Source organism: Streptomyces sp. NPDC006476, from assembly GCF_040612015.1.
GTDB lineage: Bacteria > Actinomycetota > Actinomycetes > Streptomycetales > Streptomycetaceae > Streptomyces > Streptomyces griseorubiginosus_B.
Window position 1 is genome coordinate 1 of sequence record NZ_JBEXPK010000048.1, and the last position, 57671, is coordinate 57671.

42 protein-coding genes and 8 pseudogenes (1 of these 50 running past the window's edge) are annotated in these 57671 nt (G+C 70.9%); 29 read left to right on the forward strand and 21 right to left on the reverse strand.

The features are described 5' to 3' along the window. Nucleotides 1–304: 304 nt before the first annotated feature. Nucleotides 305–877 (reverse strand): hypothetical protein, encoded by a 573-nt coding sequence (locus ABZZ74_RS37545; RefSeq protein WP_356772791.1) that lies wholly within the window; start codon nucleotides 875–877, stop codon nucleotides 305–307. Nucleotides 878–1227: 350 nt separating this feature from the next. On the opposite strand from ABZZ74_RS37545, the gene ABZZ74_RS37550 reads away from it, so the two are divergent. Continuing rightward, entirely contained in the window at nucleotides 1228–2121 is an 894-nt protein-coding gene (locus ABZZ74_RS37550; RefSeq protein WP_356772795.1) for a hypothetical protein, read from the forward strand. 30 nt (nucleotides 2122–2151) lie between these two features. Beyond that, nucleotides 2152–2949, forward strand: a complete 798-nt coding sequence (locus ABZZ74_RS37555) for a hypothetical protein (RefSeq protein ID WP_356772797.1) — start codon at nucleotides 2152–2154, stop codon at nucleotides 2947–2949. An 814-nt stretch (nucleotides 2950–3763) separates the two neighbouring features. Here the strand turns inward: ABZZ74_RS37555 and ABZZ74_RS37560 are convergent. Further along, nucleotides 3764–4291, reverse strand: a complete 528-nt coding sequence (locus tag ABZZ74_RS37560; protein ID WP_356772799.1) for a MarR family transcriptional regulator — start codon at nucleotides 4289–4291, stop codon at nucleotides 3764–3766. Nucleotides 4292–4379: 88 nt separating this feature from the next. Between ABZZ74_RS37560 and ABZZ74_RS37565 the strand changes: the two genes are divergently transcribed. From ABZZ74_RS37565 to ABZZ74_RS37575, 3 genes are all read left to right on the forward strand, one after another. Beyond that, nucleotides 4380–6068, forward strand: coding sequence for a DHA2 family efflux MFS transporter permease subunit (locus ABZZ74_RS37565; protein WP_356772802.1), 1689 nt, complete (start codon nucleotides 4380–4382; stop codon nucleotides 6066–6068). Between the two features lie 33 nt (nucleotides 6069–6101). Further along, on the forward strand, nucleotides 6102–6860 hold the full coding sequence (locus ABZZ74_RS37570; RefSeq protein ID WP_356772804.1) for an SDR family oxidoreductase: 759 nt from the start codon (nucleotides 6102–6104) through the stop codon (nucleotides 6858–6860). 514 nt (nucleotides 6861–7374) lie between these two features. After that, nucleotides 7375–8373: a LysR family transcriptional regulator gene (locus ABZZ74_RS37575; RefSeq protein ID WP_356772806.1), complete on the forward strand. Its 999-nt coding sequence runs from the start codon at nucleotides 7375–7377 to the stop codon at nucleotides 8371–8373. On the opposite strand, the gene ABZZ74_RS37580 is transcribed toward ABZZ74_RS37575, so the two are convergent. After that, entirely contained in the window at nucleotides 8290–9840 is a 1551-nt protein-coding gene (locus ABZZ74_RS37580) for an MFS transporter (protein ID WP_356772808.1), read from the reverse strand. The genes ABZZ74_RS37575 and ABZZ74_RS37580 overlap by 84 nt on opposite strands. Before the next feature lie 575 nt (nucleotides 9841–10415). Between ABZZ74_RS37580 and ABZZ74_RS37585 the strand changes: the two genes are divergently transcribed. From ABZZ74_RS37585 to ABZZ74_RS37620, 8 genes are all read left to right on the forward strand, one after another. Further along, a complete protein-coding gene (locus ABZZ74_RS37585) occupies nucleotides 10416–11543 on the forward strand; it encodes a type III polyketide synthase (RefSeq protein ID WP_356772810.1) in 1128 nt (375 codons plus the stop codon). Between the two features lie 94 nt (nucleotides 11544–11637). Further along, nucleotides 11638–12177, forward strand: coding sequence for a cupin domain-containing protein (locus ABZZ74_RS37590; protein WP_356772812.1), 540 nt, complete (start codon nucleotides 11638–11640; stop codon nucleotides 12175–12177). 3 nt (nucleotides 12178–12180) lie between these two features. Further along, nucleotides 12181–12882 carry an NADPH-dependent FMN reductase gene (locus ABZZ74_RS37595; RefSeq protein ID WP_356772814.1) on the forward strand — a complete coding sequence of 234 codons (702 nt, stop codon included), beginning with the start codon at nucleotides 12181–12183 and terminating at the stop codon, nucleotides 12880–12882. A gap of 54 nt (nucleotides 12883–12936) precedes the next feature. Beyond that, nucleotides 12937–14328 (forward strand): FAD-dependent oxidoreductase, encoded by a 1392-nt coding sequence (locus ABZZ74_RS37600; protein ID WP_356772816.1) that lies wholly within the window; start codon nucleotides 12937–12939, stop codon nucleotides 14326–14328. Nucleotides 14329–14387: 59 nt separating this feature from the next. Further along, a complete protein-coding gene (locus ABZZ74_RS37605) occupies nucleotides 14388–15404 on the forward strand; it encodes a methyltransferase (RefSeq protein WP_356772818.1) in 1017 nt (338 codons plus the stop codon). Continuing rightward, the gene (locus ABZZ74_RS37610; RefSeq protein WP_356772820.1) at nucleotides 15401–16228 is read left to right on the forward strand and encodes a DUF1932 domain-containing protein; all 828 of its coding nucleotides are present in this window, start codon (nucleotides 15401–15403) and stop codon (nucleotides 16226–16228) included. The genes ABZZ74_RS37605 and ABZZ74_RS37610 overlap by 4 nt, the downstream gene beginning before the upstream one ends. A 32-nt stretch (nucleotides 16229–16260) precedes the next feature. Further along, nucleotides 16261–17064: a class II aldolase/adducin family protein gene (locus ABZZ74_RS37615; RefSeq protein WP_356772822.1), complete on the forward strand. Its 804-nt coding sequence runs from the start codon at nucleotides 16261–16263 to the stop codon at nucleotides 17062–17064. A gap of 190 nt (nucleotides 17065–17254) precedes the next feature. Next, nucleotides 17255–17512: a hypothetical protein gene (locus ABZZ74_RS37620; RefSeq protein WP_356772894.1), complete on the forward strand. Its 258-nt coding sequence runs from the start codon at nucleotides 17255–17257 to the stop codon at nucleotides 17510–17512. A gap of 141 nt (nucleotides 17513–17653) precedes the next feature. Here ABZZ74_RS37620 and ABZZ74_RS37625 read toward each other — a convergent pair. Beyond that, a pseudogene (locus tag ABZZ74_RS37625) lies at nucleotides 17654–17923 on the reverse strand (hypothetical protein); the annotation flags it as partial. A 19-nt stretch (nucleotides 17924–17942) separates the two neighbouring features. Next, nucleotides 17943–18303 (reverse strand): annotated as a pseudogene (locus ABZZ74_RS37630) (transposase); the annotation flags it as partial. Between the two features lie 44 nt (nucleotides 18304–18347). On the opposite strand from ABZZ74_RS37630, the pseudogene ABZZ74_RS37635 reads away from it, so the two are divergent. Next, nucleotides 18348–18541 (forward strand): annotated as a pseudogene (locus tag ABZZ74_RS37635) (DUF6233 domain-containing protein); the annotation flags it as partial. A gap of 212 nt (nucleotides 18542–18753) precedes the next feature. Here ABZZ74_RS37635 and ABZZ74_RS37640 read toward each other — a convergent pair. Genes ABZZ74_RS37640 through ABZZ74_RS37655 form a run of 4 tightly spaced genes read right to left on the reverse strand, consistent with a single transcriptional unit; the run spans nucleotide 18754 to nucleotide 23639 of the window. Beyond that, nucleotides 18754–19986, reverse strand: coding sequence for an XdhC family protein (locus ABZZ74_RS37640; RefSeq protein WP_356772824.1), 1233 nt, complete (start codon nucleotides 19984–19986; stop codon nucleotides 18754–18756). Then, nucleotides 19979–22096 carry a xanthine dehydrogenase family protein molybdopterin-binding subunit gene (locus ABZZ74_RS37645; RefSeq protein ID WP_356772826.1) on the reverse strand — a complete coding sequence of 706 codons (2118 nt, stop codon included), beginning with the start codon at nucleotides 22094–22096 and terminating at the stop codon, nucleotides 19979–19981. The genes ABZZ74_RS37640 and ABZZ74_RS37645 overlap by 8 nt, the downstream gene beginning before the upstream one ends. Then, nucleotides 22093–23085 (reverse strand): xanthine dehydrogenase family protein subunit M, encoded by a 993-nt coding sequence (locus ABZZ74_RS37650; RefSeq protein ID WP_356772828.1) that lies wholly within the window; start codon nucleotides 23083–23085, stop codon nucleotides 22093–22095. The genes ABZZ74_RS37645 and ABZZ74_RS37650 overlap by 4 nt, the downstream gene beginning before the upstream one ends. Next, nucleotides 23082–23639 carry a 2Fe-2S iron-sulfur cluster-binding protein gene (locus ABZZ74_RS37655; RefSeq protein ID WP_356772830.1) on the reverse strand — a complete coding sequence of 186 codons (558 nt, stop codon included), beginning with the start codon at nucleotides 23637–23639 and terminating at the stop codon, nucleotides 23082–23084. The genes ABZZ74_RS37650 and ABZZ74_RS37655 overlap by 4 nt, the downstream gene beginning before the upstream one ends. Nucleotides 23640–23794: 155 nt before the next feature. On the opposite strand from ABZZ74_RS37655, the gene ABZZ74_RS37660 reads away from it, so the two are divergent. Beyond that, nucleotides 23795–24406, forward strand: a complete 612-nt coding sequence (locus ABZZ74_RS37660; RefSeq protein ID WP_356772832.1) for a TetR/AcrR family transcriptional regulator — start codon at nucleotides 23795–23797, stop codon at nucleotides 24404–24406. Between the two features lie 127 nt (nucleotides 24407–24533). On the opposite strand, the pseudogene ABZZ74_RS37665 reads toward ABZZ74_RS37660, so the two are convergent. Beyond that, nucleotides 24534–24656: pseudogene (locus tag ABZZ74_RS37665) on the reverse strand (IS5/IS1182 family transposase); the annotation flags it as partial. Nucleotides 24657–24929: 273 nt separating this feature from the next. Here ABZZ74_RS37665 and ABZZ74_RS37670 point away from each other — a divergent pair. After that, nucleotides 24930–25822 (forward strand): annotated as a pseudogene (locus ABZZ74_RS37670) (helix-turn-helix transcriptional regulator). Between the two features lie 57 nt (nucleotides 25823–25879). On the opposite strand, the gene ABZZ74_RS37675 reads toward ABZZ74_RS37670, so the two are convergent. After that, nucleotides 25880–26518: a hypothetical protein gene (locus ABZZ74_RS37675; protein WP_356772834.1), complete on the reverse strand. Its 639-nt coding sequence runs from the start codon at nucleotides 26516–26518 to the stop codon at nucleotides 25880–25882. 189 nt (nucleotides 26519–26707) lie between these two features. Then, nucleotides 26708–27673, reverse strand: coding sequence for a zinc-binding alcohol dehydrogenase family protein (locus ABZZ74_RS37680; protein ID WP_356772836.1), 966 nt, complete (start codon nucleotides 27671–27673; stop codon nucleotides 26708–26710). Nucleotides 27674–27772: 99 nt separating this feature from the next. On the opposite strand from ABZZ74_RS37680, the gene ABZZ74_RS37685 reads away from it, so the two are divergent. Beyond that, nucleotides 27773–28264 (forward strand): MarR family transcriptional regulator, encoded by a 492-nt coding sequence (locus ABZZ74_RS37685; RefSeq protein WP_356772838.1) that lies wholly within the window; start codon nucleotides 27773–27775, stop codon nucleotides 28262–28264. Between the two features lie 28 nt (nucleotides 28265–28292). Here the strand turns inward: ABZZ74_RS37685 and ABZZ74_RS37690 are convergent. Then, nucleotides 28293–28403: pseudogene (locus ABZZ74_RS37690) on the reverse strand (zinc-binding dehydrogenase); the annotation flags it as partial. Nucleotides 28404–28543: 140 nt separating this feature from the next. Here ABZZ74_RS37690 and ABZZ74_RS37695 point away from each other — a divergent pair. Further along, nucleotides 28544–29056, forward strand: a pseudogene (locus ABZZ74_RS37695) (YihY/virulence factor BrkB family protein); the annotation flags it as partial. Nucleotides 29057–29108: 52 nt separating this feature from the next. Continuing rightward, a complete protein-coding gene (locus tag ABZZ74_RS37700; protein ID WP_356772840.1) occupies nucleotides 29109–29657 on the forward strand; it encodes a phosphatase PAP2 family protein in 549 nt (182 codons plus the stop codon). Nucleotides 29658–30393: 736 nt separating this feature from the next. Here the strand turns inward: ABZZ74_RS37700 and phoU are convergent. After that, nucleotides 30394–31056, reverse strand: a complete 663-nt coding sequence (gene phoU, locus ABZZ74_RS37705) for a phosphate signaling complex protein PhoU (RefSeq protein ID WP_356772842.1) — start codon at nucleotides 31054–31056, stop codon at nucleotides 30394–30396. A gap of 228 nt (nucleotides 31057–31284) precedes the next feature. Between phoU and ABZZ74_RS37710 the strand changes: the two genes are divergently transcribed. Next, on the forward strand, nucleotides 31285–31485 hold the full coding sequence (locus ABZZ74_RS37710) for a hypothetical protein (RefSeq protein WP_356772844.1): 201 nt from the start codon (nucleotides 31285–31287) through the stop codon (nucleotides 31483–31485). 164 nt (nucleotides 31486–31649) lie between these two features. Here the strand turns inward: ABZZ74_RS37710 and ABZZ74_RS37715 are convergent, their stop codons facing one another. Together ABZZ74_RS37715 and ABZZ74_RS37720 are read right to left on the reverse strand one after the other, a co-directional pair. Then, nucleotides 31650–34745, reverse strand: a complete 3096-nt coding sequence (locus tag ABZZ74_RS37715; protein WP_356772846.1) for a glycoside hydrolase family 2 TIM barrel-domain containing protein — start codon at nucleotides 34743–34745, stop codon at nucleotides 31650–31652. Between the two features lie 70 nt (nucleotides 34746–34815). Continuing rightward, nucleotides 34816–37869 (reverse strand): glycoside hydrolase family 38 C-terminal domain-containing protein, encoded by a 3054-nt coding sequence (locus ABZZ74_RS37720; RefSeq protein WP_356772848.1) that lies wholly within the window; start codon nucleotides 37867–37869, stop codon nucleotides 34816–34818. 449 nt (nucleotides 37870–38318) lie between these two features. Between ABZZ74_RS37720 and ABZZ74_RS37725 the strand changes: the two genes are divergently transcribed. The 8 genes from ABZZ74_RS37725 (at nucleotide 38319) to ABZZ74_RS37760 (ending at nucleotide 49166) form a co-directional block, all read left to right on the forward strand. Beyond that, on the forward strand, nucleotides 38319–39968 hold the full coding sequence (locus tag ABZZ74_RS37725) for an ABC transporter substrate-binding protein (RefSeq protein WP_356772850.1): 1650 nt from the start codon (nucleotides 38319–38321) through the stop codon (nucleotides 39966–39968). A gap of 101 nt (nucleotides 39969–40069) precedes the next feature. Continuing rightward, the gene (locus tag ABZZ74_RS37730; protein WP_356772890.1) at nucleotides 40070–41062 is read left to right on the forward strand and encodes an ABC transporter permease; all 993 of its coding nucleotides are present in this window, start codon (nucleotides 40070–40072) and stop codon (nucleotides 41060–41062) included. 7 nt (nucleotides 41063–41069) lie between these two features. Beyond that, nucleotides 41070–42035, forward strand: coding sequence for an ABC transporter permease (locus ABZZ74_RS37735; protein ID WP_356772852.1), 966 nt, complete (start codon nucleotides 41070–41072; stop codon nucleotides 42033–42035). A gap of 118 nt (nucleotides 42036–42153) precedes the next feature. After that, the gene (locus ABZZ74_RS37740; protein ID WP_356772854.1) at nucleotides 42154–43224 is read left to right on the forward strand and encodes an ABC transporter ATP-binding protein; all 1071 of its coding nucleotides are present in this window, start codon (nucleotides 42154–42156) and stop codon (nucleotides 43222–43224) included. 94 nt (nucleotides 43225–43318) lie between these two features. After that, nucleotides 43319–44302: an ABC transporter ATP-binding protein gene (locus ABZZ74_RS37745; protein WP_356772892.1), complete on the forward strand. Its 984-nt coding sequence runs from the start codon at nucleotides 43319–43321 to the stop codon at nucleotides 44300–44302. Continuing rightward, nucleotides 44299–45927: a GxGYxYP domain-containing protein gene (locus tag ABZZ74_RS37750; RefSeq protein ID WP_356772856.1), complete on the forward strand. Its 1629-nt coding sequence runs from the start codon at nucleotides 44299–44301 to the stop codon at nucleotides 45925–45927. The genes ABZZ74_RS37745 and ABZZ74_RS37750 overlap by 4 nt, the downstream gene beginning before the upstream one ends. 26 nt (nucleotides 45928–45953) lie before the next feature. Further along, nucleotides 45954–48032: an alpha-L-fucosidase gene (locus ABZZ74_RS37755; RefSeq protein WP_356772858.1), complete on the forward strand. Its 2079-nt coding sequence runs from the start codon at nucleotides 45954–45956 to the stop codon at nucleotides 48030–48032. Nucleotides 48033–48128: 96 nt separating this feature from the next. Further along, complete coding sequence (locus ABZZ74_RS37760) at nucleotides 48129–49166, forward strand: LacI family DNA-binding transcriptional regulator (RefSeq protein ID WP_356772860.1); 1038 nt, start codon at nucleotides 48129–48131, stop codon at nucleotides 49164–49166. Between the two features lie 299 nt (nucleotides 49167–49465). Here ABZZ74_RS37760 and ABZZ74_RS37765 read toward each other — a convergent pair whose 3' ends face one another. The 5 genes and pseudogenes from ABZZ74_RS37765 to ABZZ74_RS37785 form a co-directional block, all read right to left on the reverse strand. After that, nucleotides 49466–49762: a hypothetical protein gene (locus tag ABZZ74_RS37765; protein WP_356772862.1), complete on the reverse strand. Its 297-nt coding sequence runs from the start codon at nucleotides 49760–49762 to the stop codon at nucleotides 49466–49468. A gap of 196 nt (nucleotides 49763–49958) precedes the next feature. Next, nucleotides 49959–50210 (reverse strand): annotated as a pseudogene (locus ABZZ74_RS37770) (hypothetical protein); the annotation flags it as partial. A 217-nt stretch (nucleotides 50211–50427) separates the two neighbouring features. Continuing rightward, a complete protein-coding gene (locus ABZZ74_RS37775; protein ID WP_356772864.1) occupies nucleotides 50428–51867 on the reverse strand; it encodes an NAD-dependent succinate-semialdehyde dehydrogenase in 1440 nt (479 codons plus the stop codon). Next, entirely contained in the window at nucleotides 51864–54737 is a 2874-nt protein-coding gene (locus ABZZ74_RS37780) for an FAD-binding and (Fe-S)-binding domain-containing protein (protein ID WP_356772866.1), read from the reverse strand. Before ABZZ74_RS37780 ends, ABZZ74_RS37775 begins: the two co-directional genes overlap by 4 nt. After that, complete coding sequence (locus ABZZ74_RS37785) at nucleotides 54734–56002, reverse strand: aminotransferase class III-fold pyridoxal phosphate-dependent enzyme (protein WP_356772868.1); 1269 nt, start codon at nucleotides 56000–56002, stop codon at nucleotides 54734–54736. Before ABZZ74_RS37785 ends, ABZZ74_RS37780 begins: the two co-directional genes overlap by 4 nt. Before the next feature lie 225 nt (nucleotides 56003–56227). Between ABZZ74_RS37785 and ABZZ74_RS37790 the strand changes: the two genes are divergently transcribed. Next, nucleotides 56228–57671 carry the 5' portion of a PucR family transcriptional regulator ligand-binding domain-containing protein gene (locus ABZZ74_RS37790; RefSeq protein ID WP_356772870.1) on the forward strand. The gene runs 272 nt beyond the window's last position, so 1444 of the gene's 1716 nt are visible here — the first part of the coding sequence; the start codon lies at nucleotides 56228–56230; the stop codon falls past the right edge of the window.

A 57671-nucleotide genomic window follows, 5' to 3' on the forward strand; every position in this document is an offset into this window, starting at 1 on the left:
CACCGTCGGTCTGACGTTTCCTGCCCGGGTCCCCGGACGACACCGGGTGCAGATACACCGTCCCGGCGACAAGGGCGAGGACTGTATTCGGTCACCGTTAGCGCTCTGACCACATAGGTTCTGCGTGAGCGGGGACGCAGGCAAGTAGCGCACGTGAACGATTCGGTCGAACCGCTCACAGGGTTCCGCCAGGCCGGGGCAGAGCCGTCAGCGTTTGACGCGGTTGCGGACGGCGAGGACGGCCAGGCCCAGCAGGACGGGGTCGGTGAGGCGGGCGGTCATCTCGCATACTCCGCACAAGCCGTTACGTCTGCCACCTTTCGAGCAGCTCGTTGAGGACCGACATCTTGTCGGGCCGTGCCTCCAGCAGGATGAGGCCGAGCACGGCAACCGGGTCGAGCGCGGGATCGCTGCGGGTGACGAATGTGTGGACAGTGCGGTCGGGCCGGGACGTCTCCCTGACATCAAGGACGGTTCGTTCTTCGGATGTTACGGAGAAGTGCAGCTTCCTGCGGAATCGAGCACGGCGGATGCGGTACTCCGCTTCCCACAGCAGCACGGTGTTCCCATGACGCTCTCCCACCGGCTGTCCATGTGCCGACAGCAGCGGCTGCCCCTCATTGAAGTCGACGAGTAGACGCGGGTCGTCGCCGACTCGGTCCGTGCTGCCCAACACATGCTGACGACCAGGGCCGGCCTGCGACGCGAACGCCCCGACGGGTTCGCCGTCCAGTTGAAAGAACGAACTGACCATCCACATCATCGACTGGCCCGGTCGAAGCCCACCGCTCGTCGTCACCGGCGCCTCACCCAGATCCTGAACAGCACATCGTCGTTTCGCACATGGTCGCTGAGCCCCCATCGGCTGCTGGGACATGACATTCACCAACGGAGACGTGAACATTCCCGACGCGGTTCTTGATGTTGCCGCTGTGCCTCCCGTCATGGCTGACGCGTGCGCGCACAACGTTGGGGGTTCCGACGGAGCAGTGACCCGGGCCGATGAGGGCGCACCCGTCGGGTTCGTACGCCGTCGGGAACGCACCCGCGTGGCTCTGTCCGTCACGGCATGGCGGGGTGCTCCCGCGCCTGGCCCTGCTCACCGTTGCCCGCTTGGGAAACCGGCTGCCCCGACAGGGCGAACACGGCCTAGGCTCGGCGCGTGGATCCCGTCGCGCTCGCCTGTTCGTCGTCTCCGTCACAATCCTGCTGTACGGGGTGCCCGTCGTGCGTGACCGCCTGCGTGCGTGGCTCCCTGCCGTACCCGTCGACCCCTATCGCGCGGCCGCCGGTCGCTGGTTGACCGAGGACGACATCCAGGCGGCCGCCGCCCGGCTCCTGCTGGACGGCCTGGTCACCATCAGCCATCGCGGCAATCTGGCACTGACCGGGACCGGCGCGGACGTGGCGCGTACCGCGGGACACCGCCTACCGGACGCCCTGCTCGCTGCGCTGCGCCGGCGTAGAGCCGCCACGACGCTCGGCATCATCGCCTCCCGCGACCCCGCCTTCCGCGCCGCCCGCGCCGAGTTCCACGGGGGTCCTGGCGCGTCCCGTGCCCGCCGAGCGGCCGCCGCCCGGGGTTGTCTGGCGGCCACCGCGGTGCTGCTCCTTACCGGGGAGCTCGCCTTCGTGATCGCGGCGCTGTCTGACCGCCTGCCCCAGGGGCCCGCGCAGTGGGCCGCGACCGCGGCCACCGGCCTCGCCTCTCTGGCCCAGCTCGGCTTCCTGGCGCGCTACGACGGCAGGCCCGGCGCGGACGGCCACCGCGTCGCGGCCTCCGAACCCTACGTCCCGCCCGCCCCGCATCCGGCTCTCGTGGAACTGTCGAAGAAGGCCCCGGAGGCCGCGGCCCGGCTGCGTGCAGGACGGCTGCGCACGACCCGTCGCCGCAACCGAGAACGCCGACGACGCCGTGCGCGCGCAACGGCCGCCGCGCGGATGGACGAAGTCCAGGCCGACGACCTGTCCCCCCTTCACGCCTTCGCAGGCAGGCTCAGCCACGACCTCGACGCCGTCATGCCCGTCGGAGGGGACCGGCTGGTCAACGCGCCTTACAGCCATGCCCGATCGGCGCTCCCGCAGCCGGTGGGCGTATGGACGGCCACGAAGACCGGATGAAAATGTGCCGGTCACTTTAGGATGCGTGCCGTGATCACCACCGCACCCGAACGGTCGGGCCGCTTGGCCCGTTGGCGGACCGTGCGTGCCCAGCGCGCTGAAAGCCTGCGCCGGGCGGGCAGGCTCACCACGCGGACCCGGGCTCTACTCACGCTCCTGGGTACCGCGATGATCGGCGTCGGCGGCGTGGCCGTCTTCAAGACGAAGGTCGAAGCCGGTCCGACCGCTCTCATCACCATCGGGGCTGTCCTTGTGGTCTTGGGTGCCATGGGCCGACAGATCTCTTCCCTGAACCTCAAGGAGGGCAGTCTGGCGCTGCAAGATGCCAAGGACGAACTGAGCGCGGCCGACAGTCCCGAGCAGGTGGTGCAGACGGTCGTTTCCGCACCGCCGCCGGTGCAGCGTCAGCTGCAGCAGGACGTCGACATCGCGATGATGAGCGAGTCCGCCTATGCCAAGGTGATTGCGGACGTCCTGACTGATCAATTCGGTGACGCGGTCCAGCATGATGTTCCGATTGGCGACGTCCGCGCCGACAGCGTCGTGACCCTTCGCGGCAAGCGGGTTGTGGTGGAGACACGGCTCGGCACCCCCTCCCGGCCGATGTCCCCTGACGTACTGCGGCGACTCGTGCGGCCGGCGTATCTGGACGATGAAACGGTGCACGCCGTCGTCATCGTCAGCGCCAGCGCCCCCGGCTCCTACCTCATCGAGCGGGAGCGGCAACGCGCCGCCGAGAGGGGCAAGAGCCTCAGCTACACCACCTGGACCGGCCCTGAGGACAACCAGTCCCTACAGCACGCCATCGAGGTGCACCTCCACCCGTGACCCCAGCCGCGGTGTGGCCAAGTCGAGGATTGGGTTCGTAATCGAGAACTCACCGGTAAAGCAAAAGTGCAGACAGGGCGAATCGGTCGCACAAACGTGGAGATCCAGCCGCCGAGCCGGTCGGCGTTCGCTCCCGCTCGCTGCGCCGGCCGCGCTCGTTCTGGAGTGCGCAGCGTAGGCAGTGAGCACGCAGCGGCGGGCCTTCGCGGTGGCCATCTTCTTCGCCGTCTTCGCCACGGGTCTTCTTCACCGACGTCTTCCTCGCCACCGACCACCAGCCCTCCTACCGGTGCTCCGTTCGGCGGCGCACCGCTGGCGTTGGACCATGCCGCCCCCAGACTGGCAGTGCGGGCAGGCTCATCCGGCCGGTCTCACGTCGCTGCCGGGCCGGAGCCTCCCCGCGTGCCGCCGCTGCCGGGCGAAGAAGCAGGGGCGGCACGCCTGCACTGTCTCGAGGGCGAGCACAAGCACGCGTCCCGGCCCGGGCCGTCCGTCTCGCCCTGCCACCCCGTCTCCTGCCTCGAGCAGGCCGGTGTGCAACGGCAGCATCAGCCGCCGGGTACTCCCGTCGGAGCTACTGCCGCACTCACGGAACATACGGCTGCAGATGGTGAAGAAGACGTCGGCAGCTCGTGGGCGGCCGCCGCAGCTCCGCCGTAATCGTGGGGGAGCACGTGCAGCGGTCTGCCTCGAAGCTCAGCGCGCAACAGGGTTCTACGGCTGCCAGGGCCTCATCGACGATGCGTCAGCGCGCAGCTCCGCCGTCAGGGTGCGGGCGCCTTCGCAGGGGACGCGTGGTCCACCCCGAGGGCCGTCAGGTCTGGTACGGCACCGCGATCAGGTTCAGGGTGCGGGAGACGTCCTTGAGCAGAGCCGTCAGTTGGTGCGCCGTGTCCTCGGGGATGCGGTCGAACAGGGCGGTCTGGGCCTTGTTCACCGCGACCAGGGACGCCTCCGCCCGGCGGATGCCCTCGTCCGTGAGCCGGACCCAGGAGCTGCGGCGGTCTGCTGGGTCGGCCTCGCGGGTGACCAGGCGCATGACGGTGAGGCGGTGCAGGACGTTGGTCGTGCCGCCGGAGGAGAGGAAGAGCGCCTTGGTGAGGTCGTTCGGCTTGCGGCGATAGGGCGGGCCCGCGCTGCGCAGCCGGGCGAGTACTTCGAACTCCGCCTTGGTCAGCTCCAGTTGGTCGAGTTCGGCGGCGGTGACCGCCTCCACGACCATGGCCAGCCGGGTGATGCGCTTGCTCAGCTCCATGGGCAGCCCGGCGACCTCGGGCAGTTCGGTGCGCCAGGCGGCGATGATCGCGTCGACCTGGTCGGGGGCCGGTTCGGCTGGGCTCATGCCGTCAGGATAGTCGCCGCCCACATAGCTTTGGAACTAGCTTTCTCAAAAGCTATGTGCCAAGCTGGCGGGGCGGAGGTGAGTGACCGTGACGACCGTGGACCGGGTGAACGCAGCGAGGGACCGCCGAGGGGCGAACCCATGGGTCGCGGTGACGGTCCTCAATCTGGGCCTGTTCATGACGCTGCTGGACGTCACCATCGTCAACGTCGCGATACCCCGGCTCGTCGACGACGTCCACGCCTCCCTCGACCAGGCCGCCTGGGTGTCCAACGCCTACGTACTGGCACTGGCGGTGCTCCTGGTCACCGCCGGGCGCCTGGGCGACCTGTACGGGCCGCGGCGGATGTTCCTCGTGGGCACGGCCGTCTTCACCGGCGCGTCCGCGCTGTGCGGACTGGCCGGCACCGCGCCGCTGCTCATCGCCGCCAGGGCACTGCAGGGCGTCGGCGCGGCCCTCGTCACCCCGCAGCCGCTCACCGTCGTCACCTCCCTGTTTCCGCCCGAGCGCAGGGGCGCAGCCTTCTCCGTGAACGGCATCGTCGGCGGGCTCGCGACTCTGGCGGGTCCGCTGCTGGGCGGCGTGCTCGTCACCCACCTGTCCTGGCAGTGGGTCTTCTACGTCAACGTGCCCGTGGGGCTGGTGTCCCTGGTGGCGACCGCGTCACTCGTCCCGGACGTGCGGACGGGCCGGCGTCACCGCCTGGACGTGACCGGCGTGGTCCTGGCGACACTGGCGCTGCTTCCGCTCGTCTTCGGGCTCACCGAGGGCCCGCGCTACGACTGGGGCGCGATCACGTCGTACCTGTCCGTCCCACTCCTGCTGGGCGTGGGCGCCGCCCTGCTCGTGGTCCTGGCGGTGCAGCAGGCCCGCCGCCAGGACGCCGAGCCCCTGGTGCTCTTCGCGCTCTTCAGGAGCCGCGACTTCACGCTGATGACGGCGACGGGCGCGGGGCTGCAGTTCGGCTTCATAGGATTCCTGCTGCCGTTCACGCTCTACCTGCAGTCGGTGCTCGGCCTCAGTGCCCTGCAGGCGGGCCTGGCCACGGCTCCGTCCGCGGTGGTCAACATGGCGCTGTCCCCGGTGTTCGGCCGGTGGGCCGACCGCCACGGCGCGCGCGAGGTCCTCGGGTGCGGGCTCCTGGCGTTCGCCGCCGGTGTCGTACTGCTCGCCCTGACCGCGGACACCGGCCGCGACGGCTGGGCCTTCGTCCCGGCGATGACCGTCATCGGCGTGGGGTACGCCGCGACGTTCGGCCCGCTGATCGCCAAGGCGATGAGCGCGGCGCCGCCCGCCCGCGCCGGTGCCGCCTCCGGCATGCTCAACACCAGCCGCCAACTGGGCGCTGTGCTTGGCAGCGCCGTGGTGACCGCCGTACTGCAGAACCGGCTGGCGACGGCGCTGAGCCAGGAGGCCGCCACGCGCACCCGGCGGCTGCCCGCAGGGGTACGGGAACAACTGCGGGCGGCCTTCGACGACGCGGCGCGCGGCGGACTGCGGGTGGGAACGGGCCAGAGCGGCATACGCCTGCCGGCCCGGCTGCCCGCCGCGTGGGCCGCCGAGGCCCGGCGTACGGCCGCGGAGGTCTACCGGCACGCCTTCGTCACCGCGCTCCGCCCGACCCTGCTGCTGTGCGCGGCCGTCCTGCTGGCGGCGGCGGGCTGCGCCTTCGCTTCCCGGCGGGGACGCGCCGGGGCGACCGCCGAACCGCCCACCGAGGGCGGCGGCGCACCGGCCGCGCACCAGGATCGACGGCACCGGACTCACCGGCAGTGAATACCGACCGAGAAAGGGAAGAGACAGCACATCATGACTGACACTTTCACGGGAAAGACGGTGCTCGTCACCGGCGGCGGATCCGGTATCGGCCGCGCCACGGCACTCGCGTTCGGCCGCGCCGGAGCGGCCGTGGCCGTGGCCGGCCGGACCGCCGAGCGGCTCAAGGAGACGGTCCAGTTGCTGACCGAGGCGGGCGCGGAGGCCTCGGCGCACGTGACCGACGTGACCAAGGCGCGGGAGGTGGAGGCGCTCGTGGAGTCGGTGACGACCCGGCACGGCGGGCTGCACATCGCCTTCAACAACGCCGGAGCCGCCTTCCCGGGCCCGCTCGCCGAAATCGCCGAGGAGGACTGGCGGCGCAGCCTGGACGTCAACCTCACCGGTGTGTGGCTGGCGATGAAGGCGGAGGTCGCCTGGATGCGGGGGCACGGCGGGGGCTGCATCGTCAACATGGCCTCCACCATCGGAGCTCACCGCTCGGTTCCGGGAATGGGGGCCTACGCCGCGGCCAAGGCGGCGGTCAGCTCGCTCACCCGTACCGCGGCCCGCGAGTACATCGGCGACGGCATCCGCATCAACGCGATCAGTCCCGGGCCGATCGACACCCCGGCCTCCCTGCGGCCGGGCGAGAGCGTGGAAGAACGCGACCGGCGGATCGCCTCGGCGTTGCCGATCGGGAGGGTGGGCAGTCTGCAGGAAGTCGCGGACGCCGTGCTCTGGCTCGCCTCCCCCGCGTCGGGCTTCGCCGTGGGCCACGACCTCGTCCTGGACGGTGGGTCGACTGCCTGAGGGGCATCGTCCGGCGGCCGCTCTCATACGCGCCCAAACCGCCGGACGGTCAAGGTGCCGGGGAGGTCCGCGCGCAGGGCGGACCCGTCTCCGACGGCACCCGTGGACAAGGCCGCCGTCGCCCCGTTCACGGCTCCGGGCCCGACCGGCATACGGCGAGCCGCAGCGCTCCGGCACCCCTCGGCTCGCAACCCACAGACCCGCCCACCACGGCGGACCCGACCGCCATACCGCGAGCCCCGGCATTCCGGCACCCCTCGGCTCGCAATCCACCAACCCGCCGACCACTGCGGGCCCGGCCGCCGTCCGAGGCGGCGCTCGCGCGCCTATCGGTGTCGGCGCTGCCGAGTCTGCGGGGGTGTTCGGCGCGGCCGCCCAGGAAACCCCGCCGCTCCAGAGGAGTACGCATGCCTGAGGAAGACCGCCGTCCGCCGGGTCAACGGCCCGGACATGCACGGGCGGGGACGCGGGTCCGGCCCGTCTTACCCGGCCGGTCGACCGTGAGCGAGGTGCGATGACGACCGTGACCGCGAACGCGGAGGGGGCCCGGGAAGTGGCGGAGGGCGGGCTGCCGGCCAAGCGCCGCGATCTCGGGCTGCTCGTCGCCCTCGACGCCCTGCTCCAGGCGGAGAGCGTGACCGCCGCGGCCTGCCGCATGTCGGTCTCCGCTCCGGCGATGAGCCGCACCCTCCACCGGATCAGAGAGGCCCTGCGCGACCCGGTCCTGGTCCGCACCGGCCGACGTATGGTCCTCACCCCGCGGGCCCTCGCCCTGCGCGACCGGGTGCACTCCCTGGTGCGGGAAGCGGAGTTGCTGCTCGCCCCGGAGGCGCGCACCTCCCCCGCCGAGGCGCGGCGCAGCCTCGGCATCGCCGCCGGCGACGGCTACGCCGGCGCCCTGGCCCCGCGGCTCGCCGCGGCGGCCCGTGCCGAGGCGGCGGGAGTGACCTTCCGCTTCCTGCCGCAGGACGAACCCCATCTCGTGGAGGGCCGGGCCGACATCGGCGTAGGGGAGATACCGCGGGACGTCCCCGGGCTCACCGTGGAGTCGCTCTTCCCCGACCACTACGTCGGCGTGGCCCGGGCTCAACATCCCTTCGCCGACGGCGAGGTGACGGTCGGTCAGTTCCAGGCGGCGGAGCACGTCACGGTCGACGGTACCGTCGACGGCCCCGTCGGGGCGGCCGTGGCCGCGCGCGGGCTGCGCCGCAAGGTGGTCGCGTCGGTGACCGACCGCATCTCCGCGCTGCTGATGGTGGCGGACACCGAGGCGGTCGCCGTCCTGCCGGCCGTCTCGGTGCGCCAGGCGGTCGACGCCCTGGGGCTGCGCCTGTTCACCCCACCCGTGCGGGTGGCGCCGGTGGCCGTCCGCATGGCCTGGCATCCGCGGCACGAGGCGGACCCCGCCCACCTGTGGCTGCGCAGGTGGCTACGGGAGATCCTGGCCGTCCCCGCCTGCACCGCCGCGCCCCGTGCGACCGCCGCGCCGGAGCCGGAGTGGGCGGCCGGTTGATCCGGACCCCGCCCCCGGCCGCCCGCCCACCCCGCGCGCGACCGAGAACACCCCGGCCAGCGCCATGATCCCGCCCAGCGCCCAGAACGCCGAGTGCAGGCCGGTGACGAAGGCGGAGGCCAGCGGTCCGTGCAGGGGCCGGGTGCCGATGAAGACGGCGACGGCGAGGTCGTGCGGGATCGAACGCGAGGCGATGAACAGAGCGGTGGAGTACGAGCAGACCCAGCCGACGCTGGCGAAGGTGCGCAGCATGCCGGAGGAGATGCCGAGCAGGTCGGGAGGTGAGCACTTCATCACCGCCGCGTTGTTGGCGGGCACGAACAGGCCGGTGCCCAAACCGTTGAGGGCTCCGGCCACGAGGACCAGCCACAAGCCGCTGTCCGGGGTGAGACAGGCGTACAACAGCAGCGCGACCGTCTCCGCGGCGAGTCCCGCGGTGGCGGGGCGGGCCGGCCCGTAGCGGTCGGCGAATCTGCCGCCCCAGGGGCTCAGGACGCCGCCGAGCACATAGCCGGGCACCATCACCAGCGAGGCGTGCAGCGGGGACAGGCCGCGCGGGCCCTGCAGATACATGATCACAAGGAACAGGACGGCGTAGTTGGCCAGCCCCTGGAACAGCGCGGCCAGCAGTGATCCGGCCATCATGGGCGTGCGCAGCAGCGACAGCCGCAGCATGGGTTCCCGCTGTGCTCGCTCCACCAGGACGAACGCGGCGAGCAGTACGGCTCCGCCGATGCCGCAGACGAGGGTGGCGGGGTCGGCGGGCGCGGAGGGCGCGCGCGTGATGGACCACAGGATGCCCAGCAGTCCGAGCCCCAGAGTGGCCATGCCCGCGATGTCGATGCGGTGCCGCACGCGTTCTCCCGTGTCGCGCAGGACGCGTGCCGACAGCGCGAGGACCGCGATGCCGAGAGGCGCGTTGACGAGGAAGACCCACCGCCACGACGTGTAGGTCACGATGACCCCGCCGACGGCTATGCCGGCGACCGCGCCCAGACTCCAGCCGATGGCGATCCAGCCGTAGGCCTTGCCTCTGCGCTGCGGCGGGTAGGCCGTGGAGACGATGGCGCCGCTGTTCGCCGTGATGCAGGCCGCGCCGATGCCCTGCAGCACGCGGAAGGCCACCAGGGCCGGTCCGCTCCAAGCCGCCCCGCACAGGACGGAGCCCGCGGTGAAGGTCGCGAAGCCCAGCCGGTACAGGCGGACATGGCCGTACATGTCGCCGAGGCGCCCCGCCTGGGTGGCCAGCAGCGTGGTGGTCAGCAGATAGCTGATGACGACCCACACCGCCGAGGTCACCGTCATGTGCAGGCTCTGTTCCACCTGCGGCAGGGCGAGGACCACGATCGTGGTGTCGATCGCCGAGATGAGGACTCCGGCCATGACCACGGCCAGGACCCGGCCCGGTGGGCCGGACCCGGATGCGTCGCGGTGCGCCGGTTCGGTTTCTACGGAGGTGTCTGTCACGGTCCGCGCTCTCCGAATGTCGCGTCGGGGACGACGTCATTCGGATCCTCCGTGTCCCGGCGGGTGACTGTCCAGGGCATGTCCCAGGGGGCGACTCTCGGTCATTGGCGTCATTTCCGCCCCTCGCACAGAAGTTCGCTGGTCGGCCGGGGTTAATCTCAGGTCACACCCGGCGCCGATGCTTGACTTCAGGGTAATTGCACTAGTCACGCGCATGGTTGACACTTCAACGCATAAACGCATTCAACGTTCGGCAAAAGGTTCTTCAAGCCCCGCGACCTGTGGGTTTCGGGCCCCGAACAACTCCTCCGCAAGCGGAATTTCGCCTCGCATGGCGACTTCTGCCCGGACTGCGTTGATGCCCGGTCAATCCATGGGGTAGGTCTTTTGCCATCTCGCTTTCGGGCGGAATGCCCGGCGCTTCCCTGCTTCGCCGAAAAGGCCGAGGCGTGCGTGCCATCGCGGAATCCCCGCAGGCAAGCGGGTGATACCGCCTTCTTGTTCTCGAGCGTGCCAACCCGTCCCATGCGTTGTGTGCGCCGGCCGCGGAGCCGAAACGTTCGGGCCGGGCACGAGTGAAAGGCCGAGGTATGCCCACCCTGTGCGAACCCGCCGTCGAAGTCCCCGAGCACGTCATCACCCAGGAGGAGACACTCGCCCTGGCGGAGCGACAGCACACCGACCATCCCCAGCTCAAACTCGCGCTCCGGCTCATCCGCAACACCGGAGTGAGCAAGCGCCACATCATCCAGCCCATCGAACAGACCCTGCGCCACCCGGGTTTCGAGGACCGCAACCGCACCTACGAGGAGCAGGCCAAGCGACGCGTCCCCGACGTCGTACGGCGAGCCCTGGACAACGCGCGGCTGGCGGCGGACGAGATAGACGCCATCATCTACGTCTCCTGCACCGGCTTCATGATGCCGTCGCTCACGGCCTGGCTCATCAACCACATGGGCTTCCGCTCGGACACCCGCCAGCTGCCCATCGCCCAGCTGGGCTGCGCGGCCGGCGGCGCCGCGATCAACCGGGCGCACGACTTCTGTGCCGCCCACCCCCGCAGCAACGTCCTCATCGTCTCCTGCGAATTCTGTTCTCTCTGCTACCAGCCGACCGACCTGGACATCGGATCGCTGCTGTCCGACGGGCTGTTCGGCGACGCCGTCGCGGCGGCGGTGGTGCGCGGCGAGGGCGGCAGCGGGCTCGGCCTGGAACGGAACGCCTCCTACCTGATCCCCCACACCGAGGACTGGATCTCCTACGCGGTCAAGTCGACCGGCTTCCACTTCCGCCTGGACAAACGCGTACCGACCACGATGGAACCGCTGGCGCCGGTGCTGCGCGAACTCGCGTCCGCGCACGGCTGGGACGCCTCACGCCTCGGCTTCTACATCATCCACGCGGGCGGCCCCCGCATCCTCGACGACCTGTGCCGCTTCCTCCAGGTCGAACCGGACGCCTTCCGCCACAGCAGGGCCACGCTCACCCAGTACGGCAACATCGCCAGCGCCGTCGTCCTGGATGCCCTGCGACGGCTGTTCAGGGAGGGCGGGGCCCCCGACGGAGCCCCCGGCATCCTCGCCGGCTTCGGCCCCGGCATCACCGCCGAGATGGCGGTCGGCCGGTGGGTGGGGGCGCCGGCGCCCCGGGTGGCGGCGCTGTCCGGCGCCGGACGCCGGGCGCCCGGGCTGGTCGGCGGCTGACGTCGGATGTGCGGCCGCATCCGTACCGACGCGACCGGCGGACGGCCGGTCGCCGCACACCTCAACCACCCGCCGTACAGGAGCAGGAGCTGACATGGTCGACGGTCTGATCATCCCGCCGGGACAGGGGCGCAAGTTCGTGACCCGGGCGCAGGAGGTCACCTTCAAGATCACCGGAGCGCACGCGCGCGCCGGGTCCGTCTTCGAAGTGGTGGTCCCGCCGGGCTTCGACGTGGGAGCCCATGTCCACTCCCGCAGCGAGGAGATGTTCTACGTCCTCGACGGCGAACTGGAGGTCCTCGCCTTCGAGCCGGAGCGGCGCACGCCCGACGACTGGCGCGACTGGCGCGCCGCCGACGGCCGCCGGCCGGTCCGGGCCGGCGCCGGGAGCTGCATGTTCGTCCCGCCGGGCTGCCCGCACGCCTTCTCCAACCGGACCGAGTCCCCCACCCGGATGCTCTTCCAGTCCGCCCCGCCGCCGGACCACGAACGCTACTTCGAGGAACTGCTGGAGATCTTCGACTCCGGCGGCACGGTCGACGCGGACGCCGTGCTGCGCCTGCGCGAGAAGTACGACATCGACCAGATCACGCCCCTGCGGTACGGCGAGCCGGTACCGGCCGCCGGGAGCTGACCCGTGCCGGAGATACTCGCGCTGTCCGGATCGCTGCGCCGGGAGTCGTACAACACCCGGCTGCTGCGCGTGCTGGCGGAGCTGGCGCCGCCGGGGATGCGTCTGCGGCCGTATCCCGGTCTCGGCGAACTCCCCCTGTTCAACGAGGACATCGAGCAGCTGGGCGACCCGTCCGCCGCGCCCGGCCCGGTCCGGCGGCTGTGCGCGGCGATCCGCGCCGCCGACGGTCTGGTCATCGCGACGCCCGAGTACAACCACTCCGTGCCCGGGGTCCTGAAGAACGCCGTCGACTGGGCCTCCCGCCCGCACGGCGCGGGGGCTCTGACGGGCAAGGCGGTGATGGTCACGGTCGCCACGACCGGCCCCCGTGCCGGGTATCGCGGGCTGTCCGACGCCGTCCGCCTGCTGACGGAGCTGGGCAACACGGTGGTGACCGAACCGGAGGTCGTGGTGCAACAGGCACGCGAGGTCCTGGTCACCAGCACCGACGGGCGGCCCCGGCTGCTGGACCCTACGGCGCGCGAGCTCCTTGCCATCCAGCTGGAGGCGCTCGGCGATCTCGTCACGGCGGGCGTCGCGGACACCGCCCTGCGCGCGGCACACCGCCACCGGGGCACCGTGCTCGGTGCGCTGGGCATTAGGGAGGCGGCCCCCACGCCGCCGGCCCCCGCCGTGCCTCAGGCGCCGCTGACCGCCGACCGGTGACAGGGCGTCCGGGGCCGCGGCCACGCCACCACGACATCGACGAAGGGAACGGCCATGGCCGACATTGTGGTGATCGGCGCCGGCCTGGGCGGACTCGCCGCCGCGCTGTTCTGTGCCCGGGCCGGCCACCGGGTGGTCGTACTGGAGCGCGACGACCCGCCCAAGCCGTACGCGAGCGTCGAGGAGGATTTCCGCCACTGGGACCGCTCCGGTGTGCCGCACTGCCGCCAGGGCCACACCTTCCTGGCGCTGTCCACGCGCGTGCTGCGCGAGCGGGCCCCGGACGTCCTCGCCGCCCTCGCGACGCGCGGCGCGACCCGGGTGCCGCTCGCGGCACCCGGCGACGACGAGAACGTGCTGTCCCGGCGCCTGGTCTACGAAGGCGTCCTGCACCGCGCCGTCGAGGCCGAGCCCGGCGTGACCGTCATGCCGGCGACCACCGTGCGGGGGCTGCTGTCGCGCGGCGAGTGCGACGGCGTGCCCCGGGTCGTCGGCGTGCGCACCGAACGCGGCGAGGAGATCACGGCGGACCTCGTCGTCGACGCCGGCGGGCGCCGCAGCCGGTGCGCCCGCCAGCTGGCCGACATCGGCGCCGCAGCGCCGGCCGAGACGGCGCAGCCCTGCGGCTTCTTCTATCTGACCCAGCACTTCCGGCTCCGGGACGGGCAGGCCTTCCCCGCCACCGGCGTGCCCATCCTGGCCCGGCTCGACTACACCAAGACCGTCGTCTTCCCCGGCGACAACCGCACCTTCCAGCTGTCCATGACCGTGGTCTCCGACGATCCGGTACGGCACCGGCTGCGCGAACCGGGCGTCTACGAGCGCTTCCTGGAGGCCGTGCCCCTCACCGCGCCCTGGGTCGCGGCGGGCGAACCACTCGACGAACCCCACCCCATGGCGCGCCTGGAGGACCGGTGGCGCCGGCTGACCGACGGCCGGGGACGGCCCGTGGCGGCCGGCCTGGTCCTGCTCGGCGACGCGGCCGTGCAGACCAACCCGGCGTTCGGCAGGGGCAGTTCACTGGCCCTGCTGCACGCCGGGCGGCTGGCCGACACGGCGGAGCAGGCGACGAAGGACCCGCTCGGGTTCGTCGTACGCTTCGAGGAGTGGACCCGCCGCCACCTGGGTGTCTGGTTCGACGCCCAGATCGCCGCCTCCCGCGAGCAGTTGAGGGAACTGCGGGCCGGGGTGCGCGGCGAGCCGGCACCGCCGCCCACGGATCCGGTCCACCGGTTCGTGACCGCGCTGACGGTGCTCGGCGCCCAGGACGACCAAGTGCGCCAGGTCCAGGCCCGTTTCCTCAACATGCTCATGGATCCACGGGAGCTGATGACCGACCCCGTGGTCGCGCCCCGGGTCCGCGCCCTGCTCGACCGGCAGCCGGCCCTCACCGCGCACGCGCCGGGCCCCGACCGGGCGGCGTTCGAACGGCTCGTGACCGGATGACGGCGGCACCCGGCCGCGCACGACACACAGCCACGATCACACGACGAAGGAAGGCTTCGATGGCAGACCACACCGAGTGGGGCGTCGGCCTGTGGAGGATGGCGGACCTGACCGTGCCCATGGCGCTGCGCGTGGCGGCCACGCTGCGTGTCGCCGACCACCTGACCGCGGCGCCGCGCACCGCCGAGGAACTCGCCCGCGCGGTGCGCGCCGAACCGCGGGCCCTGGACCGCACCCTGCGGCACCTGGTCACCGCGGGCGTGTTGGCGCGCGACGCGCGAGGCGCGTACACCCTCACCGACCGCGGCCAGGCGCTGCGCGACGACCATCCGCACGGCATGCGCTCCCGTCTCGACATCGAGGGGGCCGTGGGCCGGGCGGAACTCTCCCTGGGGGCGTTGCTGCACGCGGTGCGCACCGGTGAACTCGCCTACGCGACCTACTACGGGCGGCCCTTCTGGGACGACCTGGCGGCCGATCCCGCGCTGTCGGACTCCTTCGACGCCGTCATGGAGTTCAACCTGCGCAAGGTCGCCCCGTCCGTGCTCAAGGCCTACGACTGGGGTGCCCTGGCCCGGGTGGCCGACGTCGGCGGCGGCAACGGCGCCCTCCTCGTCCATCTGCTGTCCGGCCACCCCGAGTTGCACGGCACCCTCGTCGAACTGCCCGGGCCGGCGGCCGCGGCCCGCGACGCGTTCGCGCGGGCCGGGCTGGCGGACCGCGTCGCGATCGTCGAAGGCAGTTTCTTCGATCCCCTGCCGCCGGGCGCCGACGCCTATCTGCTCTCCGACGTGCTGCACAACTGGGACGACGACGCCGCCGTCACCATCCTGCGCCGGTGCGCGCAGGCCGCCGGTGCCGCCGGGCGCGTCCTCGTCATCGGCGGGCTCGGCGAGGACGGCGAGTCGCCCAGCACGGAGATGGACATGCGGATGCTCGCCTACTTCGGCGGCCGGGAGCGGGACCTGGCCGAACTCACCGGGCTCGCCCGGCGGGCCGGGCTGACCGTCGCCGCCGTGCACCGGGCGGCGGACATGTCGGTGGTGGAACTGACGTGCCAGGAGGAACCGGCGTGACCCGGCCCGTCATCGGCGTCCTGCATCCCGGCGGCCTGGGGGCGGCGGTGGGCGCCGCGCTGCGGACCGCCGGCCACGAGGTGCTGTGGTGTCCCGAGGGCCGCTCGGAGGTCACCGCCCGCCGCGCCGACGCGGCGGGGCTGACTCCGGTCGACAGCCTCGGTGAGCTGACCCGACGCTGCCAGGTGATCCTTTCCGTGTGCCCGCCGCACGCAGCCGCCGAAGTGGGCGCCGCTCTCGACGGGTTCACCGGTGTGTACGTCGAGGCCAACGCGGTAGCCCCGCACACCGTCCAGGACATCGCGCGCGTCCGGCAGGCGGACGGGGCCACGGTCGTCGACGGGGCCGTCCTCGGCCCGCCCCCGGGCGCACCGGACGAACTGCGCCGCTACCGCGTGCTGTTGTCGGGTGAGGCGGCCGAGGAGGTCGCCGTCCTGTTCCGGGCGGCAGGCTTCGGCACCGTTGTCCTGCCCGGCCCGGTGGGCGCGGCTTCCGCGCTGAAGATGGCCTGGGCCTCCTGGCTCAAGGGCTCCGCGGCGCTGCTGCTGTCCGCCCGCGCCCTCGCCCGTGCGCATGGTGTCGAGGGCGCCCTGCTGGAGGCCTGGGAACGGGACATGCCCGAACTCGCCGCCCGCGGCGCCGAAGTGGACCACCTGGTCAAGACCAAGGGCTGGCGCTGGCCGGGCGAGATGGAGGAACTCGCCGACGCGGCCGACGCGGCGGACCTGCCGGGCGAGCCCGTCTACCGCGGCGCGGCCGCGGTCTTCCGCGACGCGCTCGACAACGGCGCGGGCCCCGGCCCAGGCAGCCGCACCGGCCCGTGAACGAACCGACCACTTCCGGAAGGACGTACCGCATGACCACGACGTCGATCACGACCGCGCCGCCGGCGCCCGGCACCCCGCAGCGGCTGGAGCTGACCCCGCCGGCCTTCTCCGACGTGGCCCAGGAGCGCCACCACCGCAAGGAACGCCTGGCCGCCGCCCTGCGCCTGTTCGCGTACTTCGGCTACGAGGAGGGCGTGGCCGGCCACATCACCGTGCGCGACCCCGAACATCCCGACCGGTTCTGGGTGAATCCGATGGGCATGCCCTTCGGGCACGTCCGCGTCAGCGACCTCATCCTGCTCGACGACCGGGGCGAGGTGGTCGAGGGCTTCTACGGCACCCATCCGGCGCCCTTCTCCATCCATTCCGCGCTCTACCGGGCCCGTCCGGACATCCAGTGCGCCGCCCACAGCCACTCCACGTACGGGAAGGCCGTCGCGGCCCTCGGGCGCCCCGTCGAGCCCATCACCCAGGACGCCTGCGCGTTCTACGAGGACCAGGGGTACTTCGACGACTACACCGGAGTAGTGCTGGACGAGGCCGAGGGGAAGCGGCTGGCTGGCGCGCTCGCCGGCCACAAGGCCCTGATCCTGCGCAACCACGGCCTGATCACCGTCGGCGGCTCGGTGGACGCGGCGACCTGGTGGTTCATCGCCCTGGAACGTGCCTGCGAGGTGCAGCTGCTGGCCCGGGCCGCCGGGGAACCGCTCGCCATCGAGCACGAGAACGCGCTGCGGACGCGGGAGCAGGTCGGCAGCGACTTCATGGGCTGGCTCAACTTCCAGCCGCTGTACGAGCAGATCGTCCGGCTCCAGCCGGACCTCCTCGACTGACAGTGAGGATTGGGCACGACACCGCTCGGGGCCTGACTCTTCGACTGACTGGGCAGCTCGCGCAGCTGGGGTCGTCCGCGGCGTTCGAGATGGCCGTGCCGTACCGCTCGGCGATCCGGAACGGGACGAGGTCGGCCGGACTCTGCGGGAGGCGCAACGGCTACTGACCGTGGGCGAGGTCTTGGCGTCCATGCTGCAGATCAGGCGGGCGCTGGAGTCGATCCAGCAGATCGTCGACTGGGACAACCCCGGGTCGAAGAAGCTCGGCAACCAGTGCAACCAGACCGAGCGGTGGTGGCGGATCCAAGACGCCCTGTACAGCCAGACCTGCGGCGCCCTGCACAACGACGCGGTCACCAAGACCTTCAAGTACGACCGGGCCGAGGCGGAGACGCTCCTGGCGATGACCGCCGCACTGCTGCGGAACGTGCCCGTCGCCAGCGCGTGACGAGGCAGCCCGGCGCCCGCCCCGCGATCGAGACGAGGACCACGACGCCACGGGCAGGCGGTCGAGGGCGACGACGGCGAGGTTGGTCATGCTGCGTTTGACGTGTGCCCACGCGCCCTCAACGGGATTGAGGTCGGTTGAGTACGCGGGCAGCAGGAACACCGTCAGCCATTCACGCTCGGTGATCAGCTCACGCATGGCGTGGGAGACGTGCGTGTTCAGTCGGTCCCACACCAGCACGATCGGCGCCTTGACGAGCTGATGTACACCGTCGACCAGCGCGATGAAGTCGCGCTCGCCTACTTCGGCGCTTGCCTTTGCCCGCGGGGTGGGTGCGCAGGCGGTGGCACAGCCGAGCGGGAGCCGGGCCGCATCGCGATCAGCCCCATCAGGGACTTCAAGGAAGTTCACCCTGACGAGCCGAAGTCAGTAACGCGCGGATGTGGGAGCCGTCGACCGCCGCCCTGGAGAGGTCCAGGGCGTTCGCGCTGCGCAGCTTGGCCAGGAGGACCTCGTGCAGCCGGGGCCACAATCCTGCATCGATCCACTCGGCCAGGCGGCGCCCAGGTCATGCCAGAACCGAATCCGAGTTCCTGTGGCAGGTGTTCCCAGGCGATCCCGGTGTGCAGGACGAACAGGATGCCCTGGAACACCAGCCGGTCCGGATGCCGCTTGCGTCCCGGATGCCGGGACCGACGCTCAACGCTGGGAAGCAGCGGCTCGATCACCGCCCACAGCTCGTCATCCACTTCCCACGGCTTCGGCCGCGCCACCCCGCACCCCCGGATCATCGGTCTTGGAGTGATCCAACCATCTCGAAGATCATTTCGTTAGGAGTTAAGGCGTGCTGCACGCGCCGGACTGCGAAGAGGCTCCGCAGGGCGCACCGTGTTCGGTGTGGAGCACGCGTTGAACGTGGCGGAGGACCCGGGGACGCGTCTGTGCACGCTGTGCGGGTGCGCCCAGGAGCTCACGCCTCTTCTGCGCGGCTTCGACCACATCACCGACTCCGCCACCGGCGACTCCTGAGTCAGCGCCCAGCCAGGCACACCTCCTCGTCAGCCGAGGCGGAGGGTGGTCAGGGCGGTGTTCCAATCGGTGACGATGGCTTTCTGCGCGGCGGCGAGGGGCGTCGCCCCACTCCGGAGACGGCGACGTCAGGACCGCGCGTCGGCCGTGCGCCGTCGGGGCGGCTCGGACCCTACGGTCCACACGTACGTCGCGGCGCATGGCCCCGGCCACTACCGCAAGCTCGGCATGGACGTTCGCATCGGCACGGTGCTCTGCGTCCAGGGGCCGGAGCTCGTCCCCGCGTCGTGCGTCTCCTCCTCGTGGTGGATCGGTCTGCCTGACCCGGTCAGGGGCGCGCCTGTTCCGCCCCGTTGGGTGGCGATGATCTCCGCCGCGATGGATAGGGCCGTCTCCTCCGGTGTGCGGGCACCGAGATCGAGGCCGATCGGCGATCTCAGCCGGGCCAACTCCCCGTCGGTCAGGCCCGCTTCCCGCAGCCGTCTTTCCCGGTCGGCGTGCGTACGGCGTGAGCCCAGCGCGCCAACGAACGCGGCCGGCCTCCGCAGGGCCGCTGCCAGCAGGGGCACGTCGAACTTGGCGTCGTGGGTGAGCACGCACAGCACCGTGCGCGCGTCGGTCGCGGTGTCGCGCAGGTAGCGGTGCGGCCAGTCGACGACGACATCGTCGGCCTCGGGGAAGCGGTTCGTGGTGGCGAAGACGGGGCGGGCGTCGCATACGGTGACGTGGTAGCCGAGGAACTTGCCGACCCGTACAAGTGCCGCGGCGAAGTCGATCGCCCCGAAGACGATCAGGCGGGGCGGAGGCACACTCGACTCGACGAGCAAGGTCAGTCCACCGGGGCAGCGCGAGCCGTCCGCCGACAGCTCGACCGTGCCGGTGCGGCCGGCGTCCAGCATGGCGCGGGCTTCACCTGCCGCCGCACGGTCCAGTTCCGTGTGCCCGCCGAGTCCGCCTTCGTACGAGCTGGCCCGGGAGGGCCGGGATGGCTCCCCTACCGCTTCGCTCGGCCGCACCAGCAGGGCCGTGCCGAGGAGATCGGCGGGGCCGCGTACGACGCGGGCGAGGGCTGCCGGCTCGTCCCGGACGGCAGCCGACAGGGCCGACCGGAGCACCGGCCTCCCAGGCGCGTCCGTGCCGACCGGGGTGACCATGATGTCGATGATCCCGCCGCAGGTCAGACCGACCGCGAAGGCGTCCTCGTCACTATATCCGAACCGTTCGACGACCGTCTTGCCGTGCTGCAGCGCCTGGACGCAGAGGTCGTACACCGCTCCCTCCACGCAGCCGCCCGAGACGGAGCCGATGGCCGTGCCCTCGCTGTCGACGGCGAGAGCGGCGCCGGGGCCGCGCGGGGCGCTGCCGCCGACGGCCACGACGGTGGCGACGGCGAACGCGCGGCCCTCCTCCATCCAGCGGTGCAGGTCCCCGGCGAGATCAAGCATGGACGCCTGCCATCAGGACGCGGTCGGGGCGGATCGGCAGGTCCCGGTGGCGTACGCCGGTCGCGTGCCAGACCGCGTTGGCGACGGCCGCGGCGGCGCCCACGATGCCGATCTCGCCGATGCCCTTGATGCCGACCGGGTCGTCGGGGTCCGGGTCGTCGATCCAGTCCGCCTCGATGGCCGGAACGTCGGCGTGGGAGGCGACGTGGTAGCCGGCGAGGTCGGCGCCGTAGTGGCTGCCCAGGGCACGGTCGCGGACCGCCTCCTCGTGCAGGGCCATGGAGATGCCCCAGGTCATGCCGCCAACGAACTGGTTGCGGGCGGTGAGCGGGTTGACGATCCGGCCGGCCGCGAAGATGCCGAGCATGCGGCGCACCTGGACCTCGCCGGTGGCGGGGTCGATGGCGACCTCGGCGAACTGGGCGCCGAAGGAGTGTCGTTCCGTCCTGGCGAGGGCGCCGAGGGCCTCCGTGGTGTCGGACCGTACGGTGACCCCCTCCGGCGGGATGTCGGCGCCGAGGGCGAGCCTCTCCCGCAGCTCCTGTGCGGCGGCCATGACCGCCCACGCCCAGGAGCGGGTGCCCATGGAGCCGCCGGCGATGAACGCGGGGCCGAGGTCGCTGTCGCCGATGCGCACCTGGACATGTTCCGTCGCGATCTGAAGGGCGTCGGCGGCGATCAGGGTGAGTGCGGTCCGGGCGCCGGTGCCGATGTCGGCGGCGTTGACCTCCACGGTGAAGGTGCCGTCCGCCTCCGCCGTTACGGCCGCGGTGGACGGGCCGGCACCCGCCGGGAAGGATGCGGCCGCTGTGCCGGTGCCGAGCAGCCAGCGTCCCTCGCGGCGCAGGCCGGGGCGAGGGTCACGGTCGGCCCAGCCGAACCTGCGGGCGCCTTCCCTGAAACAGGCGATCAGGTTGCGGCCGCTGAACGGCAGCCCGGACACCGGGCCCGCCGCGGGGTCGTTGAGGGCGCGCAGTTCGATCGGGTCGAGACCGCACTTCTCGGCGAGTTCGTCGATCGCCGACTCCAGTGCGAACGATCCCGGTGCCTCGCCCGGCGCGCGCATGTACGTCGGGGTCGGCACGTCGAGCCGGACGAGCCGGTTGGCGGTGTGGTGGGCGTCGGCGCCGTACATGGTCCGGGCGGGGCCGGCGGCCGATTCGATGAACTCGTGCACGGTGGAGGTGGCGCTGAGGGAACGGTGCTCCAGCGCGCGCAGCCGGCCGTCGGCATCGGCGCCGAGCCGCAGGCGCTGCCGGGTGGGGCTGCGGTAGCCGGTGAGGGAAAACATCTGACGGCGGGTCATGACCACGCGGACCGGGCGGTGCAGTGCGGTCGCGGCCATGACGGCGGCCACCTGGTGTGCGCGGATGCCCTTGCTGCCGAAGCCGCCGCCGACGTGTTCGGAGCGCACCCGGACAGCGGACGGGTCGAGCGAGAACATCTGCGCGAGTTCGCTCGCGACCCAGAAGGTGCCCTGGTTGGAGTCGACGACTTCGAGACGGCCGCCGTCCCAGCGGGCGGTCGCCGCGTGCGGCTCCATCATGTTGTGGTGCTCTTCCGGGGTGGTGTACTCGGCGTCCACGACCACCGCGGAAGCGGCGAGTTCGGCCTCCAGGTCGCCCTTCTCGATCACCGCCGGTCCATGGCTGTCGAGCGGGTACGCGTCGGGGTGCTCGCTGGTGAAGTCGACGTCGTGCGGCTCCTGTTCGTAGTGCACGACCAGCGCTTCGGCGGCCTCCCGGGCCCGTTCGGAGGTGTCGGCGACGACCAGCGCCACCGGCCAGCCGGCGTGCGGCACCCTGTCGTGCTGGAAAACGGCCGCGGTCGGGTCCGGAACGCCCAGCACACCGACGTACCCCGTCTCGACCCGCGGGGCGTTGCCGTGGTGCAGGATGGCTACCACACCGGGCATGGCGAGGACGTCGGCGGTGTCGATGGAACGGATTCGGCCGCGGGTGACCGTGGACACCACCAGCCAGCCGTACGCAAGGTCGGCGAACGGGATCTCACCGGCGTAGCGGGCGGCTCCGGTGACCTTGTCGCGGCCCTCCACGCGCGTGTGCGCAGTGCCGACGGCGTTCTTGCGTGCCGTGGGGGTGGTGGTCATCGGGCGGCCTCCTCGGTCAGTTCGGTCAGCACGGCCACGACGAGGTTGCGCATGAGGGTCACCTTGTATGCGTTGTGCGGCAGCGGTTTCGCCGCGGCGAGTTCGGCGTCCGCGGCGGCGGCGAAGGTCTCGGCGTCGGCAGGCGCTCCGTGGAGGACGCGTTCGGCCGTCGTCGCCCGCCACGGCCGGGATGCGACCGCCCCGAAGGCGAGGCGTACGTCGCGTACGACGCCGTCCCGGACGTCGAGCGCGGCGGCGACGGAGCCGATGGCGAAGGCGTACGAGGCACGCTCGCGCACCTTGCGGTAGCGAGATCGGGCGGCCACCGGAGCGGGCGGCAGGGTGACGCCGGTGATCAGCGCGCCCGGCGGCAGCGCGGTCTCGCGGTGCGGGGTCTCACCGACCGGCAGGTAGAAGTCGGCGAGGGGCAATGCGCCGGGCCCGTCGGCGGTTTCGTACGACACGACCGCGTCGAAGGCGGTCAGCGCAACGCCCATGTCCGAGGGGTGGATGGCCACGCAGTGCTCGGAGGCACCCAGGATGGCGTGGTTGTGGTGCTCGCCCTCGATCGCGGGGCAACCGCTTCCGGGCGCACGCTTGTTGCAGGGCTTGGTCACGTCGGCGAAGTAGCCGCAGCGGGTGCGCTGGAGCAGGTTGCCTCCGACCGTGGCCATGTTGCGCAGCTGGCCGGAGGCGCCGGCCAGTACCGCCTGTGCCAACGCTGGATAGCGGCGGCGGATCTCGGGGTGGGCGGCGAGGTTGTTGTTGGTGATGGTCGCGCCGATGCGCAGGCCGCTGTCCGCCGTCACCTCTATGCCGTCCAGGGGCAGTTCACGGACGTCGACCAGGCGGGTGGGCCGCTCGACGCCGGTCTTCATCAGGTCGACGAGGTTGGTGCCGCCGCCGAGGAAGCGGGCGTCGGGGTCGGCGTCCAGCAGGGCCAGGGCCCCGGAGACGTCGAGGGCCCGGTCATAGGCGAACTCCCTCACGCTGCCGCCTCCTCGGTTTTCGCTTCCGCCGCCTGGGCCACGGCCTGGACGATCGACACGTAGGCGCCGCAGCGGCACAGGTTCCCGCTCATCCGTTCCCGGATCTCCTCGGCGCTCAGGGGTGGTGGTCCAGCCTCGGGGCGGACGTCGTGGGTGACGGCACTGGGCCAGCCGGCCGCGTGTTCCTCGATCACCGCGATCGCCGAGCAGATCTGACCGGGGGTGCAGTAGCCGCACTGGTAGCCGTCCAGGTCGAGGAACGCCTGCTGGACCGGGTGCAGTCGGTCGCCCTCGGCCAGGCCCTCGATGGTGGTGATCTCGCGTCCTTCGGCGGCCACGGCGAGTTGCAGACATGACACCGCCCGGCGTCCGTCGAGCAGTACCGTGCAGGCGCCGCACTGCCCCTGGTCGCAGCCCTTCTTGGTACCGGTCAGGTCGAGGCGCTCGCGCAGGGCGTCGAGCAGGGTGGTGCGGTGGTCGACGGGGAGACTGTGCTTCTCGCCGTTGATGTTCAGGGTGATGTCGCTGGACGTTGACGAGGGGGCTGGAGCCATGTTCAGCCTTCTTTCACGTGTCCTGGACACGTCGGAGCGTCAGTCCGACGCTAGAGTGAGCTCAAGCGGACAGTTGTCCGCTATCGGTCGAACGTATTGGACAACTGTCCGGTTCTCAAGGACCGCTTTCGGACACAAGTCGGCGAGGAGGACGAGTGCGGCAGAGGAACGACCCGCATCTGCGCTCGGACGCGCAACGCAACCGCGAACGCATTCTGGAAGTGGCCCTCACCGAGCTTTCCCGGGCCGCCGACACCCCGCTGAGCGCGATCGCCAAGAAGGCGGGCGTCGGCCAGGGCACGTTCTACCGGAACTTCCCCAACCGCGAGACGCTCGTCCTCGAGCTCTACCGCCACGGAGTACAGCAGATCGCCGACACCGCGTCCGTGCTGCTGGAGACCATGGAACCCGACCGCGCGCTGCGGGCATGGATGGACCACCTCGCCCGGTTCGCGATGACCAAGGCCGGCCTGGCGGAGGCGATTCGCCAGGCCCTGAGCACCTCGCCCGGGAAGGCGGCGAAACCGGGCCACACCCCAGTGACCGAGGCTGCAGGCCTCCTGCTCCACGCCTGCGAGGAGGCCGGCGCGATCCGTCCCGGCGTCACAGCCGACGACTTCATGCTGGCCATCGCCGGCCTGTGGCAGCTCGCCCCGCACGATGACTGGCAGCCGCAGGCGACACGCCTGCTGGACATCGTCATGGACGGACTTCGCGCGGGGGCGCCCGGACGCCGGAGCTCGTCCGGCCTATCAGGCCGACGGTAGGCACCAGCGCCTCGTGACACGGTGCGGCCCGTGTTGGGGCCATCTCCGCCCGAGCGGAGGTGGCCCGTACCGGCGTACGCGCGAGATCGAAACGGAGCCGCCCGCTCCGCGCGAGCGGAGATGACCCGCCCGCGGTCAGCACGAATGCCGGCGGGCGGCATTTACGGTCGGCGGCCAGATGGACCTTGCTGGTCTGCCCACCCCTGGAGCGCCCGAGTAGAGCGGCCTTCAGCCGGAGTTTCCGCCGCCGCCAGCCGTTGAATCCCCTATGTCGTGCAGGTTCGAGTACTGTTCCCCGTCGTTGCGGGACGGCGAAGGGCCCTCGCATTAAGTGCCTGACGCTGTCGGGGATCTTGAAAGCCGCGGTTGGCGATCACGCCTGGTGGGGTCTGCCATGGGGCAAATTACACAGTCACAGTCCGTTTTGGCTGCCTCGCGGCGACGCGCGGCACGCGATCAACAACCTGTGCTCCATGGCAATCTGCGGACCAAACGATGTTGTGGAGCCGGAGGTACACCGCTCATTGCGGCGAACTGCAACCCCACTGTCAGGAGACGCCGTCCGGGCGTCGAGCTGCGCCGGCTGCGCCTGGCCAGTGGGCTGAGGAGCAGCGAGGTGGCGGAGCGGTTGATGGTCTCCCGGCCCAAGATCAGTCACCTGGAGAACGGCCGCCGCAGCATCAGTCCCCGCGATGTGCGCGATTTGTGCGCGGTCTACGGGGTGACGGACCCGCAGGTCATCGAGTCTTTGTTGCAGATGGCCAAGGAATCGGGGCAGCCGGGCTGGTGGCAGGCCTATGGCGAGATCCCCCAGAGCGTCTACGTCGCCCTGGAGACGGACGCCGTCTGCCTCCGCACCTACGAATCGATGGTGATCCCGGCTATGCTGCAGACCCCGGCCTACGCCTGCGCGGTCATCGGGGAAATGATCCCCCTGCTCACCACCGAAGAGGCCGGCACACGCCTGAAGGTGCGGCTGCACCGTCAGCACCGGATCTACGACCCGGCCCGGCCGCTGCGCCTGTGGGTGGTCCTGGACGAATCGGCACTGCGCCGTGTGGTCGGCAGCCCGGACGTCATGCGCGAGCAGTTGGAGCATCTGAACGCGCTCGGCGCCGAGCCGACATCACGGTGCAGGTCCTCTCCTACACGGCGGGCGCCCATCCGGGCCTGTCAGGAGCGTTCACCATCCTGCGGTTCGCCGACAGCTCCGCATCGGTGCCGGTGGTGTATCTGGAGCGGTTCACCAGCGACCTCTATCTGGAAAAGCCATCCGACGTGCGACACTGCAGCGTGCTCCACGACCACCTGCAGGCCCTCAGCCCCGACAGCAGCCGCGACTTCATCACCGACATCACCAAGACGTACGTCGACGCGGCAGCCACCCTGAGCGCGGCGACGACCGGTGAACGGTGAATCCACCGACAGGCTTCGCCAGCGGTGGGACAGGTCGGGGATCTTGGAAAGGGCCTGTCAGGGGCGGTCGTCATGCGAGGTGAAGACGTCCAGCAGGTGTCGTACCGGCACGTGTACCTCTGCTGGATGGCGCAGGGTGCCGTCTAGGCAGAGGATGTAGCGCGTGCGCCGTCCCTCCCGTTCGCGGCGCAGGCAGCCAGCCTGTTCGAGGTCGGTCACGATGCTCTGCGCGGTGCGTTCGGTGATGCGACAGAGGGCGGCGATGTCGCGGAGCCGGGCGGCAGGGTCGCGGGCGATGGCGAACCAGACTCCCACCATCGGTTGAGGGTGACGGCCGGGGTGAGCCAGGAACGAATGAGCCGTAAGGCCCTGGGCCAGCAAGGCAGTTGGGGCTGGTGGGACGGGGCCGGTCCCCCTCTCTGGCCCCTCCTCGGGACGACCTGGTTCTTCGCGTACCTGTAGCCCTTGCCGATCTCCGCGTTGGTCGTGGCTGTAGTGCGGGGCATGACCGAGTTCGGCGAGGCGTTCACGCAGCCGGCGTTCGGTGAGGAACTGCGGGACGAGCAGCGGTATCTGGTACGGCTCCTCCGGCGTCGGCTCCGACATCCCCACGCCGACTTCGTCGATGGGCACGTCGGCGGTAGATGCGCTGCTGCATGGGGTATTCACCGCCGCGGCGACGATCCGGTCGATCACACCGAGTTCCCCGAAGACCTCCTCACTGCGGGGCTGGATGCCCTTGCCGGGGGAAAGAAATGGCTGCGGCGCCTTGTCGATCAGCAGGAAGGCGATGTTCCGGCGGGTGAGGCCGATGGAGGGTCAGCCCTGCCGCGCCCGTGCTCCTTCGATAAGTCCAGTACGGGCTGCACGAGGGTCCCGCCGGGGTCAGGGCACCAGGACGGTGCGCACGCCCGGTACCTCGGATGGGGACCACGCGGTTTCGACGTCGGCGAGGGGTACCGACTTGGCGGTGACCTTGACGCCTCCGGCCTCGATTACGTCGACGAGGGACGGCAGTTCCTCCAGGTAGGTCCGGGTCGAAACGGCACCCTGGCCGTTGCCCTGGAGGCGGAAGTTCGCCGAGCGCAGCGCGACCGACGGCAGTTCGATGGTCGGGCCGGCCATGGCGCCGATCTGGATCCAGTCCAGGGCACGGCCGCGGTCGGAGCGGGCCCGCAGGACCGCCATGATCGCCTCACTGGCGGGCTTGCCCCAGAGGTAGTCGATGACCAGGTCGACCTCGGCGGCCTCCTTGGCCAGAGCCGCGGCGGTGGCGTCGGCGTTGCCGGTGAGCGCGACGGTCGCATCGGCGCCGAGCCCGGGCAGGGTCGCCAGGCGGGCCTGGTCACGGCCGGCGCCGACGACCCGGCCCGCGCCGAGGCGCTTGGCGACCTGGACGGCCATCTGGCCGGCGTTGCCGGTCGCGCCGAGGATCAGCACCGACTGCCCGGCCTCGATCGGGACACGGCGGCGCAGCGCAACCCAGGACGACATGGCCGGGTTCATCGCCGCGGCGATCTTCACCACATCCGTGCCGTGGGGCAGTGGGATGCTGCGGCGGCTGTCGATGACGGTCCGGGTGGCCATCGGGCCCACGAGGTCGTCATCGGCGACGAAGTACACCAGCCTGCCGTCCTCGCGCCGGCCGACCCCGTCGATGCCGGGCACCATCGGCAGCTTGCCGGTGCTCGTGTAGTGGCTGCCCGATGCGCCGGTACGCACCCTGGGGTGCAGGCCCACCGCGAGGACATCGACCAGCGCATGGTCTTCGTCGGTCGGGGCGGGCAGGTCGAAGCGCTGGTAGCGAGGCGGGCTGTCGAATGAGCTGACGACGGCGGCGTGAATGTCCACGAGCACTCTCTTCCGACTTGGTACGTGACACAAAGTTTTTGGTACGTGACACCAATTAAATTAGTAGGTGCCGCGTACCTTTGCAAGTAGCATTGGGGCATGACCGCATCCCACGACATGCCGCCCGCGCCATCGCCCGCAGACGAGGACTTCGGACTGGTCGACGCCTTGGCCCAACTCTCGTTCCTGGTGCAGAACGGCCTGGCCGAGATCGCGGGACAGTACGACCTGTCGATCACCCAGACGCGGCTGCTAGGGATACTCCGGGACCGGGAGCCGACCATGAACCAGCTCGGCCGCCACCTCGGCCTCGACAAGTCCTCGATCACGGGCCTGGTCGACCGTGCGCAGCGCAGGGGACTGGTCACCCGCACCGTCAGCGCCGTCGACCGCCGCTCGTACCAGGTGACGATCACCGACGCCGGCCGTCAGCTCGTCGACCAGGTCGCCGCTCAGTTCGCCGAACAGATCCAGAGGTTTGCCGAGCCACTGCCCGAAGCCGACAGGAAGCGGCTGTCACAGCTGGCGACCCGGATCGTGACCGCCGACGCCCAGGTCCACGGCATCGCCCTGCGCTCCACACCCCGCTGACCGGACTCCACCAGACGGAGCTGCGCGGCACCGCCACCCCGTGTTTGCCCACGACGACGCCGCGCTCGAACGCCCGGTGCGCCGCGGCGATGTCCGCGAGCGGGTACACCCTGTCGATCGCCGGGCGCAGTGCCCCAGATGCCGGGCTGTGCTGCTGGGCCGCATCGCCACCGCCCACCCCAGCGTGACCAAGGCGTGGGTCGGCGCCCCGTCGCACTTGCGTCCTGCCGAGCTCAGATGGTGTCCCGCCGAGTGGTGTAGCCGGTCGTGCGATGTGAAGTCCTGCTGGTACTCGCCCTCATCAGCGCCGTCACCGTGGTCTTCACCGGCGCTCTGGCCCGCAAGGCCGGCACCGCGCTGGGAGTCGGCGACACCGCCCTGACGGTGTGGTCGATCGCGAAATGGCCCGTGCTGGCGGTCCTCGTCACGGTCATGATCGCCCTGCTGTACTGGGCCACCCCGAACGCACGGGTGAAGGGGTTTAGGTGGATCACCCCGGGCAGCTTCCTCGCCCAGCTCATCTGGCTGCTCGCCTCCGCCGGCTTCGCGTTCTACGTCGCGAACTTCGCCTCGTACAACAAGACGTACGGCACCATGGCGGGCGGCATCGTCTTCCTCATCTGGCTGTGGATCAGCAACCTGGCGATCCTGCTCGGCCTAGAATTCGACGCGGAGATCGTACGGCAACGGGCGATCGCCGGCGGCATGCCACTCCGCCAGGAGCCCTACACCCAGCCCCGCGACACCCGGAAATGGGACCAGCAAGACCTGCGTCGGCCGGACGATCCCTGACCGGCACACAAGTGCCTTGATTACTGCCGCGTGCTTGGGATAACCGCAGTTCATGAGGGTGATGACGGGGCTGCATGAGACCGACCGGCTTGTGACGCAGCGGGCGGCGTCCCGCATCCCGCCGGGAGTGGCCGGGGTGTTGTCGGCGGTCGAGGAGTGTGCGGAGAGTACGAAACTGTGGTGCGGTGCCGCCGCCGTAATGGCGTGGCGGGGCGGGCGACGGGGCCGAGTAGCGGCGGCCGCCGGGCTGGGAGCCCTGGTGGTCGCGCAGCTGGCCTCGAACGGTCTGTGCAAGCAGCTCGCCGACCGCCCCCGGCCGCCCAAGGAGTGGATCCTCCACGACGAGGTAGCCGACCGGCCCGCCTCGTCCTCGTTTCCGTCGGGGCACACCGCGGCCGCGGCTGCCTTCACCGCCGCAGTCGCGCCCAGCTGGCCGGCCGCCGGCGCCGTGTGCGCAGTGCCGGCAGCCTTGGTGGCCCTCGAACGGGTGCAGTCCGGTGCCCACTACCCCAGCGACGTCGCAGCCGGCGCCGCCATCGGCATAGCCAGCGCCTGGCTCACGCGTCACACCCCAGCCCTGCTCCTGCGCCACTGGCTCTAGCCACCTCATGAACGGCCCGAGAGGAAGGAACCGCTCGTACGCCGTCTTCAGCCGCCCGGTGTACCGCTTCACGCACGACGGGTCCCCTCGATCCACAACTGCGCGTGGTCTGCGAGAGCCCGAAGCGGGACCGGCCAAAGGCGTTCACCAAGCCGGATGCGGAGTTCTATGTGAGCTGCCGAGACCAGGACTTCCTCAAAGTCGCCGGAAGCAAGTACTGAGTGACCCTGGAGTCGCTGAAGGCCACGGGGGCTTTCGCGGACGATGAGCGCCTTTTCGGTCTCAAGAAGTGTGATCGGACATCGAGGCCATCAGTGACGCCGGGGGCGCCAGCAACTCCGACCCCGTGATCCGCCAGTCGCCCGTCGCGAGCATGTCAGGGGCAGGGGTAAGGTCCGGACGGGCCGGCGCCGAACGCAGTCGGCACGAGCCCGCTTCGACAGGGGTGGCCGGGCGGCGGCCACAGCCGCCCCCCGGTGGGGGCTACGCGGCATCGAAGTCCGCGATCCGTACTCCATCTGGCGGGGTGGCCGGGTGCTGTGGACGGCCCAGTTGCCGGGCCGGCACACCCTGTGCCGGCCCGGCAGACCTGGCAGTGTCAGCTCACGTTGCCTTGGTTCTGGGAGAGGTGGTCTGCTCGCCCGGGTTCGCAGCGCGCAGGACGAGAGGACGAGGATTCCCCGACAGTGATCGCGCGTCGGCCGGGCGGCACAGCTACCCTGAGGCCGCGCCTGGGTCAGATGTCGGGGGGCAGTTCGTCCGCGCGTTCGCCCGTGACGAGATAGACCACCCGCTGGGCGACTGAGACCGCATGGTCGGCGAACCGCTCGTAGTAGCGGCCGACCAGTGTGACGTCCACGGCCGTCTCCACCCCGTGCTGCCACTGCTCGTCCATCAGGTGCTGGAAGACCGCGCGATGCAGCTCGTCCATGCGGTCGTCGTCCTGCTCCAGCTGGAGGGCGGCCTTCACGTCCCCAGTGATGATCACTTCGGCGGCCTGCGCCATCAAACGCTGCGCGAGCTGCCCCATCTCCAGGACCGTGCGGCGCAGATCGCGGGGAACGGCCCGTTGCGGGTAACGCATCCGGGCCAGCTTGGCCACATGCTGGGCCAGATCCCCGGAGCGTTCCAGGTCCGCGCTCATCCGCAGCGACGTGACCACGATCCGCAGGTCCGTGGCGACCGGCTGCTGCCGCGCCAGCACCGCGATCGCCCTCCCCTCCAGATTCCGCTGCCGCTCATCGACCCTCCGGTCCGCGGAGATCACGGTTTCGGCGAGCTGGAGGTCGGCGTCCAGGAGGGCGGTGGTCGCCAGCCCGATGAGCGAGCCGACCAGGTTCGCCATCTCCACCAGACCCTCACTGATCGCGTTCAGCTCCTCGCGATAGACCTGCCGCATCGCATCCTCACCTCCAGCCCTGTGCCCGCCGGCCTGCACCCCACCGCCAGACTCGCACACGACGGACACGCCAGCGCCCCACCGCGCATCCCTGGATGACGTGCGGCCGGCGGCCCTCAGTGATCGGCGGTGACGGCGCCGTTCGGGGTGTCGCCTGTCCGTCAAGGCCTACCTCGCCAAAGTGGCAAGGGATCGGCGTCCAGCCCGACGCGACTGACATCGTCTGCCATGGCGGACAGGGACGTCACGCCAGAAGGCGTCCAGATTGGATTCCATGCCGACGGGCACCACCCCCACAGCGACGGCCGGCTTCCCCAACCTCGCCATCGCCTTGGCCCGCTCGATCGGCTGGACAACATGGCCGCCGCTGTCGACTACTACCGGTCCCATCCCGATCACGCACTCGACCTCATCAAGACCGGATCATGAGAACGCTCGCGCCTTGCATCCCCAGGGGCGGCGCACCTTCGACCCCCTGTGTGGGTTCGGGTTGTGTTTCGGCTGCGGGTTGGTTGTGGCTCGTCGCGCCCACGCGGCGCAGCCCCCAAGGTCGGGATGGGACGGGTAGGGGCGGCAGGGGCGAAAACCCAGTGTCACCCGCGCCTCGCGATGGCCCGTCCTCCCAGCGTCCACGACCAGTGGTAACGGCCCGCTCCGACCCGGTAAGGAGGGAGCGTGTCGGGGCCGCACGACGCCGTACCCACCCCTCGGTGGGCGGCGTCCAGGTGGACGGAGACGTACGGGCGGGCGGTGAGTTCGTCGTGATGACGCGCGGCGGCCAGGTCCGCGACCGTGAAGTGGGTCAGGGCAACCTGCCGGGGGATGTCCAGGTGAACGGTCACCCCGGAACCGGAGCCACTGTCACCCGTGAGCGCGAACCAGCGCACCCCGTACCGCCCACCGCTCTCCTGCGGATGGACGTACGGGGTGAACAGATCCCGCACCGCAGAGCGGTAGCGGCCGACCGGACAGCCGGCCCGACGATCGGGGTACGACTCGCCGGGGCCGTGCCCGAACCACTCCACCTGGTCCAGCCCGCTCGTGACGCTGTAGACGGTGCCGACCCGGGGCAGGTCGTCGAGGCCGTCGGGGACCACCGCGGTCTCCTCCACGAGGAGGGCGTCCGCGGACAGCGCGGTGAAGGTCTGCTCGTGGACGACGGGGCCCTTCGCGGTGGCGTACTCGGCGCGTACGACGAGGCGCTCGCCGTCGCGCTTGATGTCCGTCAGCGACCGCTTTGGATTCGTCAGGCCCCACTCCGCCCACAGAGTGGCGGCTCCGCCGAGGCGGTCGTTGTCGGTGGGAGCGCGCCACAGGCTGAGCGTGGGCGGAGCGGTGAGGAGGGGATGGATGAGGAAACCCTGGTCGTCGACCTCGGGCCGGTGGGGGGTGCGGGCCCCGGCAGGCACCGGCGGGGCGCTCGTCCCGGTGCCTGTCACCGCTCCGGCGCGGGACGGGAGCCCGCGAACCTCTCCCCGCAACCGGACCTGCGGTGCGCACAGTTCGGTGCCGCGCGGTGCCCATGTCTGGTCGGCGGCGGTGGAGACGCGCAGAGTGAGCCAGAGCTCTCCCGCCTCGGGCAGAAGCGCGAGCAGGTGAGGAGGGATCGGGATCGCGGCGGAGTCTCCGGGGCCGATCTGTGGGAGCTCGGCCGGAGTGGTGACGGCGGTGTCGTGGACATCGGCATCGGCATCCGCGTCGGCGTCAGCGTCAGCATCGGCATCGGCGGTCTGCAGGTGCCACTGGCCGGTCAGCCACCCAAGATCGCGGAAGTGCTGGCGGTTGTGGACCAGCACCTCGCCCGAGTCGAGCAGTTCCAGGCGTATGGGTGAGGCGAGTTCCCGGTGCTCGTACATCCCCGGTTTGGGTGTGCGGTCGGGAAGCACGAGCCCGTCCGCGCAGAAGGCACCGTCGTGCGGGCTGTCGCCGAAGTCACCGCCGTACGCCCAGCGGTAGCCGGGCGCGGTGACGCCGTCCCTGTATCCGTCGGTCGTGTCCGGGCCGGCGGGGCGTGAGTCGGAGAGCCGTTGAAGGATGCCGTGGTCCCAGAACTCCCAGATGAAACCTCCTTGCAGACCGGGTGTGGACTCGATGGCCGTCCAGTAGTCCGCGAGGGAGCCGTTGCTGTTGCCCATGGCGTGCGAGTATTCGGACAGGATCAGTGGCTTGGTCTGTTCGCCGGAGGTGGCGTGCGCGACGATCCGGTCGATCGACGTGTACATCGGGCAGACGATGTCGGTGGCGGTCCCCGGCCTCGACCAGCCGTCGCCGAGCGCGCCCTCGTACTGCAGCGGGCGGGTGGGGTCGTACCGGCGCAGCCAGCCAGCGGCCGCGTCGTGGGCGGGGCCGTAGCCGCTCTCGTTGCCCAGGGACCAGATGACGACGCTCGGGTGGTTCTCGTCGCGGGTCGCCATGCGCGCCACCCGTTCGAGGAAGGCGGCGAGGTAGGCGGGGTCGTGGGCGATCTCGTCGTAGTGGCCGTGGCTCTCGATGTCGGCCTCGTCCACGACGTAGAGGCCGAGTTCGTCGGCGAGGTCGAGAAGCGCCGGATCGTTGGGATAGTGCGAGGTACGCACGGCGTTGAAGCCGAAGCGTTTCATCGTCGTCAGGTCCGCGCGCAGGTCGTCCTCGGTCAGGACGCGGCCGGTGAGCGGGTGGAAGTCGTGCCGGTTGACGCCCCGGACGAACACCCGCTCGCCGTTGATGAGCAGGTCCCGGCCGCGGATCTCGACCGTGCGGAAGCCGACGCGGCAGCGAGCCTCGTCGACGACGGTGCTGTCGGGACGGTGCAGCCGGACCGTCAGGCCGTACAGTTCGGGCGTCTCGGCCGACCAGACCCGTACGCCCGGGACGGTGGCCGTCAGCGTGGCCCGGCCCTGCCAGTCGGAGGCGCGGTGGTCTTCGAGGGGCTCCGGGCTGAGCGGCAGGTCCGGGGCCTGAGGGTCCGACAGGGACCCCGAGACGTACCAGCCCTCGGGGAGGAACCCGGCGGTGTGCCGCGCCTCGACGTCCACCCGCAACCGCCCGGTGCCGGCCGCCGCGAGGTCCGCCGTCACCCGCAGGTCCATCAGGTACAGCGGGTCGGTCGCGTACAGGAAGACGGACCGGGTGATGCCGCCGTGCCACCAGTGGTCCTGGTCCTCGACGTAGGTGGCGTCGGACCACTTCACCACCGTCAGCCGTACGGTGTTGGACCGCCCGGCGCGCACGGCACCGGTGATGTCGAACTCGCTCGCCAGGTGCGCGTCCTTCCCGCCGCCGACGGGCTGCCCGTTGACCTCGGCGATCAGTGCGCTCTCGGCGGCGCCCACGTGCAGCACGATACGGCGGCCCGCCCAGCCGGCCGGGATGTCGACCTCGCGCTCGTGCACCCCGGTGGGGTTGACCGGCGGCAGATGGGGCGGCGGCTCAGGCCAGGGCATCCGGAAGTTGGTGTACTGCGGCAGGTCGCCGACCCCGTGGACGTCGTCGAAGTCCTGCACGGTCCAGCATCCGGGGACCCTCAGCTCCGTCCAGCGGTCCGCGAGCGCGGACTGAGGGGTCGGCAGGAGCTGGAAGCGCCAGCGGCCGTCGAGGGCGATGCGGTCGCCGTGGTCGTGGCGGGAGACGGCGTGCAGGGGCAGCCGCTGCCAGCCGCTGACATCGGGCGCGTCCCACAGGCGCAGCGGGAGGGCGGGAGAGCGGGTCATTCGGTTTCCTCCAGGGCCGTGTCGCCGGACGTGCTCCGGGGGCGGTGTGGGGGTGGCGGAGCCTTGGGGGCTACGCACGGGCCAGGCGCAGGGTGACGATCTGGAACGGCCTCAGGTCCAGCTCCACCGCGCCGTCATCGCGGACGGCGGTCAGCGCGGGCCGGGGCCGGGCATCGCGCCAGGGCCGCTCCAGCAGATCCGTCTCCACGGCCCCGGCGGTCGGGAATCCCGGTGTGAGCAGGGCCTGTGCCCGCCCGCCGTGCGCCTCGTACAGCCGGACGACGACATCACCGCAGCCGTCGTCGGCCAGCTTGACCGCCTCGATGACGACGCCGTCGTGGTCGACCGCGACAAGCGGAGCGACCGGCGTGTCACCGGGTATCTCGCGCTCCGGCAGGTTGATGCGGTAGCCCTCGCGGACGGCGTCGCCGATCGCCGCTCCGGGCACGAGCGCGTAGCCGAGCCGGTGTACGCCTTGGTCGGGGTGGGGATCGGGGAAGGTCGGCGCGCGCAGAAGCGACAGCCGGACAGTCGTGGTGGTGCCGCCGTCGCCGGCCGCCTCGTCGCGCCGCGACCGGGTGACGTCGTGCCCGTACGTCGAGTCGTTGACGAGGGCCACGCCGTAGCCGGGTTCGCCCACGTGGATCCACCGGTGGGCGCAGATCTCGAACTTGGCGGCGTCCCAGGAGGTATTGGTGTGCGCGGGTCGCCGCACATGCCCGAACTGCGTCTCCGAGGTGGAGTGGTCGGTGTGGACGTCGAGCGCGAACGCGGCCTTGAGGATGGTCCGGGTCTCGCGCCAGTCGACGGTGGTGGCGATGTCCAACCGCCGCGCGCCGGCGGCGAGCCGGAGCGTCTGCTCCGCCGTCGAGTTGCCGAAGCGGCGGACGACCTTCACGCTTGCGGTGGCCGGCCCGTCCTCGACCACCGTCACCTCGTCCGTCCCTGTCAGATCGGTGACGGTGTGGCGGTAGTAGTGGTCGACGTCCCAGGCGTCCCCGTTGTTGGGGAGGTCGGGGTGGACCTGCAGCAGATTGCCGTGACCGCCGGGAGCGATCGCGTTCCGCCCGGTGCCGCTGTCCCGCACGGAGCTGACCAACCCCTGGCCGTCGACGTCGACGCGCACCAGCCCGTTGTCCAGCACCCAGCCGTCATCGGTGGGCCTGACGGTGACCGGGGCCGCTCCCGGACGCGCGGAGCCGGCCGCGGCGCCCAGCGCCGGCACCCCACCCCGTTCGTGGGGAGCGGCGTTGAAGACCACGGTGCCGCCCTCCGAGCCGTCACCGGCCAGCGCGCGCAGCGCCGCGCCGATGATGTCCTCCAGCTCGGACATGACCTCCCGGTAGGTGTCGCGGGCCTCCCGGTTGACCCAGGCGATGCCCGACCCGGGCAGAATGTCGTGGAACTGGTGCAGCAGCACCGTCTTCCACAGGCGGTCCAGCCGCTCGTACGGGTAGGGAAGCCCGCTGCGCACGGCCGCCGTGGCGGACCACAACTCGGCCTCGCGCAGCAGGTGTTCGCTGCGCCGGTTGCCCTGTTTGGTCGTCGCGACGGAGGTGTACGTGCCCCTGTGCAGCTCCAGGTAGAGCTCGCCCAGCCAGACCGGGGCGTTCGGGTAGTCGGCCCGGGCCTTGGCGAAGAACGCCGACGGCGGCTCGATCTCGACGCGTGGCGATCCTTCCAGATCGGCGAGGCGCCTCGCGCGGGCGAGCATCTCGCGGGTGGGACCGCCGCCGCCGTCGCCCCAGCCGAAGGGCACCAGGGAGCGGGTGGCCGAGCCCTTGTCCTGGAAGTTGCGTACCGCGTGTGCCATCTCCGCGCCCGTGAAGGAGGCGTTGTAGGTGTCGACCGGCGGGAAGTGGGTGAAGACGCGGGTGCCGTCGATGCCCTCCCACCAGAAGGTGTGGTGCGGGAACTTGTTGAACTGGCTCCAGGAGATCTTCTGGGTCAGGAAGTACGTGGAGTTCGACAGCCGTACCAGCTGCGGCAGCGCGGCCGAGTAGCCGAAGGAGTCGGGGAGCCAGACCTCGTCGGTCTCGATGCCGAACTCCTGGAGGAAGAACCGCTTGCCGTGGGTGAACTGACGGACCATCGCCTCCCCGCCCGGCATGTTGGTGTCCGCCTCCACCCACATCCCGCCGACCGGCACGAACTGCCCCCTCGCCACCTTCTCCTTGACCCGGGCGTACACCTCGGGCCGCTGCTCCTTGATCCAGGCGAGCTGCTGCGCCTGGGACATCGCGAAGACGAACTCCGGGTCACGGTCCATGAGGTCGGTGACGTTGGACGTCGTGCGGGCGACCTTGCGAACCGTCTCGCGCAACGGCCACAGCCACGCCGAGTCGATGTGCGCGTGGCCAATCGCGCTCATCCGGTGGGCCGAGGCGTGCGCGGGCCGTGCCAGGGCCTCGGCGAGGACACCCCGGGCCTCGGGTGCGGCGGCGCCCACGTCGCCGCGGAAGTCCAGGACGTCCACGGCGCGTTCCAGGGTGCGCAGGATCTCCCAGCGGCGGGGGTCGTCGACCGACAGCTCCAGCATCAGCTGCTGCAGCACCTCGAAGTCCTGGACCAGCTCCCACACCTCGGCGTCGAAGACCGCCAGGTCCATTCTGCGCAGCCGGTAGAGGGGGTCGTCACCGGAGGTGTCCCAGTCGCCCATGAGGCTGACCGGGCCGTCGATCTCCGGGTTGGAGGAGGCCTCCAGGTACAGCAGGACCTCCTCGCCGCCTCCGGCCTTGTCGGCGATGCTGACCCAACGGGTGCGGGGATTGAGTGACTTGATCGCGGTGGCGTCCGGGCGGTAGACGAGCGCCTCGGCCTGGAAGCCGGGGCCCGCGCCGGTGAAGCCGAGGTCCAGCACGGCCTCGACGGCCGACCCGGCCCAGTCGTCGGGCACGGTGCCCCGGATCCGGAACCAGACGGTTGCCCAGGGACGGCCCCAGGTCCGGCCGACCTCGACCGGCTCGTACGGCGCGGCGAGGCCCTCGGCCACCGGTACGGGTTCGCCGGGGGCGCTCCATGCCTGCACCTCCAAGGGCACCGACCGGGGATGGACGCATGGCCGGATGCGGTCCTCGAGCGCCTGCGCGAGCCTGGTCTCGATCAGGCTCCTGTCGTCATGCATGACGGATGCTCCTGTGCCGGCGGGAGGCCGTGGCCTCAGTGACCGATCGCGACTCATCGGATGTCCCGATCGCAACTCATCGGATCTTTTCGAGGTTTGCACCGCGACGGGAGAGGTGTCAATGGCCGACAGCCATGGAACCCCTCCCCCACACCTGCCGAGCGATCCCGACTCGGGGAAGCGTTTTCCCCACACGCCTTTCACCTCGGGGTTCTCGAGCTTCTGTCTGAGGTGTTGACAAGTACCCCGAGCCCGCTCATAGTCGGTTCGCAACGAAGCCCGTGAACGATCCCGGGATCGTTATCGGAGGCGCCACTCGCAGGAGTCCCGCGCAGCTAGAGATCCGATGTCTTCGTTGCCTTCTCCTTCTGGTCGGCCCAGCACACCGAGGCCATATCCGCGTCGCGACGAGCACGCCGAGAGTCAGACAACCGTGGAAGGAACACACCATGAGAAAGCGGCTGTGGCCGGGTGCCCTCGCACTCGGGCTGGCCCTGTCGCTCGGCGCCTGCTCGTCGGGCGCGACGAAGCAGACGCCGGGGGCCTCGGACACGATCACCGTCGAGGCACCCAACAGCGCCCCGACCTTCACGAACAACTTCAACCCGTTCAGCGCCTCGGAGACGGGACCGGGGCTGAACATCATCTACGAGCCGCTGGTCGCCACCAACCGCGCGAAGGGCGGCACGCTCATCCCCTGGCTGGCCAAGTCATGGACGTGGTCCGCGGACGGCCGCACCGCGACCTTCGTCATCCGGCCCGGCGTCACGTTCTCCGACGGCAACCCGCTGACGCAACAGGACGTGCTCTACAGCCTCGAACTGCCCCTGAAGAACCCCAAGGTGGCCGGCGCCGACTACACCTCCGTCGAGGCGGTGGGGTCGGACAAGGTGGCGGTCACCTGGAAGGACCCCGCGTACCAGTCACTGCTCAACGTCAAGAACATCAACATCGTCGAGAAGAAGCTCTGGAGCGGTCGCGATCCGCTGACCTACGTGGACAAGAAACCGGTCGGCACCGGCCCGTTCAGCATCAAGACGTTCTCGCCCCAGGCGGTCACGATGGCGTCCCGCAGCGACTACTGGGGCGGCAAGCCCGCCATGCGCGATCTGCGGTACGTCGCCGCGACCAGCGCCAACGTCCAGACGCAACTGCAGAACAACAGCATCGACTTCTGCACCTGCGACATCGACGCCAAGAGCTACGTCTCCTCCGATCCCAAGAACCACCACTTCATCATGGCGTGGGACGGCTCGGTGGTCTCCGTCATGCTCAACAACGCCAAGGCGCCCTTCAACGACGTCAACGTACGCCGCGCCTTCGCGAGCGCGGTGGACATCGACGCCATCGCCAAGCTCTCCTCCAGCAAACTCCCCCTCACCCAGCCCCCCGCCAGCCGCACCGGGCTGTCGACCAAGACGTACGAGGGCTGGATCGACCCCAAGTACCTGACACCGCGCAGGCAGGACGTCGCCGCGGCCAAGGCCGATCTGCGAGCAGGCGGCTGGAGCGTGCGCGGTGGCGCGCTGACGAAGGACGGCAAGAAGTACCCGATCACCTACGTCGCTCCCAGCGACACGCCGTTCCTGAAGACCATCGGCCAGCTGGTCGTGCAGCAGATCCAGCAGAGCCTCGGGATCAAGGTCACCCTCAGCGGCGGCTCCGGCGCCAACACCGGCTCCGACATCAACAAGGGCAAGTTCGACATGGCCGCCACCTGGCTGTCCCGCGGTGACAGCATGTACTACGCCCTCCAGCAGTTCGACGGACGCCTCATCCAGCCGCTCGGCACCGAGTCCGTCGCTGGCAACAACACCGTCCGGTGGAAGAACGGCGACTTCGACAAGATCCTTAGCCAGATGGCCGGAACGGACGACGAGTCCCGGCTCAAGGCCCTCTCGAAGCAGGCCCAGGCGATCTTCGTGGACCAGGTGCCCACCATCCCGCTCTTCTCCTCGGGCGCGGCCGGCGTGGCCAGCACCCTGCGCTGGACCGGGTGGCCCGACGCCGAGAACCCGGCCTACCTCGCCAACACCGGCTCGGGCTCCGAGTTCATCACCACGCTCCTGCACCTCAAGCCCGCCACGGGCAAGGGCTGACGGGAGTCCCCATGACCACCCCCTTGACCGCCACGGACGCCGGTCTCACCCCCCAGGGTGAGGCCGGGCCGGCCAAGCGCCCGGCGCGCCGCCGGGGCCGGCTGGGCTGGCTCGGCAGCCGCCTCGGCTTCTACCTGCTGGTCAGCTGGATCGCGATCACGCTGAACTTCTTCATCCCCCGGCTAATGCCGGGCAACCCGGCGAGCGCCATCCTCCAGGCGATGGCCCAGCGCACCGGCACCCCGCCGTCGGCCGCCACCGTCCGCTCCGTCCAACTGCTCTTCGGGAACCCGGACAAGCCGCTGTTCTCCCAGTACCTGGGCTACCTCGGCGAACTCGCCCACGGCGACCTGGGGCTGTCCGTCAGCCAGTACCCGGTGCCGGTGGCGGACCTGGTCAAGGCCGCGCTGCCGTGGACGCTGGCCCTCGTCGGCAGCACCACGGTCATCTCGTTCGTCATCGGCGTGGGCCTCGGCATCGTCGTCGGCTGGCGGCCCGGGCGCCGGCTCGACACCGTGGTGACCCCGCTGTCGACCGTTCTCAGCGTCGTACCGTACTTCTGGGTCGCCCTGCTGGGCGTGTGGCTCTTCGCCGTCCAGCTCGACTGGGCCCCCGTGTCCGGCGGCTACCCGCCGGACACCGTGCCCGGGTTCAGCCTGCACTTCCTGCTGGGCACCCTGCACTACGGACTGCTGCCCGTCGCCACCATCGTCTTCTCCTGGTTCGGCGGCTGGGTGTTCGGCCAGCGCAACATGATGGTCACCACGCTCAGCGAGGACTTCGTCCTGCTCGCCCGGGCCAAGGGACTGCCCGGCTGGAAGGTCATGCTGCGGTACGCGGCCCGCAACGCGATGCTGCCGAGCGTCACCAACTTCGCCCTCGCCATCGGCGGCCTGGTCGGCGGCTCCCTGCTCACCGAGATCGTCTTCTCCTACCCCGGTATGGGCTTCCTGCTGTTCGACGCGGTCTCCAAGCGCGACTACCCGACCATGCAGGCCGTGTTCCTGCTGATCACCCTCACCGTCCTGCTCGCCAACTTCCTGGCGGACTCCCTCTACGCACTGCTGGACCCCCGCACCAGGGAAATGAGGTGACGCCCCGATGAGCAAGCGACTGCTGGCCGGCTGGAAGGTGCGGCTCGGCCTCGCCGTGTTCGCCTTCTTCTGCGTGCTCGCCCTCGCCGGGCCGTGGGTGACGGACCATCTGCTCCATCAGAGCCCCACGGCGCTCGACCTCAACGCCGTCAGCTCCCCGCCGAGTGCGAAGCACCTCCTCGGCACCACCGCGAGCGGACACGACGTCCTGGCCCAGGTCATCACCGGTGCACGCGAGTCGATGATCGCGGGCTTGGTCGCCTCCGTGCTCGGCACCTTCATCGCCGTCGTCATCGGGGTGACCGCCGGGCTGGCCGGCGGGATCGTGGACTCCGCGCTCACCGGCCTGACCAACGTCTTCCTCACCATGCCCTCCTTCGCGCTGATCTTCGTGATCAGCGGCTACACCCAGGGCTCCGGCCCGGTCACCATCGGCGTCATCATCGGCGTCTTCGGCTGGGCTGGTGGCACCCGGGCCCTGCGGTCGCAGACGCTGAGCCTGCGCAGCAGGGACTTCGTGCACGCGATGCGGATGCTCGGCGAGAGCCGCTGGCGCCTGGCGATGGTCGAGGTGCTGCCCCACCTCACCGGCTGGATCTCCGCGATGTTCCTCACCGGCTTCATCGGAGGCGTGCTGGCCGAGTCCGGCCTCGCCTTCCTCGGGGTGTCCAGCACCTCCACCGTCAGCTGGGGCGTCATGATCAGCGAAGCGCAGCAGGGCAACGCCCTGATCGGCGGCATGTGGTGGTGGTTCGCCCCGCCGGGCCTGTGCATCGCGCTGCTCGGCGCCTCCGTCGCCCTGATCAACTTCGCGGTGGACGAGATCTCCGACCCACGGCTGCGCGACGCCAACCGGCTGCTGGTGAAACGGGCGGGGGACGCGCGGCGGGCGAAGGAGCGGGAGCAGGAGGAGGAACGGGGGCAGGAGCGGGATCAGGACGCCGGGCGCGCGCAGGAGGTGTCGCATGCCTGACGACCGTCGTATGCCTGACGAAGCGCTTACGCCTGACGACGGACGCGTGCCTCGCGAAGAGCCCACGCCTGACGACGGTCGCCTCCCTCGCGAAGAGCCCGCACCTGACGACGCGCGTATGCCTGACGAGGACCGTGCGCCCCTGCTCGACGTGCGGGGTCTCACCGTCGAGTACCTCTCCGCTCGGGGGGCCGTGCGCGCCTGCGACGACGTCTCCTTCACGGTGCGGCGCGGCGAGATCCTCGGCGTCGCTGGCGAGTCCGGCTCGGGCAAGTCCACCCTGATCACCGCCCTCACCCGGCTGGAACGACCCCCTGCCGTGACCACGGCCGGCCGGATCCTCTTCCGTCCCCGGAACGCGGCGGACCCCCTCGACCTGATCGGCCTCACCGAGCGGGAGCTGAGGAAACTCCGCTGGCGGGACCTGGCCATCGTGCTGCAGAGCGCCATGAACGCACTCAACCCCGTCATGCGGCTCGGCGCCCAGTTCGCCGATGTCCTGCGCGAACACGACCGGACGCTGGGCAAGCGGGACGCGCGCTCCCGCACCGAGGAACTGCTCGCCCTCGTCGGCCTCACCGCCGAGCAGGCGGGCCGCTACCCCCACGAGCTGTCCGGCGGCACCCGGCAGCGCGCCACCATCGCCCTCGCGCTCGCCTGCGGCGCCGACCTCGTCGTCATGGACGAACCCACCACCGCCGTCGACGTGGTGATGCAGCGTCAGATCCTCGCGAACATCCTGCGTCTGCGCGAACGTCTGGGATTCGCCGTGGTGTTCGTGACCCACGACCTGTCCCTGCTCGTCGAACTCGCCGACCGTATCGCGATCATGTACGCGGGCCGGATCGTGGAGATCGGCACCGCCTTCGACCTCTACCACCAGCCGCAGCACCCCTACACCGAGGGCCTGCGGGCCTCTTTCCCGCCGCTGCGGGAACCGGTCCGCCGGCTCAGCGGCATCCCCGGCTCACCGCCCGACCTGCGCGACCCGCCCTCCGGCTGCGCCTTCCACCCCCGCTGCCCGCACCGGTTCGCGCCGTGCGACACCACTGTCCCGGTGCTGCGGGACGTCGACGGGCTCGGCGGCGGGCAGCGGGTGGCCTGCCTGCTGCACACCGGGCCCTTGGCAGAGAGCCACGGACGCTCCCCGCGAGCACGGAAGGAGACCGACGATGTTGTCGGGCACTGACGACGGCATGGCCGTACCCGCGAACGCCGAGGGACCGGACACGGGCACCGGCGCCGACGCCGAAGTGCCCGTCCTGGAAGCCGTGGACGTCTCCATGCACTTCACGGTGCGCGCCGGCCTCGGCCGCACGGCGACCGTACGCGCCCTGGAGCACGCCTCGCTGCGGTTGCGGCGCGGCCGGATCGTCGCCCTGGTCGGGGAGAGCGGCAGCGGCAAGACCACCCTGGCCCGGCTGTTCGCGCTCATGTACACCCCGACCTCCGGAGAGATCCGGCTGCGCGGCGAGCGGGTCGGGCCGCGCCGCGGCCGGGCGGCTCGGGAGTACTACTCCGAGGTCCAGATGGTGTTCCAGGACCCCTTCGCCTCCCTCAACTCCCTGCACACCGTCCGCCACAACCTGGCGCGAGCCCTGCGCATCCACGGCCGGGCCGGCCGGGACGACATCGAGGAGCGGATGCACCACCTCCTGGAGCGGGTCAGCCTCACCCCCACCGAGGACTTCATCGGCAAGCTGCCCCACGAACTCTCCGGCGGCCAGCGGCAACGCGTGGCCATCGCCCGCGCGCTGGCCGTCGGCCCCAAGGTCGTCCTCGGTGACGAACCGATCTCCATGCTCGATGTGTCGATGCGGCTCGACATCCTCAACCTGCTGGCCGGGCTCCGCGACGAGGAGGACCTGGCCCTCCTCTACATCACCCATGACATCGCCAGCGCACGGTACCTGGCCGAGGAGATCCATGTGATGTACGCCGGCCAGATGGTCGAGGGCGGCCCGACCGAGGAGGTCATCCAGAACCCACAGCACCCCTACACGCGACTGCTGCTCGACGCCTCCCCCGACCCCGCGCGGACCGTCACCGCCCGCGCAGGTGCCGGGTCCGCCTTCGCGGACGTCGAGGAGTCCGGCGAACCGCCGAACCTCGCCTCCCCGCCGCCCGGCTGTCGCTTCCACCCCCGCTGTCCGTTCGCCACCGACGACTGCCGTACGGCCTTCCCCGCCCGCACCGAACACCCCACCGGCCAGTGGGTGCACTGCTGGCTGTACCCCGCCGGAACGCGTACAGGAACAACACCATGAACCCAAGCCGTAGAACGGCCATCAGCCGCAGAACCCTCGGCAAGTCGGTCCTCGCCGCCTCCGCCGCGCTGACCGTCGCACCGCCCACGGCCGCCTGCGCGGCCGCCGCGGGCCAGGAAGCCGGGGCGACCGGGGCGACCGGGGCGAGTACCGGTACCGCACTGCCCCGGGGCACCGCCCTGCGCTCGCTGGACGTGATCCCGTCCTCCAGCCTCACCACCAACCCGGACCGGGTGCTGGTCGCATGCCTCCAGGGCCTGGTCGCCAAGACGTCACCCGAGGGAATCTTCATCGACGAGGGCGGCCCCGGGGCCCTCTGGAAGAACTTCCTCCACACCACCTACGGGATCACCCTCAACGACTCCTACCCCACCTGGCAGCAGCTCCTGACCCGCTTCCGGCGCCAGGTGCGCGGCTACATCCGCTACGACATGACCGCCAACCCCGCCTCCGTCAACGTCGCCTCCTCCCTCAGCGGCCCCCTCAACGCCCTCGTCGTCGACCGGAGCCAGGAGAGCGCCGTCCAGGCCCTCGGCCTCACCCGTCTGCTGCTGGACGTCTCGGACAAGGACGAACACTGGGCCTACGCCACGTACCAGGCCCTGTTCTCCGGCCACATCGCGGCGGAGCTGAACTCCACGGTGTACTACCACCTGCGCGACTACATCGCCCTGACGGACTCGTTCACCTTCTACGACGGGGTGACCAAGTGGCGCGCCGGCGTCCTGGGCAACCTGGAGCCCGCCGCCACGCTGATGGGGTACGGCAACGACGAGACCGCGATGATCGCGCAGGCCTCCGACGAGGGTGTCACCTCCATTCCGTCCGACCTGGCCCCCAACCTCTCCGTACTAAGCGGCATCCACAGCACCGACGGCCTGACCCAGAAGCCAGAGCCCGCACCGGTGACCGGCGACAAGCACTACGTCACCTTCGTCATCAGCGACGGCGACAACGTGGCCTGGAACCTGTGGGGACTGCACGAGTACTTCGCCAACCCCGTGCGCGGCAGTTTCAACGTCGGCTACGGCATCAGCCCCTCCCTGGTCGACCTGGCTCCAGGACCCATGCGCTGGTATTACGAGAACGCCTCCGACGGCCCGGCCCGGGACCACTTCATCGCCGGTCCCAGCGGACGCGGATACACGTACCCGAGCCACATGCCCGCCGACGCGCTCGACGCCCACGCCGTCACCCTCAACGCGTACATGGGCAAGGGGGACCTGCGGATCTGCGAGATCCTCGACGACCAGCCGGTCTTCAAACGCTCCGACCTGTGGGCGCCCTATCTGCGGCAGCCCAACATCGACGCCCTGTTCTACTTCGGCCCCGGACCGCAGGGCTCCGGAACGAAGGGCGGCATCCGATGGGTGAACGGCAAGCCTGTGATCGCGCAGCGGGACGTCCTGTGGGCGGGCCAGACCGAGGAACCCGAGCTCATCGACCACATCAACAGCCGGCCCGCCGCCCCGTCCTCCTCCGACGGCTACACGCTCGTCCTGGTGCACTGCTGGACGAAGAGCCTGACCGACGTGCAGACGGTCGTGAACGGACTGGGGCCGCAGGTCGAGGTCGTCACCCCGCGCGCCTTCGTCCGCCTCATCAACGACAACCACGCGCAGTGAGCACCCCAGGGAATCAGGGAACCCCCATGAAATCCGAACACCCCGAGCCGTCCGAACCCTCCGAACCCTCCCTCTGGGTTGCCGTCGGCCCCGACGACAGTGACGACGAGCTGCGCCGCAAGGCGTCACTGGTCCGGCCGGCGCCCCGCCAAGTCGCCTGGCAGCGGCAGGAACTCGTCGCCTTCCTGCACTTCGGCATCAACACCTTCACCGGTCTGGAGTGCGGCACGGGCCTGGACGACCTCTCGCTGTTCGACCCGGCAGAGCTGGACTGCCGCCAGTGGGTGCGCGTCCTCGCCGAGGCCGGCTTCCGGTCCGTGATCCTCACCGCCAAGCACCACGACGGCTTCGTCCTGTGGCCCAGCCGCTACACCGGTCACTCGGTGGCGGCCACGCCCTGGCGCGCCGGCCACGGCGATGTCGTGCGCGAACTCGCCGACGCCGCCCGCGAGTTCGGCCTCGGCCTCGGGGTGTACCTCTCCCCCGCCGACCTGCACCAGTCGAACGCCCCCGACGGTTGCTACGGCAACGGCAGCCCCGCCGTCCCATCGGTGATCCCCACCCTGGTGCCCGGCGACGACCGGGCGGACCGGGTCGAGTCGGGTGAGCTGCCGTCCTTCTCCTACGCGGTGGACGACTACAACCGCTACTACCTCAACCAGCTCTACGAGTTGCTCACCGAGTACGGGCCCGTCAACGAGGTGTGGCTGGACGGCGCCGACCCGACCGCCACGAAGCAGAACTACGACCACGACGCGTGGTTCGGCATGGTGCGCGCGCTGGCGCCGGACGCCACGTGCGCCGTCGGCGGCCCCGACGTCCGCTGGGTCGGCAACGAGAGCGGCTACGCCCGCTACAGCGAGTGGAGCGTCGTACCGCTGCGGGGCGAGCCTTCCGCGTTCGGGCAGACCACGGCCGTCGCGGAGGAGGAGCACGACCTCGCGGGCCCCGGTCCCCTGCGCCGGGCGGACTACCTCAAGTGGTACCCGGCCGAGGTGGACGTCTCCATCCGGCCCGGCTGGTTCCACCACGCCTCCCAGGACGCGGCCGTGAAGTCGCTGCCCCGGCTGATGGACCTGTACCGGCACTCGGTGGGCCGCAACGCGGTGCTGCTGCTCAACGTGCCACCGGACCGGCGCGGCCTGCTGCCCGGCCCGGACGTGGCGCGGCTCGCCGAGTTCGGCCGCGTCCTGCGCGAGGTGTACGGCCATGACCTGGCCGCCGGAGCCCGTCCGGACCACCCGCCGGGGAACGCGGTCGTCGTCGAACTGCCCGAGTCCCGGACCTTCAACGTCGTCGGCCTGAGCGAGGACATCGCGCGGGGCCAGCAGGTCGAGGCCTTCGCCGTCGACGTACGCCTGGAGGGGACCTGGACCCGGGTCGCGACCGGCACGACCGTGGGACACAGGCGCCTGGTGTCCCTCCCGCGCCCCGTCACGTCCGACGGCGTACGGGTGCGTGTCCTCGACGCCCGTACCGCCCCCGGACTCGTGGTCTCCCTCTACCTGGACCCGACCGTTCCCGCCCCCGTCGTCCACGGCTCCTTCGCCGAGGCCCGCGACAACACCGGGATCAGCAGCGACGACGCGCCGCGGCTCGCCGATTTGGACGGCACCGGTATGAGCCTGTCCGCGCAGGCTCTGGCGGCGGCCGGCGTCGTCCCCGGCGGCCGGGTCGCGCACGGCGGGCTGGAGTTCTGGTGGCCCGACGTCGCCCCCGGGGAGCCGGACAACGTGAGGGCCGACGGCCAGACCATCCGGATCGGCGGATCGGGCTCCCGGATCGGTTTCCTGCTCGCCGGCACCGCGGACCGCAGTTTCGGACCGGGCCTTGCGACCTACACGGACGGCACACAACAGGAGATCCCTCTGCTGGCCCTGGACACTCTCGGGGAAGGCGACTACCCGGCCGCCGCGCAGACGGTCGTGTCGACGCCGTACCACAACCGTCCGGCCGGACGCGTGGACGAGCCCGCCCGCGTCGGCTGGTGCGCGGCACCACTCGACCCGGCGAGGACCCTGGAGTCGATCACGCTTCCCCGCTATGGAGAGGGGGCCAGCCCTGAGGAGCCAGGAGTGCACATCTTCGCCGTCGCGGTCGGCTGAGGCCGCGTTAGAGTGCTCGGACAGGCTAAGTCCCCTGGTCCGGGCGGTCGCCGGAACGAGCGTGCCAGTTGCGTCGAGATACGAGGACGGTTGAGCGTGGTAGGGGGCAAACAGGAGCGACTCGCTCGTCCTCCGCTGAAGCGAGCGGGCCGGGCCACGATCCTCGACGTCGCGAGCCTGGCCGGGGTGTCCCGGCAGACGGTCTCGCGCGCGATCAACGACAAGGGCGAGATCGATCCCGCGACGAAGGAACGGGTGCTCGAGGCGGCGCGGACCCTCGACTACCGGCCCAGCCGGCACGCCCGGGGCCTCAGGCGGGCCGGTTCGGTGATGGTCGGGCTGATCATCTCCGATCTGGCCAATCCCTACTTCCCGGAGGTCGCGGCCGGGGTGCTGGAGTCGGCCAAGCCGCAGGGCTGGAACGTGATGGTGTGCGAGTCCCGCAACGACGCCGAGGAGGAGCGCGAGGCGCTCGACCTGCTCGCCCGGCAGGCCGACGCGATCGTCGGCTACTGCGACAGCGCCGACGACGTACTGGCCCAGTACGCCTCCGGTCTGCCGGTGGTGCTCCTGGAACGGGCGCCGGACGAGACCCGGTTCGGGTCGGTGGGCATCGACTTCGCGGCCGGTATGCGGCAGGGCGTGGCCCATCTGACGGAGCGCGGGCACCGGAGGATCGGCATGCTGGACTGCGCGCTGCCGGGGACCCGCAGTCCTCGTGGCGAGTACTTCCTCGCCGAGGCACGGGCCCACGGGCTTCCGGTGGGTCCGGACTGGCTCGTCCTGTGCGGCGGCCACAGCCTGGCCGGAGGTGAACAGGCCCTTGAAGAGCTGCTGGAGCGGCATCCGGATGTGACCGCTGTCGTCGGTTTCAACGACCTGGTCGCGATCGGCGGCATGCGGGCCGCTCGCCGGCGCGGCCTGCGGGTGCCCGACGACATCGCCTTCCTCGGCGTCGACGGACTGACCCTGGGTGAACTGGTCGAGCCGGCGCTGAGCACCCTGTGCATCGACAAGCGCCAGGTCGGCCGCCTCGCCGTCGAGCAGGTGGCGCAGATGCTCGAAGGCAAGGAGCCCGCGGTGGGAGAGGGCGCGTGGGTGGTACCGGAACTGATCGTCCGCGCGTCGACGTGACGACCAGGGGCGGTTGTGGACCGGCCCGCGCCGGACGGGCTGATTCTTCAGCCCGTCCGGGCGCTTGAGGACGAGGCCGAAGGCCGATGCGGGGGTCCGGGGGCGGGCCCCAGTTCAGGATGGGACGGGTAGGGGCGGCGGGGGCGAAAACACTCGGCCTCAGCCCCTCCGTCTTCAGTCGCGCGGCAGCCCCAGCATGCGCTCGGCAACAACGTTCAGCTGCACCTGCGTCGTACCGCCGGCGATCGTCAGACACCGCGACCGCAGGAATCCGTGCACGGCTGAGATTAGGCCGTGTTTTAGGTAGCGCGGGCGGCCAGCCATTTGGTGAGGTCGCCCGCGATCTGGTCGATGCTTGTCTCTACGGTGACGTCGTGCTCGCGGCGGCTGGTGTCACGCCGGACGATCTCGTAGCCGCCCGTCTCCAGGACGGCGACGGACGCGAACCAGGCGGGATCGTCCTCATCGGGCTGGATGACGATGAAGGTGTTGTCTGTGCCGTTCAGGTCGCTGACCAGCTCGAACAGGGCGTCTTCGGACGGGTCGTCGACGTGGTCGCCGTTCTCACTGTCCGCGCAGTAGTCATCAGCGGCCACCGGACCTCCCCATGCCTGTGCTGCTCGAATTGCCGGTGGCCAGCATGACACGGCCGCCTGGCAGCCCGACGGCTCACAACCACTGGTGGATCGCCGCGACGTGAACCGTCGCCTCGTACCGAACCGCGAGCATGTCGAATCGGGTGGCCACTGCCCGGTGCCGACTTCTACAACCGGCTACACACCGTATGCGGGTTCAAGAGCCCGATCGACTACGAACGCGAGTACCGGGCCACCCTCGCAGAGGGACTGGCCGCATAGATCGTCTCCACGCTACGAGGGGATTGACAGCGGGGGTCCTGTCGCCAAGGACGAGTCGGGGGCGCCGGTTGAGCTGATGCGCGACTTCGCGGAGGTCTCGTGCGGTGTGGACGGATAGGTTGGTGCCCTTGGGAAAGTACTGCCGCAGCAGGCCGTTGGTGTTCTCGTTCGTGCCGCGCTGCCAGGGGGGCGCACGGGTGCTGGCGGTCCAGCTTGCCGCACTTCAGGGCGCGGTCGCCGCCGCAGCAGCCAAGGCGACTGCACGCCGCATCGGCTGAAACCGGGCGCACACGCAAAGTCGCATCACACCCTGCAACGCACGCCCCGTGCCCGGTGGCGTGGAAACCGGGCACGGGGCGGGCCGCGCGGTGGGCGACAGGGCGTGTGTCAGGGCATGACCGCCGTCATCGCACGGGCACCGCGAGGTACTGAAACTCCAGGAACTCCTCGATCCCGACCCGGCCGCCCTCCCGGCCGAGCCCGGACTGCTTGACCCCGCCGAAGGGGGCGGCCGGGTTGGAGACGAGGCCGGTGTTCAGCCCGACCATGCCCACCTCCAGGCGCTCGCTGACCCGCAGGGCACGGTCGAGGCCCTCGGTGAAGACGTAGCCGACCAGACCCCACGGGGTTGCGTTGGCGCGGCGCACAACCTCGTCCTCGTCGTCGAAGGTGAGGATCGCCGCCACGGGGCCGAAGATCTCCGTGTCCATCAGGCGGCTGCCGGGGTCGACATCGGTGAGCACGGTCGCCGGGTAGAAGCAACCCGGTCCCTCAGGCGTACGGCCGCCGACGAGCACCCGGGCGCCGCGCTCCACCGCGTCGGCTACCAGGTCCTCGACCTTGGCCCGTCCGGCGGCATCGATCAGCGGGCCGACGTCGACGCCTTCTCGGGTGCCAGGGCCGACGACGAGTGCCCCCATGCGCTCGGCCAGGCGCCGCCCGAACTCCTCCGCCACCGACCGATGGACGAAGAAGCGGTTCGCGGCGGTGCACGCCTCACCCATGTTGCGCATCTTGGCGACCATCGCGCTGTCCACCGCCTTGTCCAGGTCTGCGTCCTCGAAGACGATGAACGGCGCGTTGCCGCCCAACTCCATCGAGGTCCGCACGACCGCGTCCGCGCACTGGGCCAGAAGCAGCCGCCCGACCTGCGTGGAGCCGGTGAAGGAGAGCTTGCGAATCCGCCCGCCGCGCAGGAGCGGTTCGCACACCTCCCCCGCACGGGAGGTGGTGACGACGTTCAGCACGCCGTCCGGCAGCCCGGCCTCCTTGAGGATCGCGGCGAGAGCCAGGCTGGAGAGAGGGGTCTGCGGGGCCGGCTTGAGCACCATCGTGCAGCCGGCGGCGACGGCCGGGCCGATCTTGCGGGTGCCCATGGCCAGCGGGAAGTTCCACGGGGTGATCAGCAGGCAGGGGCCGACCGGGCGGCGCGAGAGCAGCATGCGATTGCGGCCGTCTGGCAGGGTGCCGTAACCGCCGTCGATGCGGACGGCCTCCTCGGAGAACCACCGGAAGAACTCTGCCGCGTACGCCACCTCTCCTCTCGCCTCGGCCAAGGGCTTACCCATCTCGGCCGTCATCAGATGGGCCAGCTCATCCGTACGGTCGAGGATGATCTCGTAGGCGCGGCGCAGGATCTCGCTACGTGCCCGGGGCGACGTACGGGCCCACTCCTCCTGCGCCTGCACGGCCGCGTCCTCCGCGAGGCGCGCGTCCTTCGCGCCCGCGTCGGCGACATGGCAGAGGATCTCGCCGGTCGCGGGGTCGTCCACCGGCATGGTGGCGCCGTCCGCGGCGTCCACCCAGGCACCGCCGATGAACAACTGCGCGGGAGTGTCAGTCATGAGCCTTCTCCTGGTCGGTCGGCGGCGGGGTCGAGGAGTTCCGCGAGGTGCAGGGCGCGGACGCCCTGGTCACCGGCGAGGTGGTCGATCTGGGTGGCGCAGCTGAAGCCGTCAGCGACGACGACGGTCCGCGTGGCGTCCTCGATGCCATCGAGATGCGGCTTCAGCGCCAGGTCGGCGACGGCCATGGAGGTGTCGTAGTGCTGTTCCTCGAAGCCGAAGTTCCCGGCGAGTCCGCAGCAGCCCTCGGCCTCGTCGACCTTGCGTACGCCGAGTCGGCGCAGCAGGTCGCGGGGATGACGGCTCTTGAAGGTGGCGTACTCATGGCAGTGGGTCTGCAGGACGACGTTGTCCGGCAGTTCCGGCGGGGTCCAGGCGGGGGCGGCGAGGTCGGTGAGGGCTCCGGTGAGGGTGTGAACGCGAGCCGCGACACGACGGGCAGCGTGGGTGCCAAGAAGTTCGGGCACGTCGCGTTTGAGGGCGGCGGCACAGCTGGGCTCGGCCACGACGATGGGGCGCTCGTCGCCGTTGTCCAGTCGGGCGACCGTACGGGCCATGATGCGGCGCGCGACCGACAATTGGCCGGTGCTGACCCAGGTCAGGCCGCAGCACAGGCCGTCCTGTGCCGTGCAGGGGATTCCGGCGTCGGCGAGCACGCGGCTCGCCGCTCCGGCCACTTCGGGGCGGAAGGCGCGAGTGAAGCTGTCAACGAAGAGCAGGACCTTGGCGAGCTCGTCGGTCTTCGCCGCGCGCAGGACCTTGCGCAGGGTGCGCCGGGGGGCGAAGGCCGGGATCCTGCGCTGTGTGGTCACGCCGCCGAGTCGGGCGAGCAGCTTGCCGACCGGTCCGCGCAGCAGAGCGTTGGCGGGTCGGGCGGCGTAGCCGGCGAGAGCGGACGTCAGGGGCAGCCAGCCCAGCGAGTAATGCGAGCGGGGCCGGAGTCTGCCCTTGTAGTGGTGGTGCAGGAACTCGGCCTTGTACGTGGCCATGTCGACGCCGACCGGACAGTCGCTGGAACACGCCTTGCACGACAGGCACAAATCCAGGGCGTCGCGGACCTCGGTCGACCCCCAGCCGTCCCGGACGGTCTCGCCGCGCACCATCTCCTGGAGCAGGCGTGACCGACCTCGGGTGGAGTCGTTCTCCTCCCCCGTAGCCCGGTAGCTGGGACACATCACGCCACCGGCATCGCTGCGGCAGCGGCCGACGCCCACGCAGCGGCGAACAGCGCCCGCGAAGCCGTCCTCGTCGTGCGGGAAGCGGAAGAGCGTGTCGACGGGCAGCACCTCGGGCGCGTGCAACGCGAGGTCAGCGTCGAGCCGGGCCGGGGCCACGATGACGCCCGGGTTGAGCAGCCCCTCGGGGTCGAAGACCTCCTTGAAAGCGGCGAAGGCCCGGATCATCCGGTGGCTGTACATGACCTCCAGCAGCTCACCGCGCGCCCGTCCGTCGCCGTGCTCTCCCGACAACGTGCCGCCATGCCTGACGACCAGGGCGGCGGCCTCGGTGAGGAACCGGCGGGCGGCGGCCCGGCCGGTGTCCGTGGCAAGGTCGAAGTCGATGCGCACATGGACGCAGCCGGCGCCGAAGTGGCCGTACAGCACACCGCTCAGCCCATGGGAGTCCAGCAGCTTCCGGAAGTCCCGCAGATAGGCGGCCAGGTTCTCGGGAGCGACCGCCGAGTCCTCCCAGCCGGGCCAGGACTCTCCGCCGGTCACCAGGCGAGCGGCGAGCCCAGCCCCGTCCTCACGGACCCGCCACAGCGAACGCCGCTCTGCCGCGCTCTGAACGACCCGCCCGCCCGTGATCCGGCCCCGGGCCTTGAGGACGTCGAGCAGCTCTGCGGCCCGGGCAGTCACGTCGGCCTCGTCGTCACCGTCGAGTTCGACGTAGAGCCAGGCACGCCCCTCGGGCAGCCCTCTGACGGAATCCGGCCCGCGACGCGCGCGCATGGTGGCGACGATCGCCTCGTCCATGCCCTCCACAGCGGTGGGATTCCAGCGCAGAATCTCCGGCACATCTTCTGCGGCACTGACCACGTCGTCGTAGCCGAGAGTCAGGAGCGCGGAAGCCTGTGCGGTCGCCACGAGGCGGACCGTCGCTGCGGTGACGACCGCACAGGTGCCCTCGGTGCCGACCAGGGCACGGGCCAGGTCGAAGCCGTTCTCCGGCAGCAGGTGGTGGAGCTGGTAGCCGGAGACCTGGCGCGGGATGCGGCCCAGTTCGGTGCGGATCGGGGCCAGGTTGGCGTCGATCAGCCGTCGTACGTCCGCTTCGAGGCGGGCGAGGCGTTCCGCGTCGGCGGGGTCGACCGGGTGCAGCCCGCTGCGGCTGGCGACGGCGCGCACACCCTCGGCCGTCACGATCTCCAGGGACTCGATGTGGGAGCTGGTCCGCCCGTGCCGCACGGACCGGTTGCCGCACGCGTCGTTGCCGATCATCCCGCCGAGGGTGCAGCGGCTGTGCGAGGAGGGGTCGGGGCCGAAGGCGAGCCCGTGCAGGGCAGTCGCGCTCTGCAGCGCGTCGAGAACTACTCCGGCCTCGACGCGCGCGGTGCGCCCCTCCGGATCGATGTCCAGGATCCGGTTCATGTATCGGGAGAAGTCCAGGACGACGCCCGGTCCGACCGCGTTGCCGGCCATGCTCGTGCCGCCGCCCCGCGCGGTGACCGGGATACCGGTCTCCCGGCAGGCCCGCACCACCGCGACCACGTCGTCGGCGCCGCGGGGGAACGCCACGGCCAGCGGCGGCACACGATAGTTGGAGGCGTCGTACGCGTAGACGCCGGTGGAGCCCGGGCCGGTCTCCACCCGCAGACCCGGAGCGATCTCGCCGAGCCGGGCGACGAGGGATGCGAGGGCGTCGGTCATCGGACCGCCGCTCCCGATGCGCCGGCCTCGACCGCGGCCGCCCACGCCTGGAGGCCCTCGTCCACCCCCGCCTCGTCGATCACGAGCGCCGGTATCATCCGTACAACCTGGTTCCACGCCCCGCACAGCAGCAGGAGCAGGCCCTCGTCGACGGCGGCGCGCTGCACGCGAGCGGCGGTCTCGGGGTCGGGACTGCCGTCCTCGGTGACGAACTCAGTGGCCAGCATCAGCCCAAGGCCCCGCACGTCCCCGATGCCCGGTGTCCGGTCGGCCACCGCCTCCAGGCCCTGGCGCAGCCGCGCGCCCATGGCCTCGGCGTTCTCGACGAGCTTCTCGTCGCGTACGACGTCGAGGGTGGCGCAGGCCGCGGCGCAGGCGACCGCGTTGGCCCCGTACGTACCGCCCTGCGAGCCCGGCCACGCCTTGGCCATCAGCTCCTCGGAGGCGGCGATGCCGGACAGCGGGAAACCGCTGGCCAGGCCCTTGGCGGTGACGAGGATGTCGGGGGTGACCCCGAAGTGGTCGTGGCCCCAGAAGCGGCCGGTGCGGCCGACGCCGGTCTGCACCTCGTCGAGGATGAGGAGGAATCCGTGGCGGTCCGCGCGCTCCCGCAGGCCCTCCAGGAAGGCCCGGGTCGCGGGCACATAGCCGCCCTCGCCGAGGACCGGTTCGACGATGATCGCGGCCGTGTCGGCGGGCGAGGAGATCGTCTGGAGGGTGTAGTCCAACTCCTGCAGCGCGAAGCGGGTCGCGGTCTCCTCGTCCCAGCCGTAGCGGTAGGCCGAGGGGAACGGCGTGACGACCACGCCGCTCATCAGCGGCGAGAAGCCGGAGCGGAAGCGGGTGCCGGACGTCGTCATCGAGGCGGCGGCCACCGTACGGCCGTGGAAGCCACCGTGGCAGACCAGGATGTTCGGCCGACCGGTGGCCTGCCGGGCCAGCCGCAACGCCGCCTCCACCGCCTCGCTGCCGGAGTTGGTGAAGAACAGGCTGTCGAGCCCTTCGGGCAGGACCTCGCCCAGCTTGTCGACAAGGCGGCGCAGGGGCTGGTGCATAACGGTCGTGTACTGGCCGTGGATGAGGGTGCCCACCTGTTCCTGGGCAGCCGACACGACCTTGGGGTGGCAGTGCCCGGTGCTGGTGACGCCGATGCCGGCGGTGAAGTCCAGATAGCGGCGGCCGTCCTCGCCGTAGAGGTGGACGCCCTCTCCCCGGACCGCCGCCACGGGCGTGGCCTGGCGAAGGTGCGGCGACAGTGCAGTCATGTTCGTCTCCCGGCGGGTCGTCGGTCTGGCTCCGGTCCGGTCGAGCATCTCTGCGGACCTCGATGACGCCAACTCTCGATTCGTCCGACCGCGCCGCGGTATCTGGACGTTGTGTCAACCGCACCGGGCCCCATGCCCCGCTCGCCCTGCTCGCAGCGGCCCTCTCAGAGCTCTTGCGCAGGTCAGCGTCGCTTGTCAGGGTGGCGGAGCACCCAGGGAGGACCCATGAGCGAGAAGCACCACACGGCTCCAAGGCCCGTCACCGACGGTCTTGACGCCTCGTTGCCGGGCCCGGACATGGACACCGTCGGCCATCCGCTCACCTTGGCCGACGTTCTGGCCCTTCCCGTCCTGTCCGCCGGGCAGCCACAGGTCGTCACCGGAGTGGCCCGGCTGGACCGCCCGGTGCGCTGGGTCCACATCACCGAGCTGACCGACCCTGCCTCTTTCCTCAAGGGCGGCGAGCTCGTCCTGACCACCGGCATGCCCCTGCCCGAGGAGCCGGCCGGCGTACGCCGCTACGTGGACGAACTCGCCGACATCGGCGCGGCGGCCCTTGTCATCGAACTGGTCCGCCGTTACCACCGCCCGCCCGACGCCCTGGTCCATGCCTGCGAGGCCCGTGGCCTCCCCCTCGTGACCCTGGCCAAGGACGTCAACTTCCTGGAGGTCACGCAGGTCGTCCACGCTCTCATCCTCGGTAACCAGGCCGAGGAGATGCGCCGGACCCAGCGCATTCACGAGGCGTTCACCGCCCTCACCCTGCGCGGCGCTGGGCCCGAGGAGGTCGTACGCGCCGCCGCTGGGATGAGCGGCCACACGGTCGTGCTGGAGAACCTGGTCCACCAGGCTCTGATCTGCGAGCCCTCCGGAGGCACAGTCGAGGTGGCGCTCAGCGACTGGGAACGGCGCTCACGAGCGACACCTCCCGCCGGCCACACATCCGTGTCCGGACCCGGCGGCTGGCTCGTTACATCCGTGGAGTACCAGGGCGAACGCTGGGGCCGGGTGGTCATGCTGCCCTCCCTGCTGGGCCAGACCACCCCCTCTACATTCGGTCCCGCGGCTGTGACCGTCCTGGAGAGAGCTGCGATGACCCTCACCATCGCCCGCGTCATCCATTCCGTGTCCTGGGAACGCACGGCACACCGCAACCTCTTGCGCGACCTCGTCGGACAGCGTCACCGCTCTCCTACGGACGCCGATGCCCGGGTCGCCGCGCTGGGTCTGCCCACCAAGGACTGCAGCTTCATGGCCGTACTCGCGGAATTCCCTCAGGAGGCCGACGCGACGAAGGGCGAGACACTCCTCTCCGAAGAGCTGAGGAGGAAAGGGACGCAGGCCCTCGTCGGCGTGCTCGGCCCCACGCGCCTCGGCATCCTCCTATTCCTGCGCCGCGGCCAGCCCTGCTCATCCGTAGTCGAACACGTGAGCCGCACCGTACTCGAGTCGGTGCCAGGGACAACCGTCAGCACAGGCAGCGAGGCGACAGACCTCTTCGGTGTCGCCCGATCCTTCCACGAGGCGACCCGAGTCGCCGAAGCCACCGAGCCCGGCCAGCCGTACCCGCCGGGACGCTCCTACCACGAACCATCCGACATCGGCCTGCGCCGCCTGCTCTTCGCGCTTCGGGAAGACACCCGGATACAGGACTTCACCGAGCGCCAAC

What these genes read in the sequence shown, in the direction of transcription:
- ABZZ74_RS37545 (WP_356772791.1), bottom strand. Translation starts at nt 877, where the DNA reads ATGTCCCAGCAGCCGATGGGGGCTCAGCGACCATGTGCGAAACGACGA.
- ABZZ74_RS37560 (WP_356772799.1), bottom strand. Translation starts at nt 4,291, where the DNA reads ATGAGCCCAGCCGAACCGGCCCCCGACCAGGTCGACGCGATCATCGCC.
- ABZZ74_RS37570 (WP_356772804.1), top strand. Translation starts at nt 6,102, where the DNA reads ATGACTGACACTTTCACGGGAAAGACGGTGCTCGTCACCGGCGGCGGA.
- ABZZ74_RS37575 (WP_356772806.1), top strand. Translation starts at nt 7,375, where the DNA reads ATGACGACCGTGACCGCGAACGCGGAGGGGGCCCGGGAAGTGGCGGAG.
- ABZZ74_RS37590 (WP_356772812.1), top strand. Translation starts at nt 11,638, where the DNA reads ATGGTCGACGGTCTGATCATCCCGCCGGGACAGGGGCGCAAGTTCGTG.
- ABZZ74_RS37600 (WP_356772816.1), top strand. Translation starts at nt 12,937, where the DNA reads ATGGCCGACATTGTGGTGATCGGCGCCGGCCTGGGCGGACTCGCCGCC.
- ABZZ74_RS37605 (WP_356772818.1), top strand. Translation starts at nt 14,388, where the DNA reads ATGGCAGACCACACCGAGTGGGGCGTCGGCCTGTGGAGGATGGCGGAC.
- ABZZ74_RS37615 (WP_356772822.1), top strand. Translation starts at nt 16,261, where the DNA reads ATGACCACGACGTCGATCACGACCGCGCCGCCGGCGCCCGGCACCCCG.
- ABZZ74_RS37620 (WP_356772894.1), top strand. Translation starts at nt 17,255, where the DNA reads ATGCTGCAGATCAGGCGGGCGCTGGAGTCGATCCAGCAGATCGTCGAC.
- ABZZ74_RS37640 (WP_356772824.1), bottom strand. Translation starts at nt 19,986, where the DNA reads ATGCTTGATCTCGCCGGGGACCTGCACCGCTGGATGGAGGAGGGCCGC.
- ABZZ74_RS37645 (WP_356772826.1), bottom strand. Translation starts at nt 22,096, where the DNA reads ATGACCACCACCCCCACGGCACGCAAGAACGCCGTCGGCACTGCGCAC.
- ABZZ74_RS37655 (WP_356772830.1), bottom strand. Translation starts at nt 23,639, where the DNA reads ATGGCTCCAGCCCCCTCGTCAACGTCCAGCGACATCACCCTGAACATC.
- ABZZ74_RS37685 (WP_356772838.1), top strand. Translation starts at nt 27,773, where the DNA reads ATGACCGCATCCCACGACATGCCGCCCGCGCCATCGCCCGCAGACGAG.
- ABZZ74_RS37700 (WP_356772840.1), top strand. Translation starts at nt 29,109, where the DNA reads ATGAGGGTGATGACGGGGCTGCATGAGACCGACCGGCTTGTGACGCAG.
- phoU (WP_356772842.1), bottom strand. Translation starts at nt 31,056, where the DNA reads ATGCGGCAGGTCTATCGCGAGGAGCTGAACGCGATCAGTGAGGGTCTG.
- ABZZ74_RS37710 (WP_356772844.1), top strand. Translation starts at nt 31,285, where the DNA reads ATGGCGGACAGGGACGTCACGCCAGAAGGCGTCCAGATTGGATTCCAT.
- ABZZ74_RS37715 (WP_356772846.1), bottom strand. Translation starts at nt 34,745, where the DNA reads ATGACCCGCTCTCCCGCCCTCCCGCTGCGCCTGTGGGACGCGCCCGAT.
- ABZZ74_RS37720 (WP_356772848.1), bottom strand. Translation starts at nt 37,869, where the DNA reads ATGCATGACGACAGGAGCCTGATCGAGACCAGGCTCGCGCAGGCGCTC.
- ABZZ74_RS37725 (WP_356772850.1), top strand. Translation starts at nt 38,319, where the DNA reads ATGAGAAAGCGGCTGTGGCCGGGTGCCCTCGCACTCGGGCTGGCCCTG.
- ABZZ74_RS37735 (WP_356772852.1), top strand. Translation starts at nt 41,070, where the DNA reads ATGAGCAAGCGACTGCTGGCCGGCTGGAAGGTGCGGCTCGGCCTCGCC.
- ABZZ74_RS37740 (WP_356772854.1), top strand. Translation starts at nt 42,154, where the DNA reads ATGCCTGACGAGGACCGTGCGCCCCTGCTCGACGTGCGGGGTCTCACC.
- ABZZ74_RS37745 (WP_356772892.1), top strand. Translation starts at nt 43,319, where the DNA reads ATGCACTTCACGGTGCGCGCCGGCCTCGGCCGCACGGCGACCGTACGC.
- ABZZ74_RS37750 (WP_356772856.1), top strand. Translation starts at nt 44,299, where the DNA reads ATGAACCCAAGCCGTAGAACGGCCATCAGCCGCAGAACCCTCGGCAAG.
- ABZZ74_RS37755 (WP_356772858.1), top strand. Translation starts at nt 45,954, where the DNA reads ATGAAATCCGAACACCCCGAGCCGTCCGAACCCTCCGAACCCTCCCTC.
- ABZZ74_RS37775 (WP_356772864.1), bottom strand. Translation starts at nt 51,867, where the DNA reads ATGACTGACACTCCCGCGCAGTTGTTCATCGGCGGTGCCTGGGTGGAC.
- ABZZ74_RS37780 (WP_356772866.1), bottom strand. Translation starts at nt 54,737, where the DNA reads ATGACCGACGCCCTCGCATCCCTCGTCGCCCGGCTCGGCGAGATCGCT.
- ABZZ74_RS37785 (WP_356772868.1), bottom strand. Translation starts at nt 56,002, where the DNA reads ATGACTGCACTGTCGCCGCACCTTCGCCAGGCCACGCCCGTGGCGGCG.